Below are 55,996 nucleotides of genomic sequence, written 5' to 3'. Positions count from 1 at the left end.
CGAAAGCTCGCGCGTCAGCTTCTCCAGCCGGCTCGCCACGTTGACGGTATTGCCGATCACCGCGAATTCGAGTCGGTTGGCGCCGATGTCGCCAAGAACCACCGATCCGAAATGCAGCCCGAAGCTGCCCTGGATCTCGGGCTGTCCCAGCCGCCGCCGCTCGGCGTTCCAGGCGGCCAGCGTCGCGCGCATCGACTGGGCACAGCGCAGCGCGTTGATCGCGTCGGTCTCGCCCGGCATCGGGGTGCCGAAGGTCGCCATCAGCCCATCGCCCAGGTACTTGTCCAGCGTCCCCCCGAACCGGAAGACCTCGGCCTCCATCCGCGCGTGGAAGCCGCGCAAGACCTCGATCACATCCTCCGGCGCCCGGTTGGCGGAAAACCGGGTAAAACCGACGATATCGACGAACAGCACGGCAACGTCATGGGTTCGGGTCTGTTTCAGCGGTTCGTCATTGTGCGACAGCTCCGCCACCACGTTAGGCGAGAAGTAGCGCGACAGGTTCTCGCGCTCCCGCTCCAGTTCGGCGTTGCCGATCAGCAGCCGGTTGAACCTGCGGACCGTCATCGCGAGCGTCAGCGAGACCAGAACGAAAACCACGAGCTCCTGCACCCGGATGTCGAACATCACCGAATTGGGGTCGAGCAGTTTGAGCAGCTGCGGGTCGCTGCCGAAAGCGGTCTGCGCGGCCTCGCCCAGCGCCGGGTCACGATAGCCGAAGTACCACACCGCCACGGCGCCCAGCAGCCAAATGGTCGCCACCCAGTGACCCATCGCCATGATGGTCCGCCACGAGTAGGTCAGCGTACCGGCTGCAAGCACCACGTAGAAATAGGTGAAGGTCCCGAACCGGTAGTTCACCGCGGTCGGCCATTGCTCGGACGCGAAGGGGTTGGGCACGATCAGGATGAAGGCCATCAGCAGGAGATCGAGCGCCATCACGAAGAATTCGAGCTGCGAGCGCCCGACAACCCCGACCCGCCGCTGCAGCCAACCAACGAAGCCCAGCGCCACGAGGAGGACCTCGTAGTAGAGCATTTCGATCTGCGGATTGAGGAACGGCAGCATCACCCCGACAACCGCCAGGGCGACCCACCGCGCCTTGACCGCCATGTCCATGCCTTCGCGCTTGTGCCGTTCCAGCGCCGCCTCGGTGTGCCGGTTGGCCTCGGTGGCGGCCTGCACCTCGGCGTCGCTGAACCGCGGCTTCGGAGCATTCAACGCGGTCGTGGCATCTGTCATGGCTCGCCTCCTCTGTGCCGCCGGTTCCAAGATAGGAAGGCTTGGCCCGGTTTACACAAAAAAAAGCCCCGCCAGACGGCGGGGCAAGGTGTAGTGCCATGTGTCTCAGGCCACAGGCACCGGCGGTAACTTTGAAAATCGTTTGAAATCAGTTCTGCATCTCTGCGCGGATCTGCTGGCGCAGCACGTCGATCGGCACCGTCTTGCCGTCGCGCTTGAAGCACCAGTAGGTCCAGCCGTTGCAGCTTGGCGCGCCTTCCATGTGCGCCCCGACCTGGTGGATCGAGCCCTTGACGTCATCGCCGACCAGCGTGCCGTCGGCCCGTACCTTTGCCATCTTGCCGCGCGGCGAGTAGAGCGCCTCGCCCGGACGCAGCATGCCGCGCTCGACCAGCTGGCCGAAGGGCACGCGCGGCTCGGCGCGCTTGGAGGCGGTGACCATCAGCGCTTCGCGGTCGAACTTGCGCACCCGCGAGATCCGCTCGGACGCGACCTTGCGATAGGCTTCCTCGCGCTCGATGCCGATGAACTCGCGGCCCAGCATCTTGGCGACCGCGCCAGTGGTGCCGGTGCCGAAGAAGGGGTCGAGGATCACGTCACCCGGGTTGGTCGAGCCGACCAGCACGCGGTGCAGCAGCGCCTCGGGTTTCTGGGTCGGGTGGGCCTTGTCGCCGTTCTCGTCCTTGAGGCGCTCGTGACCGGTGCAGATCGGGATGACCCAGTCGGACCGCATCTGGACGCCTTCGTTCAGCGATTTCAGCGCCTCGTAGTTGAAGGTGTACTTGGCACCCTCTTCCTTGGACGCCCAGATCATCGTCTCGTGCGCATTGGTGAACCGCTTGCCACGGAAGTTCGGCATCGGGTTCGACTTGCGCCAGACCACGTCGTTCAGCAGCCAGTAGCCGTTGTTCTGCAGGGCCGCGCCGACGCGGAAGATGTTGTGGTAGGAGCCGATGACCCAGATCGCACCGTTCGGCTTGAGCAGGCGGCGGGCCGCCTTCAGCCAGTCGTTGGTGAACTTGTCATAGGCGGCAAAGCTGTCGAACTGGTCCCAATGGTCATCGACCGCGTCCACGTGGGAGTTGTCGGGACGGTGCAGGTCGCCCTTGAGCTGAAGATTATACGGGGGATCCGCGAAAATCAGGTCGATCGAGGCCTCGGGGAGACTGTTCATCACCTCGATGCAATCGCCGTCCAAAATCGTATTGAGCGGGAGCGCCGCAGCACCCCGTGTCTTGGTTTTCGTCATCTTCTGCCTCTGTCCGGGGCGCTTATTGCGCTCTCATGGTTGTGGACAAAGATGAGTCAAAGGCGAATCGCCGTCAATTTCTTTTTTGAATCAAGTACTTGGCAATTTGTCTTGATACAAGATATTGTGGACAGGTTTGAACGAACGCCTATGGTGTGGGGTCACACCGAGATTTCGGAGCGCCAACCTGTGGCTTTTTGACGGGTAGCCGGCGTTGGTTTCCCAGCCGTAGCCGGGGTGCTGTTGCGCCAAATCCACCATGATCCGATCGCGGCATTGTTTCGCGACGATGGACGCCGCCGCGATCGATAGCGAGCGCCCGTCGCCCTTGACCACGGCCTCGGCGGGGAGGGTCAGGCCACGGGGAATCAGGTTGCCGTCGATCAGCAGGAAATCCGGGGCGGGGTTGAGCGCGGCGACCGCCCGCTCCATCGCGAGATGGCTGGCGCGCAAGATGTTGAGCTCGTCAATTTCGGCGACGCTGGCATGGGCGATGGAGACCTGGGCCCGGGCGAGGATCTCGGCCTCGAGACGATCCCGGGCTTTCGCCGTGAGCTTCTTGGAGTCGTTCAGCCCCACCGGCGGGAGCGTGAGGTCCAGCACGACCGCCGCCGCAGTCACCGGGCCGGCCAGCGGGCCCCGGCCCACCTCGTCCACACCCGCGATACGCAAAAAGCCGCGCGACAGCGCGGCCTTCTCAAAGGAATCATCTGGTCCTGTCATGCCCCCTTGATGCCCGCCCGGCGCGGGCGGGGGCAAGGGTGATCAGACCAGCCTGTCGACCTGGCCTGCCGTTTCCAGCAGCATCAGGGCGGTTTCCTCCTCGCTCCCGGTTCCCGTGCCGACAAGGTCGGTCACGATGGTACCGGCAGTGGGGTCATCGGACTCTTCGGTGGCCTCCCCGGCCAGCGCGCCGGCCTCGTAGCCTTCGGTGGCCTCTTCCACACTAGTTTCGACCGGTTCGACGAGTTCCGCGATCTGCGCGGCAAAGACGCTTTCCCAATCGGCGCCCTTGGCGATCTGCGATGCGGCGAGGCCCTGCGCATTGCGGGGGAGGTCCACCCCGGCTTCCCTGGCCTGCGTAACCGCATCCTTGGCCATGTGCCCGACGGACTCGGCGCTTTTGCCCCGAATGGTGGTGATGTCGGACAGGCCGACCGAGGATATCGGATTCATCGTCTTCTCCATTGTCCTGCGGCAGCCCTGATAGAGTAATTCGATTAACCCAAGGTAAGCAGCAAAAACGGACCGGTCAGGCGACAATGAAAGCTGGCCGAGTCTTTTCGGCAACGCAGGGGCCAAAAGAAAAGGGAGGCCCCGAAGGACCTCCCGAAGGTGGCGGTGCCCGTCCGGGCGCCGCAGTCGCCGTCAGCGGGCGGCGACCCTGTAACCGCGCTGCCTCAGGCATTGCGGCTCGTACCCGGTGTGTCTGCCGTCACGATTAGAAAAGCTGAACTCGCAAGCTTTCGGCAGAGACCCCGAGTAACGGTAGTTGTTCCTCAGGCAAGGCGCGCCCAGCAGGCGGACGGTCTTGCGGTTGACCTCGAAGCTGCGCAGGCACTGCGCGGGAAGGTCCATGCGCGACACCTGCGGCGGCAGCGGCCGGGGCTGGGTCGGCCAGGGCCGGGCCGGATAGGGCTGCGGCTTGTAGGTCGGATACTGCGGGACGTGGTAGTAGGGATAGCCGCCATTCTGGTTCCAGTAGGGCGGCGGGTTGTGGGTCACCTTGTCGTTGTCGTCGCGGCTGTCGTGGATCGCCTTGCCGATGATCGCCAGCGCCGCGATCCCCGCGAGCGCCTTGGCAAGGTCGTCGCCGTCGGCCCGGGCGGGCGCCCCGACCGCGGTCACGGCCAGCGCCGCCGAGAGGATCAGGGTAATGAAGTTCCGGTGCGAGATACGGGGCATCGTGATGTTCCTTTCACAGGTCTTGGTCAACTGCACCGATCCGCATGACCGGGCGATGAGACCAACCTGTGCCCTGCCCCCGAAGACAGGCAATAACGCCCCCTTGCTATCGGATAACAACGCGCCAAAACCCCGTGGTTATTGAATATCTGCGATTTCCGGCGCAGGGTGCGGGCATGAGACACCTCCTGTTCATGCTGGCCATCGCCACCCTCGCGGCTACCGCCCAACCGGCCTCTGCCGCGCAATGCTTTGCCGATTACAAGGCCAAGCAGGACAACCCCTTGCGCTTGCACTATGGGGTCATGCAATTGCAGGGGCCCTGCAAGGCGGGCCCGGCCAAATCCGAGGTGTCCGCGCGCCTTCAGGCCAATGGCTGGAAACTGCTGAACGTCCTTTCGGTGTTCGGCCCCGAGGGTCTGGAAGGGAGAAAGGCCAATGCAGGAAACTTCTTTCTCCGTTTCTGACTCGCGACGCTCGGCCAACCGGATCGTCGCCTTCGGTCTCGCCGCCATCGTGGTGATCCTGGCCACCGCCGGCGGGTTCCTGTTGCTGACCCTTCCCGATGCGAACGCGTTCAACCTGCGGGTCGAACGGCTGTTCATCGAGAACAACGACCTGACCACCCAGGCCGAGATCAAGCTGCTCGAGATCCTGGCGCAGTCGGGCACGGCCTTTTCCGACACGCTGTCCAGCTACCGGATGGTGATTTTCGTGCTGATGATCTTTGCCACCGCCCTGCTGGTTGCGGCGCTGGTCTTCCTCGTGATGCTGGTGGCCCTCAACCGCCGAATGGGAGAGATCGAGCGCACCGGCATTCAGGTGAACTCGCTGCTGATCAGCCGCGAAGAGAACACGGTCTATCTCAACAACCTCGATTTCAAGCTGACCGCTGCGGCGATGGAAACGCTGTCAGTGCTGGCCGAGGCGCGGCTGGACGACGAGGTGCTGTCGGGTGCCGAGATCGAGGCCATGATCTCGGGTCGCGACGCCGCCGACTGTGACGAGAGCGCGGGCGCCACGCGGATCAAGCGGCTGCGCGACACGCTCGGCAACCAGATGGTCAGTGAGTTGTTGGTGAAGAACATCGCCCGGCGCGGCTACATGCTCGCCATCGAAAAGGACGTGATCCGCATGGTCTGACGGCCAGCGGAGTCAGTTGTCGCCGATTACCACCTTGTTCTGCTCGTGGTCGGCAATGCGATAGCTCACCGACTCGCCGGAGACCGGCTGCCCGGTCGCGTCGAATTCGCGCTTTTCCCCGCCCTCGTCACGGGTCCAACCGGTCAGCTGGCCCTCGCTGTCATAGTGGAACCTGTCGACCCACGGGGCCGACCAGAAGAGGATCGGGTCGTAGGGCGCGCCCCGGCTCTCCGCGTCGTAGTCGAGCGAGATAAGCCGCATGGCGCCGTCCTCGTCCGCCTCGTAGGTGCGCTGCTGCTGGGTCGGGAAGACAACGGAGATGAAGGCGGGGGCGCTGATGTTGACGCCATTGTCGGCGAAGACCGCGATATCGACGCGTGAGGTCAGACGTGACGAGGTGGCGCCGGGCCTCTGCCCCGGCACGAGAAAGTCGTCATGCCACGCGATCCGGATGCGGGCCCTCCTGCCCTCCTCGTCCTCGGGTTCGATGATCACCTTACCCGGCTCTCCGCGCACGACTCGCCAGTGGAACTGCAGCGGTCGCCCGTTCGGATCCTTGGTCTGGCCGGCGTCTACGACCATCTCACGCTCCCACGCGAAATCCCGCCAGATGCGCGCGATGGCGGACGGCGTTGTGAACAACTGCTCGCCACGGCCCAGCAGACCGGCGGACGACGCGAAATCCTCCTTCTCGACCCAGAGCCGCACCATCGGGGGAATGTCGCCCGGCTGCATATCCGCGGCCTGTGCGATCATCCGCTCCGGGCGGATGTCGTTGCCGTCGAACACCGTGGGATGCGCCCGCGCGGTCAGGTAATCGGCGTCGCGGTTCACGTCTTCGAGGTTGCGCCGCAGGATCATCTGGAGCGTCGGCGCGATCAGCCCCTCCTCTTCCAGCCGCGCCCGTGTCTCGGTCGAGAAGGCCGCCAGCGTCATCAACAGGGCATCCATGAAGGGCTTGTCCGAAGACGACGAACCCTGGCTGATCACGCAGTAGGGCCAGTTGGCCGGGAACAGGTCGCGGTCATCGTGGTCCCGGTGCTCGGGATAGACGTAGAGACTGTTCGACTTGTACTGGAAGTAGGCCACCTCGGGTCCGGGCTCGATCGTCATGGCATAGCGCGGCTGGCTGCGTGGCGTCATCCCTCCGGTCAGCGCGGTGGAGGAGTTGCCGATCAGCGGCAAGCCAATCGCGACCCGTCCGGCAAGGCCGTAGTCCCAGTCGCCCTTCTTCAGTTCGGGCGCGTAGGTCAGGAAGGTGAGGCCCGGGAACCGTTCGCGGGGCAGCGTGGAGTGATCACGGTCGCGGTTCTCGTAGAGCAGACCGGCGAAACCGGCGGATCTCCCCTGCGCCACGTAGGAGTTCAGCAGCGAGGCGCCGAGCGGCTGGGTGCTGGCGGCCTCCGGCATTTCTCCCTCCGGCAGTTCGAGGTTCGGCGCGATCAGCAGGCCCGGTACCGGCGAGGGCGCGAGGTCGGACATGCGCAACTCGAGCGTCTGGGCCGCTCCCTGTCCCGCGCCCAGCACAACGGTTGCAGCAACAAGATAACCCCAGGCCCACCGTGCCATCTCGCTCCTCTCGACTACGCCCTGTCACGTTCTCATACTGCCGCCCCTCGGGGCAATCGTCCAATCGGGTCCGAGGGGACCAAACCGGTTTCGGGACTGCGAAAACCCGGCCCGCTGCCGCTGGCGCATGCATAGGTTCTTGTTCTTTTACCAAAAACCAGCCATCGCTTGGACATGGCAACGCACGAACACGAAACCGGATCGGGCCCGCGCTGGTGGTTGCCAGTTCCGCTGCTCTTGCTGTTTCTCGTCCTGCCGACCCTCATCGAACTGCTGCTGATCGCCTCGGATCAGGGCTGGGGCGTTCCCCCGCGCCTGCGCCCGCTCGCCTACCAGTACGGCGCCTTCTGGTCCGGCCTGCTGGACAACTGGCGGCCGAACTACACGGCGCAGCCCTGGCTGATGTTCCTGACCTATTCGTTCCTGCACTCCGGCTGGTGGCACCTGGCCGGGAACATGGTGGCGCTGGTCTACCTGATGCAGCTGAACGAGACATGGCTGCGCGGCTGGTGGTTCCTTGCGCTCTACCTGCTGTCCGCCATCGGCGGTGGCATCGGCTTTGCCCTGCTTGGCGATGCGCTGAACCCTATGGTCGGGGCCTCGGGCGCCCTGTTCGGGCTGGCGGGCGCCTGGCGGTTCCAGGAATGGCGGGCGGTTGCGCCGGGGCGCGTCCGCTGGCTGATGATCCTGCGCGACGTCGCCTTTCTCTCGGCGATGAACCTGATCATGTGGGTGCTGGAAAACGGCGCGCTGGCCTGGGAATCCCATGCTGGAGGTTTTGCCGCGGGTGTGGCCGTGATGGCGGTGATCGTCCGCATCCGGCGGCTGCCACCCCCGGACGCGGAACCGCTCTCCTAGCCTTCGCTCCAGCAGGGCAGCAGGTCGCCGGGTGCCGGGCGCGCGAGGTAGACCGCCCGTGCGATGGCACGGCTCAGGCAGAGCGCCGCCGCGTGGCCGATGAGCCCCAGCTCCATGTGCGGATCGGCCAGTTGCTTTGCCCCGGTGCTGGCCGCGAAGACAAGGTCGCCGTCGCCGGGCAGGTGCGCGGGGACGATGGCCCGGCCGATGCCGTCATGCGCGGCCACCGCCATGCGCTGGCACTGCGCCTTGGTCAGCGCCGCGTCGGTTGCCACGATCGCGATGGTCGTGTTCGCCCGCTCGCGTGCGGCCTGCGCCTTGCGACTGTCGAGACGGCGCCCCAGACCGGCGGCGCCATCGGTGCCAAGCCCGCCGAACTCGCCGTCGATCTCAAAGGGCGCGGCCCAGAAATGGCGTTCGCCCGGAGTGGTGGCGCTGCCAACTGGGTTGGCGGCGACCAGCGCCCCGACCGTGACACCGTTCTCCAGCACGAAGGAGGCAGAGCCCAGACCGCCCTTGAGCATGGCGGTGAGCGCTCCGGTGCCCGCACCCGCGGTGCCGAGCTCGAACTCGGGCGCGGCAGCCTCGTAGGCGGCACGACCGAGGGCACGATAGGGGTTCTCGTCCCAGTCCTTCTCGCCACCGTTCAGCAGGTCGAACAGGATCGCCCCCGGCACCAGCGGAATCAGCGCCGGCCCGATGCGGAAGCCCTGTCCGGCGGCGCGCAGGCCGTCGACCACGCCCGAGCAGGCGTCGAGCCCGTAGGAGGAGCCACCCGAGAGCACCAGAGCAGAGACCTCGGCCACCGACTTGTCGGGCGCCAGCAGGTCCGTCTCGCGCGTGCCGGGCGCCCCGCCCATCACATGCACCGAGGCAGCGAAGGGCTGGTCGGCGGTCAGGACCGTCGTCCCGGTCTTGATCGCGTCATTCCGGGCATTGCCGACGCGCAGGCCGGGGACATCGGTAATCAGGTTGCGCGGGCCGGGAATCATGGGAGAGCTCCTGTGGTCTTGTCTGGCCGGAAAGCCGGGGGCTCTGCCCCCGGACCCCCGGAGTATTTTCAAAAGGAAGATGCAGGGCGCACCGCGTCTTCGCGCGGACCCTAGAGGCGGTGCGGGGTAGAGAAAAGCGCCATTCGGCGCGCGCGGGTCATTCAGCCTGCGAACCGGGCTTGACCGTACCGCGCAGGGACTTCACCTCGCCCCGGCGGGTCTTGGCATCGAGCCGGCGGCGCACCGAGCCCTTGGTCGGTTTGGTCGCGATGCGGTGCTTGGGTTTTTCCAGCGCCTTGCGGATCAGTTCGGCCAGTCGGTCGCGTGCAATCTCGCGGTTGCGGGCCTGGCTGCGGGTTTCGTCGCACTGGATCACCAGCGCACCGGTCTGGGTCCAGCGCCGCCCCGCGAGACGCTTGAGGCGGGTCTTGACCGGGCCCGGCAGACTGGGCGAGCGCTCGGCCTCGAACCGCAGCTCCACGGCCGTCGACACCTTGTTGACGTTCTGGCCACCGGGGCCGGAGGACCGGACGAACTGCTCGGTCAGTTCCCAGTCCTGAATCGCGATGGTGTCGGTAATGCGCAGCATGTCGGGGTGTTATCAGAGGCGGAAGACATCAAAAAGGGCCGCCCGTGAGGGACGGCCCTGATCGAAAGTAGCCTGGAGGCGGGTCGGTTAGACCTAGTCCAGTCAAGTCCAGGAGGCTTCCCCGGTAAGGGTTGCCCTAGCAGATCGCCCCCCAACTTGTCCCGACACCTTTCTCCAATACCTTTCTAGACACTGGATCACCTCCTTTCGCTGGGTTGCTGTTAGGCTCAGCATGCCACAGAAGGCGACTCGCGCAAAATGAAAATATCCACACCACCCCTAGCATTTGAGGCGGCGTGGCAAGGATGCACAATTTATTGGCAGCAGGCGCCTGAACGACGCCTGCCCCGGATGGTGCCGGACGTCAGGCTGTCGCGGGCTGCAGGCGGCGCACGATGACCCGGAACGGCGCCAGCGCGATGAGGGCCAGGGACATCTTCACCAGCCAGTCAGCGCAGCCGAGCGAGACCCAGAGCGGCACCATCGGACCGACCCCGAGAAGCGGCAGCGCCTCGTTCGCCCAGGACACATCGTTGCCCGGTTCGATCCAGGTGAAGGCGGCGGCGAAGGCAAGCGAGAAGAAGATCGCGGTATCGAGGGCGGAACCGACGACGGTGGAGACCAGCGGCGCCCGCCACCATGCCCCACCCCGCAGCGCGGAGAAGATGCCGATGTCGGTCATCTGCGCCAGCAGGAAGGCGAGGCCGGAGGCGATGGCGACGCGGAAGGTCACCAGCGGGCCGAATTCGCCGACGATCTGGCTGCCGATCAGCGAGCAGACGATGCCGACGAGGAAGCCGACAAGGACCACGCGGCGCGCGGGACCGGCGCCGTAGACCCGGTTCATCACGTCGGTGACGAGAAAGGCGAAGGGATAGGTGAAGGCGCCCCAGGTCAGCCATTGGCCAAAGAGGAACTGGACGAGGATATTGGAGGCCACCACGATGATGGCCATGGCAAGAATGCCGGGAAGATGGGTGCGATTCATGTCTGTATGCCCGTTTTGACAAGGTAGCGGCGACTTGGCCCGCGCCGGTGTGGCGGAGCAGAGGGGCGTCTAGACGGAATCGGTCCTTGCTGTCAATCGCGCCGTCAGTTGGAGTTGAGCACCCCGACGCATTGCTTGGGCAGGTCGGCCAGCACGTATTCGCGGCGCGGCTGCGGCTTGGGCGCATTCGGATCGCGCGGCTGGGGCGGCGGTGGGTTCAGGATGTTGTTGACCCAGGTCTGGGCCTCGTCGCAGCCATCGCCGGGGGGAGGCGTGTCCTGATCCTCGCAGGCGCGCATCCCCTTGGGGCAGGCGAGGCGGACGTGGAAATGGTAGTTGTGCTTCCACCAGGGCCGGATTTTGCGCAGCCAGGCGCGGTTGCCCTTCTCGTCCTTGCACATCTGCAACTTGACCCCCGCCGAGACGAAGATGCGTGCGACGCGCGGGTCGCTGGCCGCGGCCTTGAGGATCTGGTGGTGCTGGCGGCTCCAGTTGTCGTTGGTAAAGGCTTCCCGGTTGCGGGTCACGTCGATGGAGGAGAGCTTTTCGCGCTCGTCGCGCGTGAGGTTGATGCGCGAGGCGGGCAGCATCCAGATGTCGGCGTCGAGGCCCAGCTGGTGGCTGCGGTGGCCCGAGATCATCGGACCGCCGCGCGGCTGGCTGATGTCGCCGATGTAGAGTCCCTGCCAGCCGGGCTGCTTTGCCGCGAAGGCGCTGAGATCGCGGATGAAGTCGATCATCTGCGGCTGACCCCAGTTGCGATTGCGGCTGAGGCGCATCGCCTGCCACGTAGGGCCCGTTTCGGGGAGCATGATCGCCCCGGCCATGCAGCCCTTGGAATAGCCGCCATATGCGGCAGGGGTCTGGAGCGAAGGCAGCGGCTTGGCTCCGAAGAGCTGCTTGGCCAGCGGTTCCGCCTGTGCGGGCGCCAGCATGGTCAGGATTGCCAGGCTGGCGGCGATCAGGCGTGGCAGTCTCATCCGGTGCGGTCTCCTTCTGCTTTCACCCAGACTAGCAGAACGAGACCGACTGCGAAGAGGGCAATCACCGGCGCGACGCCGATACGCGCACTCCCGCTTGCCGCCGTGACCAGCCCGATGAGGGAGGGCGCGATGAAGGCGGTGGCGCGACCGGAAAGTCCGTAGAGCCCGAAATTCTCGGTCGGCGCTTCTGGGTCGGTGTGGCGCACCATCATCGAACGGCTGGCCGATTGCAGCACCCCGCCCAGCCCGCCGATCAGGACGCCGCAGCCGAAGAAGATGGCGTCGGGCAGCGTCGACCCCTCTGCCAGCGGCATGCCGAACAGCTGTTCGCGCGACATGCCGACGATGACGATGCAGACCAGCATGAGCACGATGATGGAGCCGACGATCACGGGCTTGGGGCCCAGACGCTTGTCGAGTTTGCCGCCGATCCACGAGAACAGCGCGGAGGAAATCAGCGCCACGATCCCGAAGATGCCGATCGCTGTTAGTTCCCAATTGAGCACCAGCCGCGCATAGACGCCGCCAAAGCCGTAGAGACCGTTCAGCGCGTCGCGGTACAGCATCGAGGAGCCGAGATAGGTTGCGAGGCTGACCCGGTTCTTGAGCCGGGCGATGGAGGCGAGCACCAGCCGCACCGCGCCGGTAAAGCTGGCCCTGATGCCAGTGGGCGGACGGTCGCGGAACCACAGGAAGTAGGGTACCATGAACAAGGCGAACCAGATGGCAGTAAAGGGACCGACCGCGCGGGTGCCTTCCATCTGCGCCGGATCGAGGCCGAAGACCGGGGCAAGGCCCGCAAGAGTCTTGCCGTTGCCCTGCTCCACCAGCAGCGCGAGGACAAGCGCCAGCGAGACCAGTCCGCCGAGATAGCCGAAGGCAAAGCCCGAGCCCGAGATCTCGCCCACCTCTTCCTCGCTACCGAGATCCGGGAGCTGAGCATTGATGAAGATCAGCGCGAATTCAGCACCGATGAAGCCGACCCCGAAGGCGACGAGGCTCCACCACATGTTGGCCGCGTCGGGGGTCGCCCACCAGAGGGCGTAGGACCCGACGACGTACATGAGGCAGAAGGCGACGATCCAGCGCATCCGTCGGCCCGAGATATCGGCGAGCGCGCCGATCAGGGGGGCGCCGAGCCCGATGATCAGGCCCGTGACGGCAAGGCAGAGCGACCAGGTGCTCTGGGCCTTGGCGTCCGCCGCCGCCTCTGCAAGGCCGGTCGCGACGAAATGATCGGCTGCGACCCCTGCGAAATAGGGTCCGAAGACGAAGGTCACCAGAAGGGTGTGGTAGGGTTGGCTGGCCCAGTCGAAGAACCACCAGCCCCAGATGCGTTTGCGCCGAGAGATCTCTGCCATGTCTGCCCCGCTTCGTTTTGAGGCGATATGACAGCGGAACCCTTGACCGATCAAGCAATTCCGGGCCGCGAAACCCTTGCCCTTTTCGCCTGTGGCGCTTAGGTCATTTGACGTTTGCAAAGGGAAACCGCCGATGACGTCTCTGTTCCAGATCCTGATGATGGTCCTCAACATCGTGTGGTTCATCATCATTGCCCATGTGATCATGAGCTGGTTGATTAATTTCCAGATCCTGAACCTGCATCAGGATTTCGTGCGCCAGGTCTGGTACGGTCTGAACCGCATCCTGGAACCGATCTATGGTCCGGTCCGGCGCATCCTGCCGCCGATGGGTGGGCTCGACCTCGCGCCGCTGGTGGTGCTGATCGCGGTCGCCGCCATCAGGATCATCCTCATCAACAACGCCTACGTGTTCTACTGAGGGCGCGCCCTCTGCGCGACCTCCCGCCGGACGCGAGAAAATCCCATATCCTGTGGCTCGGGACTCTTGTTCACGGATTCTTAGTGTGTGAGACTGACTGCTAACGAGCAGACAAGAACACAAACCAAGGCCCAGCCCCCATGTCAGACGCGAAGGCGCTGTTGCGCGATGTCTTCGGATTCGATGCGTTCCGCCCCGGACAGGGCGAAATCGTCGAAGCGGTGACCGCGGGGCGCAACGTGCTGGCCATCATGCCCACGGGCGGGGGCAAGTCGCTCTGCTACCAGCTGCCCGCACTGCTGCGCGGCGGCGTGACGCTGGTGATCTCGCCGCTGATCGCACTGATGCGCGACCAGGTCCGCGCCCTGCAGGAGGCCGGTGTCAGCGCCGGTGCGCTCACCTCGGGCAACACGCCGGAAGAGAACGACGCCGTCTGGGCCGCGCTCGAGTCGGGCGATCTGAAGCTGCTCTACCTCGCGCCCGAGCGGCTTGCCTCCGGCGCCACGATGACCATGCTGCGGCGGATCGGTGTCAGCCTCGTCGCGGTGGACGAGGCCCATTGCGTCAGCCAGTGGGGCCATGACTTCCGCCCCGACTACCTGCGCATCGGGGAACTGCGGCAGGCGTTGCGCGTGCCAGTCGCGGCCTTTACCGCGACGGCGGACGCGGAAACCCAGGCTGAGATCGTCGAGAAGCTGTTCGATGGCGAACAGCCCCACACCTTTCTGCGCGGCTTTGACCGCCCGAACATCCATCTTGCCTTTGGCGCCAAGACCAGCCCGCGCCAGCAGATCCTGAGCTTTGCCGCCGCCCGCAAGGGGCAGTCCGGCATCGTCTACTGCGGGACCCGTGCCAAGACCGAAGCTCTGTCGGAGGCGCTGGCCAAGGAAGGTCACAACGCCTGCCACTATCACGGCGGGATGGAGGCCGAGGACAGGCGCATCGTCGAGACGCGGTTTGCCCGCGAGGACGGGCTGATCGTGGTGGCCACGGTCGCCTTCGGCATGGGCGTGGACAAGCCCGACATTCGCTGGGTCGCCCACGCGGACCTGCCCAAGAGCATCGAGGCCTATTACCAGGAGATCGGCCGCGCCGGGCGCGATGGCGGACCTGCAGAAACGCTGACGCTTTATGGCCCGGATGACATCCGCCTGCGCCGCGCGCAGATTGACGAAGGGCTCGCCCCACCGGAACGCCGTGCCGCCGACCATGCCCGGCTGAACGCCCTTCTGGGCCTTGCCGAGGCACTGGATTGCCGCCGCAAGAAGCTGCTTGGCTATTTCGGCGAGACTGCCGAGGCCTGTGGTCACTGCGACCTCTGCGAAACACCGCCCGAGGTCTTCGATGCCACGACAGCCGTCCGCAAGGCGCTCTCGGCGATCCTGCGCACCGAGGAATGGTTCGGATCGGGTCACCTGATCGACATCCTGACCGGGACCGAGACCGACAAGATCCGCGCCCGCCGCCACGATGAACTGCCGACCTACGGCGTCGGGACGGAATACGACCGCCGCCAGTGGCAGGCCGTGTTCCGGCAGATGATGGGTCACGACCTCGTGCGACCCGATCCCGAGCGGCACGGCGCCCTGCGCATGACCGAGGCCGCGCGTCCGATCCTGCGAGGCGAGGCCGAGATCCTGCTGCGCAAGGACTCGCTGTCCAAGGCGGCGACGCGCCGCCCCGCCGCGAAGGAACTGGTGTCGGAGGAAGACGCGCCGTTGCTCTCGGCGCTGAAAGCCAAACGTCGCGCGCTGGCCGAGGAAGCCCGCGTGCCCGCCTATGTCATCTTCAACGACCGCACCCTCGTCGAAATGGCCGAGAAACGCCCCGCGACTCTGGACGAGATGGCCCGGATCGGCGGCGTCGGCTCGAAGAAGCTGGAGCGCTACGGCGACATGTTCCTCGAAGTGATCACCGGGGCCCAGACCGGCGAGGTCCACCCGATGCGCCGCAAGCTCGCCGGGCGGGCGGCGGGCACGGTCTATGACCAGCTGCTGGAGGTGCAGGCGGAACTGTCGCGCGGGTCCGGCGGAACCGACAAGCCGCTCAGCTGTTCTGCCTCGCAGCTCGCCAAGGTCGCCCAGTTGCGCGACAGCGACGAGCAGGCGTTGGAACGGCTGCTGGGCGAGCGCCGTGCCGAGCGTTTCGGCGCCGCCTTTCTGGATGTCTTGCGCGCGGCCAGCTAATCCCCCGCGTCACGGCATTTTGGACACAAGAACTGTTGATCCCCGTCCCGCGCACCGCTACATCTGGCGCGGAACAAACCGGGGGTAAAACATGCTGGTGGTGATCTCTCCGGCCAAGCGGCTGGACTGGGCGGAACGTGACGTGGCGGCGACCGAGCCTGCCTTTCAGGACGATGCCATCCGCCTTGCCAAAACCGCACGCAACCTGACGCTGGGCGATCTTCAGAAGCTGATGGACATCAGCCCCGACCTTGCCCGTCTGAACAGGGACCGGTTCCGTGCCTTCCAGGATGCTCCCGAAGCCGAAGTGACGCGCCCTGCCGCGCTCGCCTTTGCGGGCGACACCTACCTCGGGCTCGAAGCTGCCTCGCTCGACGCCGACGAGATGGCCTGGGCCCAGGACCGGCTGCGCATTCTCTCCGGTCTGTACGGACTGCTGCGGCCGCTGGACGCGATCCAGCCCTACCGGCTGGAAATGGGCAGCCGGCTTAAGACCCGGCGAGGGGCATCGCTCTACGACTACTGGCGTGATGTGCCGGCCAAGGCGCTGAACGCGCAGGCCGAGGCGACCGGGTCCGATGTGCTGGTGAACTGCGCCAGCCAAGAGTACTTCGGCGCGGTCGATCTCAAGGCACTGAAACCGCGGGTGATCACGCCGCAGTTCATGGAAGACAAGAACGGCACGCCCAAGATCGTCAGCTTCTTCGCCAAGCGGGCGCGCGGCGCGATGGCGCGATTCATCGTGCAGAACCGGCTGACCGATCCCACGGCGATTACCGAGTTCGACAGCGGCGGTTACGTCTATCGCCCCGACCTTTCCGCCACCGACAAACCGGTCTTTGTCCGCCCCTACGACTCAGCTTCCTGAACCGGTTCGAGCGGGCAGGTCCCGACCGGGCGGAATTCCTCGATCCGGTCGCGGATCAGGGCCTTGCGCAACGGCTTGGTCATGAACCGGTCGAGCCCGGCCGAGAGGATATCCTCGGCCTCGCCCTCCATCGCATGGGCGGTCAGGGCAATGATGGGCACTTGGGTTCCCAGCCGCTTCTCGAGCCGGCGTATCTCGCGGGTTGCCTCCCTTCCATCCATCCCCGGCATCGAGATATCCATGAAGATCAGATCGGGCTGGAAGGCGCCGTAGAGGTCCACCGCCTCGATCCCGTTGCTGGCAAAGGCCAGTTCGATGGCGAGGTCCTTGGTCATCTTGCGGAAAACGAGCTGATTGGTGAGATTGTCCTCGGCGGCGAGGACGCGCATCGGGCGTTGGTCGTGCGGGGCTCTGCCCCCCCTCGGCACCAGATCAACCGCCCCTGACGTGGTCGCCCCGATAGCGGCGGCGGGCAACTCTCCGGTCACAGGATCGCGCGCGTCGAGCAGCGCCGCGATGGCCGCCAGCCGCCCGAACAGGTCGCTGCGCGGATAGGGTTCCTGCAACAATCCCTGCACGTGGCGATAGGCAGGATCGCTCTGGGCAAAGGTGGGGTTGCCACTGAGCAGGAGGAACGGCACCTGCGGCACGTTCCGTAGTCGCAGTGCCTCGGCAAGTTCGAGGCCGTCCATATCGGGCATGTTGTGGGCGCTGACGACCAGCCCAGTCTGGACATCCACCTTCTCCAGCGCCTCTGCGCCGGAGTCGCACAGGGTGACCTCTGCCCCGAGCTGACCCAGCTGCTTGGCGAGGATCTGGCGATGAACCTGCCGCTCGTCCACCACCAGCACCCGCCGCAGGGCAGGGTGCAGGACCGGCGGCGCGGGCTGTTCGCCCTCGTCCATCGGCAGCACGAGGCGGAAGCCGAAACACGATCCCTCGCCCTCGGTGCTTTCGACCCAGACCGAGCCCTCCATCATCTCGATCAGGCGCCGGGTGATGGCAAGGCCCAGTCCTGTCCCCTCGAACTCGCGGCTGCTCTCGCCGTTCACCTGATTGAACTCGCCAAACACGTAGTCGACCTTGTCCTCGGCAATGCCGATGCCGGTATCCTCGATCACCACGTGAACCGCGCAGCCCGGTTGCCCGGTTTCGCTGACGCCGGTCACACGGATCAGCACGTGCCCTTCGGTAGTGAACTTGACCGCGTTGCCGACGAGGTTGGTCAGGATCTGGCGGATGCGCCCGGGATCGCCGATGAACAGCGTCGGCAGGAACAGGTCGTAATCGACCAGCAGCGCCAGCCCCTTGTCGCGGGCCGTGGGCTGCAACAGCATCACGACCTCGTGGATGCAGCGTTCGAGGTCGAAGGACTCGGGGTGCAGTTGCAGCTTTTCCGCCTCGATCTTTGAATAGTCGAGCACGTCATTGATGATGACCAGCAAGGCCTCGGCCGAGCTCTTGATCGTTTTGGCATAGAGGCGCTGTTCCTCGTTCATGTCGGTGTCGAACAGCAGTTCCGCCATGCCGACCACGCCATTCATCGGCGTGCGTATCTCGTGGCTCATGTTGGCGAGAAAGGTCGACTTTGCGCGATTGGCCATCTCCGCCTTCTCGCGGGCGCCCTCCAGTTCGGCCTCGTGGCGCACCGAATCCGTGATGTTCAGGGCAAGGCTGACCATATCGCCGTCATGCCCGCGCTGGTCGATCAGCCGGATGAATTCGCCGTTCCACCAGCGCACCACCACCGGTTCGGGGCTGGCGAGTTGCCAGCGTTCGCTCATCATCGTGCGCCAGCCCGCCGGGCTGAGCTCGCCGGTGTCGACCAGCCCCTCGTCCGTCAGCAGTTGCAGGATGCGGGCGTAGGACACTCCCGGTGCCACTTCCTCCAGCCCGTCGAAAGCGCTGATGTAGGCGGCGTTGGCCGCGATCATCAGACCGTCGGCATCGAAGAAGGCAAAACCGTCCTCGATCGCCTGGATCGACAGCCAGAGCCGCCGTTCGGCGATCTGGATCTTTTCGTGGGCCACGGTGAGGTCGGACTTTACCCGCGCATTCTCGTCCCGGACGGTGGCGACCTCGGCGCGGGTCTCGCCGATCTGCCGCGTGAGGGCCAGTGCGTGCCGCCCGAGCTTGCGATTGGCGGCCGAGAGTTCGGCCTGCTTGAGTTCCAGGAGCCGTTCTGCCGCGAGACGGGCGCGCCGCTCCTCGGCAAGTTTGTTCGCAAGGCTCATTGCCCCAGAATCTCCGACGGTTCAGAACGGCCAATCTCCCCCCGCGCTTATCCCGCGACTCGGTGAACATGAGCTTAAGCCTCGCGGGCTGCGGGGAATCCTTGCCAACCCAGAGGGCGCGTGCGACCCTGTTGGACATTGCAGGAGGATCCCATGAAGCGCTTTGTTTTGGCAGCACTTTTCACTCTGGTTTGTGGGCTTTTCCCCGCGATGTCGACCCGTGCACAGGACGCCGTTCCCGAGTTTCGCTACGTGGTCACCCGGAACATGGATTTCTACGGCGCGGACCTCGACGCGCTCTTCGATACCGACCTGCAAAGCTGCATACGGGCCTGTAGCGCAACCAGCCAGTGCAGCGCCTTCACCTACAACTCAAGGTCGCGCGCCTGCTTTCCAAAACGCGCAGTAAGCGAACGCAAGCCCTACGAGGGGGCCATCTCGGCCCTGCGTGTCGCCACCGATCCCACCACCCGCGACGCGGCACGGTCGCGGTCTGCCGCGCTCGGGTTTCTGGGCGAGTCCGATCTTTCTGAGGCGGCCCGGCTGGGGCGTGAACTGGGCCTGCTGCACTCGGCCGGTGACAACGACCTTGCCACCCTTCTTGACGCTGCTCGTGCCCGCAGCGCCGAGAACAAGCCGGTGGCCGCGATGGCGTGGACCGGCGCGGCGGTTTCGCTGAGCGATCGGGCCGACCTTTGGGTGGACTATGCACATCGTCTGTTGACGCTGAAGGGCGACCAGACCCATTCCGAGCGCGATTACCGTCAGCGGGCGCTGACCGCCGCGATCAACGGATACCTGCGCGGCGATACCCCCGGCATTCGCGCCTCGGCTCTCTTCGAAATGGCGCAGGCGCTCGAGGCGCTTGGCCGGGGGCGCGCGATGATCCCCGCGCTGCGGCTGGCGCTGGACGAGCAGCCCCGCGACGATTTCGAACGGATGCTGGAGGAGGCCATCGGCAAGTACGGCTTCCGCATCACCGACACGCGGGTGGACCAGGACAGCGCCACACCGCGCATCTGCGCCGAATTCAGCGAGCCACTGGCCAAGACCGGAGTCGACTACGAACCCTATGTCCAGATGCCGCAGTCGGGTCTGGTCGTGGTGGCCGAGGGCAAGGACCTCTGCATCGACGGCGTGGAACATGGCCAGCGCTACCGGGTGACCTTCCGCAAGGGGCTGCCCGCCGCCAGCGGCGAGACGACGTGGAAGGACGTCGAGGTGACGCAATACGTTCGCGACCGCTCGCCCTCGGTCAGCTTTCCGGGCCGCGCTTATGTCCTGCCCAAGGCGGCGGACGTGGCCCTGCCGGTCGATACGGTCAACACCGCGACGCTCGACCTTGCCCTGCGCAAGGTCAGCGACCGCAACCTGCTGCGCGCCGTGCAGGACAACTACTTTGGCCGCCCGCTGAGCCAGTGGGAGCTGGAAACATTCTCGACCGAGATCGCCGAGGAAATCTGGACCGGCAGCGCCGATGTCGGCAACGAGCTGAACCGCGACATGACCACCCGCCTGCCGATGGGCGAGGCGATTGCCGGTCAGGCGCCCGGCATCTATGCGCTGACCGCCAGCATTCCCGGCGCCGACCCCTACGAGGATGCCGGGGCGACGCAGTGGTTCGTCCTGACCGACCTCGGGATTTCGACCGTTTCGGGTACTGACGGACTTGATGTCATGGTGCGCGGGCTGTCGGACGCCAAGGCGCGGAACGGTGTCGAGGTGCGGCTGGTGTCGCGTGCCAATGCCGTCCTCGCCACCGCCACGACAGATGCCGAGGGGATCGCCCGTTTCGCCGCAGGTCTGACCCGCGGCACCGGCGGGGCCGCGCCCGCCATGGTACTCGCCAACGCGGGCGACGATGACTTTGCCTTTCTCAGCCTGACCGACCCTGCCTTCGACCTCTCCGATCGCGGCGTCGAAGGCCGCGCGCCCGCCGGGCCGGTCGATGTCTTCCTGACCACCGACCGTGGCGCCTACCGTGCAGGCGAAACGATCCACGCCACCGCCCTGTCCCGCGATGCCGGGATCAAGGCCATCGAGGGCCTGCCCCTGATCGCGATCCTGACCCGGCCCGACGGGGTCGAATACCGCCGCGTCGTCTCGGATGGCGGCAATGCCGGGGGGCATGTCTTTGATTTCGCCACCGGCCCCACGGTGCCACGCGGCACTTGGCGGCTCGACATCAAGACCGATCCGAAGGCGGACGCCGTTGCGACGCAGACCCTGCTGGTCGAGGATTTCCTGCCCGAGCGCATCGACTACGACCTCGCCCTGCCCGCCGGGCCGATCCGCCCGGGCGATACCCCGCCGCTGACCGTCGAGGCGCGCTACCTGTTCGGAGCCCCCGGCGCGGACCTGAGCGTCGAAGGGCAGGTGGTTCTGCGCCCGACGCGGACGCTTGCGGCCTGGCCCGGATATGTCTTTGGCCGACATGACAGCGAAAGCACCCCGCGCAGCGGCTACTTCGGCGGCGCGCGCACGGATGCGGCTGGCCTGGCCACCGTGGCGCTCGATCTGCCGCAGTACGACAGCGAAGGGCGGCCGCTGGAGCTGACGGTGATCGCACGCGTGGCAGACGGCGGCGCCCGCCCGGTCGAGCGGCGCCTGACCGCGCCGCTCCTGCCCGACAGCGCGGTGATCGGGATCAAGCCGATGTTCGACGACGTGGTGGCCGAGGGGACCGAGGCCGCGTTCGAGGTGATCTCCCTCGCGCCGGACATGACCCCCGCCCCGATGCGGGTGAAGTGGACGCTGAACCGGGTCGAGACGCGCTATCAATGGTACCAGCTTTACGGCGACTGGAACTGGGAGCCGGTGACGCGCCGCAGCCGGATCGCAACCGGCGAGGCGGATCTCGCGGGCGCGCCGCTGAGCCTGTCCGAAAAGGTCGACTGGGGCCAATACGAGCTGGTGGTCGAGTCGGTCGGCGGCGACTACACCTCGGCCTCGACGACCTTCTACGCGGGCTGGTACGCACCCGCCGATTCCACCGCGACTCCGGACCGGCTGGAGCTGTCGCTCGACCGGCCGGACTACACGGTCGGCGATACCGCGACGCTGCGCATCGTCCCGCGCGCGGCTGGTACGGCGCTGATCTCGGTGCTGTCCAATCACGTGATCCACCGCGAGGCGGTCGAGGTGCCCGCGGGCGAGAGCCGCATTCCCCTGTCCGTGACCGCTGACTGGGGAACCGGCGCCTATGTAACCGCAACGCTGATCCGGCCGATGGACGTGGCCGCTGGCCAGAACCCGGCCCGGAGCATGGGTGTGGCCCATGCCGCGATTGCCCCAGGTGACAAGGCACTGACCGTCAGCATCGACGCTCCGGAGGTTGCGGAGCCGCGCCAGACGCAAGAGATCTCGGTCTCTGTCGCAGGCGCGACCGAGGGCGACGCTGTCTATCTCACCCTCGCCGCGGTGGATGTCGGTATCCTCAACCTCTCCGGGTTCAAGAGCCCCGACCCGCAGGGCTATTACTTCGGCCAGCGGCGGCTGGGTGCTGAACTGCGCGATGTCTATGGCCGGTTGATCGACGGCATGAACGGAGCAATGGGCACCGTGCGGTCGGGTGGCGATGCCGACCAGGGCGCGCGGCTGCAATCGCCCCCGCCGACGCAGGATCTCGTCGCCTCGTTCTCGGGGCTGGTCCGGGTCGGCGCCGATGGTACCGCCAAGGTCGCCATCCCCCTGCCCGCCTTCAACGGCACCGTGCGGCTGATGGCCGTGGCCTGGTCGCCCCGCGCCGTCGGACAGGCGGAACGGGACATGATCGTGCGCGACCCGGTGGTGGTGACCGCCTCGGTTCCGCGCTTCCTCGCCCCCGGTGACCAGAGCCGCATCCTGCTGGAGGTCGTCCATGCCGATGGACCTTCGGGCGAGATGTCGCTGTCGCTCGCGAACGTGGGCAAGGAGTTGACCATCGCGCAGGGGCCGGGAACCTTCACGCTCGGCGACAAGGCCAAGGCACGGTTTCAGATTCCGGTCTCGGCCAGCGCCGTGGGCGATCCGAGTTTCGACGTGGTTCTGACGACCCCGGGCGGCGAAGTTCTGACGCAGACGCTGCGCCTGCCGGTGCGCGCGAACGATCCGGTGGTGTCGCAGACCCGCCGATTTGCCCTCGCCGCCGGAGATACCTTTGCCTTTACCGATGACGTCTTTGCCGGACTGCGCACCGGCACCGGACGCGCGATCCTCTCGGCCGGGCCGCTGGCGCGGTTCGACGCGCCAGGGCTGCTGAACGCGCTCGACAGCTACCCCTATGGCTGCACCGAGCAGGTGACCTCCAAGGCGCTGCCGCTGCTCTACCTGTCCTCGGTCGCGCAGGCGTCCGGACTTGGCGCAGGGCCCGACGTGCAGGAGCGGGTGGACGCCGCCATCGCGCGGGTGTTGACCCGGCAGGCACCGAACGGGGCCTTTGGCCTGTGGCAGCCGGAATCCGGCGACTTCTGGCTCGATGCCTACGTCAGCGACTTCCTGACCCGGGCGCGGGCCGAAGGCTATCGCGTTCCGGACCTGCCGATGCGCATGGCGCTCGACAACCTGCGCAACCGGGTGAACTACGCACCCGACTTCGACCGGGGCGGCGAGGACGTCGCCTATGCGCTTCTCGTTCTCGCACGCGAAGGTGCGGCAGCCATCGCCGACCTGCGCTACTACGCGGACGTGAAGGGCAACAGCTTTGCGACCCCGCTTGCCGCCGCGCAGATCGGGGCGGCGCTCGCTGCCTATGGCGATCAGGGGAGGGCCGACATGATGTTCGCCCGCGCCGGGCAGATGCTCTCGCAGCGGCAGGCCGAGGCGCCACTCTGGCGCGCGGACTACGGCACCGACCTGCGCGACTCGGCGGCGGTGCTGGCGCTGGCGACCGAGGCTGGCAGCACCGCGCTGCCGACCGAGTCCCTTGTCCAGCGGGTCACCGGAACCGACCAGCGGCTGTCGACGCAGGAGGCGAGCTGGACCCTGATTGCGGCGCAGGCCCTGATCAAGCGGCCCGAGGAGTCGGGTCTGCGGGTCAACGGTGCGGCGGTGACCGGTCCCTTTGTGCAGGTGCTGGAAGATGACGGGAGCCAGCGCGCGCTCGCCATTTCCTCCGCCGACGGCAAGGCGACCGACATCACCCTGACCACGATGGGCATACCCGAGGTCGCGCCCGAGGCGGGGGGCACCGGATATGCCATCGAACGGCGCTACTACGATATGGACGGGAACGCGATCAGCGGCTCCGAGTTCGCGGTCGGGGACAGGTTCGTCGCTGTTCTCACGGTCAAGCCTTTCGAAAACAGCGAGGCGCGCCTGATGATCGACGATCCGCTGCCCGCCGGGGTCGAGATCGACAACCCGAACCTCCTGCGTTCGGGCGAGGTGGGCGCGCTTGGCTGGCTGCAACCGACGGACGCGCGCCATGCCGAATTCCGTTCGGACCGGTTCATTGCGGCGGTGGATCACTACGGCACCGGCACGGTCACGCTGGCCTACATCGCCCGCGCCGTCACGCCCGGCCGGTTCTATCATCCCGCGGCCTCGGTCGAGGACATGTACCGCCCCCGTTACCGCGCGCGGACCGGGGCGGGCCAGCTGACGGTCACGGAATGAGCGAGGAGCATGGCATACTGGCGATGGCCCACTGGCGGCGGCTCGACTGCGAAGGTACCGACCGCTGTTCGCTGGCCCATGCCGACAATGGCTGGCTGCTGACCGGGCAGGCACGCTGGGGCGGAGCGCATCCGGGGGAGATGAGTTATGCCGTGCGCTGCGACGAAAACTGGCTGACCCTCTCCGCCGATATCTCGGGGCGGGTGGAGGGCGAGAAGATCGCTCTGCGGATCGCGCGCGAGCAGCACGCGTGGCGGGTGAACGACGCCGAGCAGCCCCAGCTTGACGGCTGCACCGACATCGACCTCAGCTTTACCCCGGCAACGAACCTGATGCCGGTGCGGCGCCTTGCGGGCAACGGACCTGCCGCGCTGCCGGCCCGCGCCGCCTGGCTGGTGCCGGACCTGAGCGGGCTCGCCGTGCTGGAGCAGACCTACACCCTGCAGGACGATGGCCGGGTCGAATACGTCTCGCCGAACTTTCGAGCCCCGCTCGAGGTTCACGACTGCGGTTTCGTGACCCGCTATCCCGGCCTCTGGGAAGGCTGGGTCGATGCCTAGACCGGCGCCCGTCCTCGCCGGACTGGTGCTTGCGCTGGGATTGGGCGCGGCGGTGCGGGACGGTATGGATCGCTGGATCGACCGGACGGACCTGCCCCTGACCCTCGCCGAGACCTCGCAGGAAATGCGCGGCCGCGACGGAGACCTGCTGCGCGCCTATCAGGTTGGCGACGGTATCTGGCGGCTCGACGTGCAGCCGGGCGAGGTGGATCCGACCTATGTCGCCATGCTGATCCGCTACGAGGACAAGCGTTTCCTGACCCATCACGGCGTCGACCCGTTGGCGATGCTGCGAGCGGCAGGGCAGGCCATCGGGAACGGCGGAGTGATCTCGGGGGGCTCCACCCTCACCATGCAGGTCGCCCGGTTGCTGGAGGACGGCCCGACCGGACGCTGGAACGGCAAGCTGCGGCAGATGCGTGTGGCGATGGCGCTCGAACGGCGGTTGAGCAAGGAAGAGATCCTGCGGCTCTACCTGATCCACGCACCCTATGGCGGCAACATCGAAGGGGTACGTGCAGCGAGCCTCGCGTGGTTCGGAAAGGAACCACGGCGCCTCACCCCGTCCGAAGCGGCCCTGCTGATCGCTCTGCCCCAGTCGCCCGAAACGCGCCGACCCGACCGGTTCCCGGAGCGGGCGCTCGACGCCCGTAACCGGGTGCTGGACCGGCTGTTTTCGCAGGGCGCGTTGACCACGGAATCCCTGAATGCCGCAACGCAGCAAAAGATCCCGGAAGCGCAGCATGACTTCCCCCGTCTCGCCGCACACCTCGGGGATTCGCTGCGCAGCGAAGACCCTGTCGGACACCGCCACGACATGACCATTGACGCTGCGCTGCAGCGTTCCCTCGAGCGCCTTACGGCCGATGCCGCCCGACGCGCGGGACCGAACCTGTCCATCGCGCTGATCGCCGCCGACTACACCACCGGCGAGATCCTCGCCTCGGTCGGATCGCCCGATTACAGCAACGCGGGAGGGCGCGAGGGGTATGTCGACATGACCCGCGCGATCCGCTCGCCCGGGTCGCTGCTCAAGCCGCTGATCTACGGGCTTGCCTTCGATCAGGGCCTCGTTCACCCGGAAACATTGATAAATGACGGGCCCGTCGCCTTTGGCCAATACGCGCCACAGAACTTCGACGGGACGTTCCGCGGCGACATCCGGGTCCGCGAGGCGCTGCAGCAATCGCTGAACATCCCGGTGGTCAAGCTCACCGATGCGCTAGGCCCCGCCCGCCTCGTCTCGGCGCTGGAGCGGTCGGGCGCCGAACTGCACATCCCCGGTGGCAGGCCCGGACTCGCGGTTTCGCTGGGCGGCCTCGGGGTCAGCCTGCACGATCTGGTCCAGCTTTATGCTGCGCTTGCGAACGGCGGCGCGGGATTTTCGCTGCGCAGCGAAATTTCGCAACCGCGCAGCGAAATGCCACGCCTGATCTCGGCCGAGGCGGCGTGGCAGGTGGGCAATATCCTCGCCGGTCTGACCCCGCCACCGGGTGCGCCCTCGGGCGTTCTGGCCTACAAGACCGGCACCTCTTACGGGCACCGCGACGCATGGGCGATCGGCTATGACGGGCGCCACGTGGTCGGCGTCTGGATGGGACGGCCCGACGGGACGCCGGTGCCCGGCGCATTTGGCGGCGACCTTGCGGCACCCGTCCTGTTCGAAGCTTTCGGCCGGCTCAAGCCCGGCTTCGACCGGCTGCCGCCGCCTCCGCCCGCCACCCTGATCGTCGGCTCGGCCGAACTGCCCCGCCCCCTGCAACGGTTTCGCCCGCGCGATGCCGCCTTCGCCGAACCGGCAGACGCGCTGCGGCTGACCTTTCCACCGGATGGCGCGCGGCTTGCCCTCGCGGGCGCACCCGTCACGCTCAAGCTGCGCGGCGGCGCGGCGCCCTTCACCGTGCTGGCGAACGGACGGCCCGTGGCAACAGGCCGACATGATCGAGAGATCGCCCTGCCCGACCTCGATCCCGGCTTCTCCACCATCGTCGTGCTGGACGGTGTCGGAGGCTCTGCCCGGGTCTCCCTCAGGCTGGATCAATAGACCTGCGAAACCTGACGAGGGCTTGATCTATCGGGCCGCTTCGCACAGGGTCCGCGCAACCGAAAACAAGGAGACTGCATGATGCGTACCCGTGCTGCCGTGGCCCTCGAGGCCGGTAAACCGCTCGAAATCATGGAAGTGAATCTCGATGGTCCGAAGGCTGGCGAAGTGCTGGTCGAGATCAAGGCGACCGGCATCTGCCACACCGACGAGTTCACCCGTTCGGGCGCTGACCCGGAGGGGCTGTTCCCCTGCATCCTCGGCCACGAGGGCGCGGGCGTCGTCGTCGAGGTGGGTGAAGGCGTCACCACGCTGAAGCCGGGCGATCACGTGATCCCGCTCTACACCCCGGAATGCCGCGAGTGCCCGTCGTGCCTGTCGGGCAAGACCAACCTTTGCACCGCGATCCGCAACACGCAGGGCCAGGGCCTGATGCCGGATGGCACCACGCGCTTCTCGATGCTGGATGGCACCCCGATCTATCACTACATGGGCTGCTCGACCTTCGCCAACCACACCGTGATGCCCGAGATCGCGCTGGCCAAGGTGCGGGAAGACGCGCCTTTCGACAAGATCTGCTACATCGGCTGCGGCGTTACCACCGGCATCGGCGCCGTGATCAACACCGCGGGCGTCGAGATCGGCTCGACCGCGGCGGTCTTCGGCCTCGGCGGCATCGGCCTGAACGTAATCCAGGGCCTGCGTATGGCGGGTGCGGACATGATCATCGGCGTCGATCTGAACGACGACAAGGCCGAGATGGCCAAGAAGTTCGGCATGACCCACTTCGTGAACCCCTCGAAGGTCGAGAACACGGTGCAGGAGATCGTGAACCTGACCAAGCGCGGCGCGGACCAGATCGGCGGCGTGGACTATTCCTTCGACGCCACCGGCAACGTGAAGGTGATGCGCGACGCGCTCGAATGCTCGCACCGCGGCTGGGGCGTGTCGGTGATCATCGGCGTGGCCCCGGCAGGCGCCGAGATTTCGACCCGTCCGTTCCAGCTGGTTACCGGCCGGGTCTGGAAGGGCACGGCATTCGGCGGCGCCAAGGGCCGGACCGACGTGCCGAAGTTCGTCGACTGGTACATGGACGGCAAGATCGAGATCGACCCGATGATCACGCACACGCTTAGCCTCGACGACATCAACGAGGGCTTCGACCTGATGCACGAGGGCAAGTCGATCCGCGCGGTCGTCGAATACTGATCCACCAGCAACGGGACAGAGAGGCACCGGCCAGCCAGGCCGGTGCCTTTTTCGTTGCCGTGTCCGTCAAAAGGGGCGTGGGCGGGGAGTTCGGGAGTGAGGGGCGCTGCCCCTCACGCTCCCCGGGATACTTGAAACCCAAAGAAGCGGGGAGGCGGGACGGGTTCTGGCCGGGGCACGCGGATGAGGAGACTCCCTGCTATCGGCTTGCAGCCGCCGGAGAGGTGATTAACTTCGACAGCGGGGCGGCGCTATCCCGTGGTCGCCTGCAAGCCCGATGGGAGAGACCGATGTACACGAAGTTCGACGGCGACGACGAGGATACCCCGAAGAAGGACGACGAGGCGCAGGCCTCGGGACGGGTGGACAACCTGTTCTTCAAATCGCGCAACGTGATCATCGCGGGCGAGATCAACGACAAGCTGGCGCAGCGCGCGGTCACGCATCTCTTTGCGCTGGCCGAGGAAAGCGACGACCCGATCAACGTGTTCATCTCCTCGCCCGGCGGTCATGTGGAATCCGGCGACATGGTGCATGACGTGATCAAGTTCATCCGCCCCACGGTGCGTACCATCGGTTCTGGCTGGGTGGCGAGCGCCGGCGCGCTGATCTTCGTCGGGGCGCAGAAGGAGAACCGGTACTGCCTGCCCAACACCCGCTTCCTGCTGCACCAGCCCTCGGGCGGGATTCGCGGGCAGGTCAGCGACCTGATGATCCAGGCCGAACAGATCCGCATCATGTCGGAGCGGTTCCACAAGCTGTTCGCCGAGGCCACCGGCCAGACGCAGGAGCGCATCGCCGAGGACACGCAGCGTGACTTCTGGCTGAAGGCGCACGAGGCCAAGGATTACGGGCTGGTCGGCAAGATCATCTCGACCGTGGACGAACTGGGCTGAGCTGACATGACCCTGACGATCCGGCAGGCCGCCGCAGCGGACGATGACGCCATCTGGGCAATCCTGAAACCGGCCATCGAGTCCGGCGAGTTCTTTACCGCCGATCCGGCGGGCGGACGCGCGGGCGGGTTCGACTACTGGCGGGGCCCGGGTGCGGTGAACTTCGTCGCGGAACTGGAGGGCCGGATCGTCGGGACCTATTACGTCAAGCCGAACCAGAACGCGAAGGGCAATGCCGGGCACGTGTGCAACGCCGGTTATTGCACCTCGCCCGAGGCGCGGGGGCATGGTGTGGCGCAGGCCATGCTGTCGCATTCGCTGGAGGAGGCGAAGCGACGCGGGTTCCGGGCGATGCAGTACAATTTCGTCGTCTCCACCAATACGCGCGCCATCGACACCTGGACGCGGGCGGGCTTCGAGACGGTGGGCCGCCTGCCGCTGGCCTTTCACCACCCGCGCGAGGGCTACGTCGATGCGCTGGTGATGTTCCGCCCCCTCTGAGCGGTTGCACCTCCTCCCGGTATCGTAGAGGGTGACCGCGAAACCGGGAGATCATCATCATGGCCCAGAACCAGGATGTACCGCTGCTCGCGGTGCTCATCGACGCCGACAATATCTCGGCAAAGTACGCCGAGGCGATGTTCGAGGAAATCGCCTCGTTCGGCGAGGCCAGCATCCGCCGCATCTACGGCGATTTCTCCGGCGGCGGACCGCAGGGCTGGACCAAGGACAAGCTGGCGGCGCTCGCCATAGTCCCGCACCAGCAGTTCGCCAATACCACCGGCAAGAACGCCAGCGACATCGGGCTGGTGATCGATGCGATGGACATCCTGCACTCGGGGCGGTTCGACGGCTTCGTGCTGATCTCCTCCGACAGCGATTTCACCCGGCTCGCCAGCCGCATCCGGGAACAGGGGCTGGACGTCTACGGCATGGGGATGCGCAAGACGCCGGCGGCCTTCGTGAAGGCCTGCAAACGGTTCATCTACGTCGAGAACCTGATGAACGACCCGGTCAAGACCAAGCCGCGGCAGGACAAGGTTGCGGAGGACGGCGAGGCGCCCGCCGAGATGGAGGACCCCACCAAGCTGGTGATCCGCGCAATGGATGCCATCGGGCAGGAGGACGAGTGGTTCTCGCTGGGTCAGGTCGGCCAGTATATCACCGCCTCGAACCCGGATTTCGATACCCGCAGCTATGGCAAGAAGAAGCTGAGCGACCTGATCCGCGAGCTGAAGCGGTTCGAGACCAAGCGGGGCGACGGCAACCAGCTGCTGGTGCGCCGGGTCGACTAGAGCCTGCTCTTGTCGGTGCCGTAGCGCGCGAGGAACGTCTTTACCGCGTTCTCGACCACGGCCTCGATCTCTTCGTCGGTGAAGGTTTTCTGCACGCCGAAGACGAGGCGGGTCCAGAGCCGGACCTTGCAGAGTTCCCCGAACTGTTCGGCCGCAATATCGACGTCGTCGATGTCGAGGAAACCCTTCTCGATCCCGCGTTGCAGGAATTCGCAGATGCGCCGTTTTCCCTCGGCCGGACCGTGGTGATAGAAGGTCTGCCCGAGTTCGGGAAAGCGCTCGCTCTCGGCCACGCAGATGCGGAAGCACTGCTGGGTGAAGTCCGAGAGCAGGAAACGCACAATGTGATGGGCCGCGACCCGCAGGTTCTGTCCCGGGGGCGCCTCCTCGTCGATCAGGCTGACGGTGTTCTCGGCCATGCGCTCGCACTCCAGCCGGGCGACCTCGAGGAAGAGCAGGCGCTTGTCGGGGAAGTAGCTGTAGAGCGTCGCCTTGGAGACCCCGGCGGCCCTGGCGATGTCATCCACGCTGGCCCCTTCGAAGCCGTCGCTGAGGAAGACCTGCCGCGCACCGGCAATGACCTGATCGAATTTGCGTCCGGTGCGCAGGATCGCCGATGCATCGTTCATTGCTGTCTCGCTCTGCTGGATGGTCCAGTGTAAACCGAACTGTTCACTTTCAACAACTCCCGGGAGACATGGTTGCCACTCCGGATGAATAGGTTATATTTAGAATAATTCTAATACTGGACAGCAAATGAACTTCCTGACATCGAGAAAGCGTTTCTCCGACCTGACCGAGCGCGAGATCATCGCGCTGGCCGTCTCGTCGGAAGAGGACGATGCCCGCATCTACCGCGGCTATGCCGAGACCCTGCGCGCGGATTACCCGGCGACCGCCCGCATGTTCGAGGGTATGGCCGCCGAGGAGGACCAGCATCGGGCCCGGCTGATCGCCCTGCACGAACAGCGATTCGGGCCGACCATCCCGCTGATCCGCCGTGAGCACGTGGCTGGCTACTACAACCGGCGGCCGATCTGGTTGGTCGAGAACCTCGGGATCGACCGGATCCGCGAGGAAGCGGAGATGATGGAGCGCGATGCCGAACGCTTCTACATCGAGGCGGCCAAGCGCACGAGCGATGCGACCACGCGCAAGCTGCTGGGCGATCTCGCGGCGGCCGAGGCCAGCCACGAGCGCACAGCCGCGCACCTGATGGAAGAACACGTCGGGCCCGAGGCGCGGGATGCCGAGGCGGCAACCTCGCACCGGCAGTTCGTGTTGACCTGGGTCCAGCCGGGGCTGGCGGGGCTGATGGACGGCTCGGTCTCGACGCTGGCGCCGATCTTTGCCACCGCCTTTGCCACGCAGGACCCGTGGACCACCTTCCTCGTCGGTCTTGCCGCCTCGGTCGGGGCGGGGATCTCGATGGGCTTTACCGAGGCCGCGTCCGACGATGGCGAACTGTCCGGGCGCGGCTCTCCGGTCAAGCGCGGGCTGGCCTCGGGGGTGATGACCGCCGTTGGCGGGCTGGGCCACGCCCTGCCCTATCTCATCCCGCATTTCTGGACCGCCACCGCAATCGCCTTTGTCGTCGTTTTCTGCGAGCTCTGGGCCATCGCATGGATCCAGAACCGCTACATGGAGACGCCCTTCTTTCGTGCCGCGTTTCAGGTGGTTCTGGGCGGCGCGCTGGTGCTGGCGGCGGGCATCCTGATCGGCAGTGGCTGAAATCTGGCAGAAACGAAAACGCCCGGCCAATCGGCCGGGCGCTGCGTGTCAGTGTCTAGGGTGGCGAGAGGTCAGTTCACCAGACCGGCGTGACGCATTGCGGCGTCGATCGCGGCCTTGGTGCTGTCCTCCAGCCCGGTGAGGGGCGAACGCACCTCTTCCGTGCACATGCCCAGCTTAGACAGGCCGTACTTGGCCCCCACGAGACCGGGTTCGATGAAGATCGCCTCGTGCAGCGGCATCAGCCGGTCCTGGTAGTCGAGCGCGGTCTTGTAATCGCCTGCAAGCGTCGCGGCCTGGAACTCGGCGCAGAGACGCGGCGCCACGTTGGCCGTGACCGAGATGCAGCCGACACCACCGTGGGCGTTGAAGCCCAGCGCGGTTGCGTCCTCGCCCGAGAGCTGGATGAAATCCTTGCCGCAGGCGGCGCGCTGCTGGCTGACCCGCTCGAGCCGTCCGGTCGCATCCTTGACCCCGGCAATGCGCGGCAGCTTGGCCAGCTGGCCCATGGTGGCCGGGACCATGTCGATCACCGAGCGCGGCGGGATGTTGTAGATGATGATCGGCAGGTTGCAGGCGTCGTGGACGGCCGTGAAGTGCGCCACCAGCCCGCGCTGCGTCGGTTTGTTGTAATAGGGCGTGACCACGAGGATCGCATCGGCGCCGACCTTCTCGGCAAACTGCGCGAAATGGATGGCCTCGGTCGTGTTGTTCGAACCCGCGCCGGCGATGACCGGGATGCGGCCCTTGGCGGCCTTCACGACCTCTTCCACGACGGTCTCGTGTTCGGCATGGCTCAGGGTCGGGCTCTCGCCGGTGGTGCCCACGGGAACCAGCGCCGACGACCCCTCTTCTATGTGCCACTCCACAAGGCGTTTGAGCGCATCCAGGTCCAACGCGCCGTTACGGAACGGAGTGACGAGGGCTGGCATGGAGCCTGTGAACATGGGGGCGCTCCCTTTTGTTTCATTGGTCTGGCGGGTCGGAACCCGCTATGAAGATGCCTGTGGCACGGTTGGGTGTCACACCCGCTATGACGGGATGCAACGACTAGAGGCTCTATCCTTGGTTACTCGCCAAATGCAAGTGATGACACGCGTTCTGACCCTGTTGTTCCTGCTGTTTTCGGCGCTTTCCGGCGCGGCAGCGGCCGAATCCGGGGCCGCCCTGAAGAAAGCGATGAAGGAAATGCGCGGGGGCGACTGGGACGCGGCCCTCGCCGCTGCCGGGCCAAGGGGCTCGGTCGGGCGCGACATCATAGAATGGCACCGCCTCCGGTCGGGCGCGGGCACCGCTGCCGAGGTCGAGGCCTTTCTCGGGCGCAACCCCGACTGGCCCGGTCTGGACTGGCTGCGGCGCAAGAGCGAGCCGGCGATCATCGCGGCGGGCAAGCCGCATATCCTCGCCTTCTTTGCCGACGAGCCGCCGCAGACGCCGGAGGGCGTGCTGGCCTATGCCGGGGCGCAGATCGCCGCCGGGCAGCAGGGCGATGGCGAGGCCTCGCTGGTGATGGCATGGCGCACCATGCCGATGCGCGAGGCGACGCAGGCGGCCTATCTTTCGGCCTACAGGCGGTTGCTGGCGCCGCATCACGAAGCGCGGCTAGACAAGATGCTGTGGGACAACCACGTCGAGAGCGCGCGGCGGATGCTGCCCCTCGTCGATGACGGCCACCGCAAGCTGGCAGAGGCGCGCATCGCCCTGCACGAACAGTCCCCAGGCGTCGACGTCCGGATCGAAGCGGTCCCGCCCGCGCTGACCGGGTCTGCGGGCCTGGCCCACGACCGCTTTGTCTGGCGCGACCGCAAGGGCCGTGACGACAGCGCGATCGAGTTGCTGCTGGAACGCAGCACAAGCGCCAAGGCACTGGGAGAACCTGCCGCCTGGGCAGGCCGGCGGCTGGACCTCGCGCGGATGCTGATGGGCAACGAATCCTACAAGAAGGCCTATCGCGTCGCCTCCTCTCATTTCACCACGCCGGAAGCGGGCTATGTCCATGCCGACCTCGAATGGCTCTCGGGATTCCTCGCCCTGCGCAAGCTGAACGATCCCAAGACCGCTCTGACCCACTTCAAGAACTTCGACGCCGCCATCGCCTCGCCGATCTCAAAGGGCCGCGCGGGGTATTGGCTGGGCCGCACATACGAGGCGCTGGGGCAGAAGGAAGAGGCGCGCAAGGCCTACGCGATGGGCGCCCGGTATCAGACGTCGTTCTACGGCCTGCTGGCGGCGGAGCGGGGCGGCGTTCCCTTCGACCCGCTGCTGCGCAAGCCGCCTGAGTTGCCGTCGTGGAAGTCTGCTGCCTTCCGGGAGTCGACCGTGCTGCAGGCCGGCCTGTTGCTGCTGACCGCTGACGAGACGGACCTTGGCGAGCGGTTCCTCACCCACCTGGTCGAGAGCCAGGACGATACCGCCGCCGCACAACTGGGCCAGATGGCACTGGACATCGACCGCCCCCACCTCGCCGTGATGATCGCCAAGCGGGCGGCGCAGCGGGCACAGATCCTCTATGGCGCCTATTACCCGATGCATCCGGTCGGCAAGCTCAAGCTGCCCATGGCGCCCGAGATGGTGCTGGCCATCGCCCGCCGCGAAAGCGAGTTCGACCCAGCGGTGATCAGCGGCGCAGGCGCGCGCGGGCTGATGCAGGTGATGCCCGCGACCGCGCGGCTGGTTGCCGACACGCTCGGGATTCTCGGCGCGCACGATACCGACAGGCTGACGCGGGAGTGGGACTACAACGCCAAGCTCGGCGCCAACTACCTGGCCAAGCTGGCGGGCGACCTTGGCGGCAACGTGGTGATGATGTCGGCGGGCTACAACGCCGGGCCGGGTCGCCCGATCCGCTGGATGCAGCGCTATGGCGATCCGCGGCGCAAGGATGCCAAGGACGAGACCGAGGTCGTCGACTGGATCGAGACGATCCCCTTCGACGAAACCCGGAACTACGTCATGCGGGTGACCGAGAGCCTGCCGGTCTACCGCGCCCGGCTGGGAGAGGAACCGCTGCCGGTGCCCTTCTCCGCGGAACTCACCGGCTCAACGCTTCTGACGTTCGCGCCATAGGGTGAACAGACCCGCGCAGACGATGATGGCTGCGCCCACGGCAACGTTCGGGCGCAGCACTTCGCCGAAGATCGCCATGCCCAGCGCCGAGGCAAAGACCAGCTGGAAGTAGGCAAAGGGTTGGACCGCGCTGGCCTCGGCCACCTCATAGCAGCGGATCAGCAGCCAATGCCCGCTGGCGCCGGTCAGGCAGAGCGTGCCCATCCATAGCCAGTCGCCCGCGCTCATCGGTTCCCAGAACCAGACGCCGACGCAGGTCATGAAGATCGAGCCGACGACGCCGGTCCAGAAGAACGAGGTCGCGGTGCGGTCCTTGCGCCCGGCATAGCGGGTGACGAGGCCGTAGACTGCGAACATCACCGCCGAGATCAGCGGCACGATGGCCAAGGGATTGAACACGCCAAACCCCGGTTCGAGGATCACCAGCACCCCGACGAAACCGATGCCGATGGCGGTCCAGCGCCGCCAACCGACCTTTTCACCAAGGATCGGGCCTGAGAGGGCCGCTACCAGCAGCGGGTAGCTGGCAAAGACCGCGTGGCTTTCGACAAGACCCAGCAGCGTGAAGCCGTAGATCGCGACGCAGATTTCCGCGGCCAGCAACAGTGCCCGGAAGATCTGCACACCCGGTTGCGCGGTCTTGGCAGCCGCGCGAAGCCCCCCGGCCCTGCGCGCAGCCAGCACCATGACAAAAGCGGCGAAAAACCAGTAGCGGATCATCACCACCATCCAGGTGTTATAGGTCCCCGCCAGGTGCCGCGAAATCGCGTCCTGTAGCGAAAACACCACCGTGGTGGCGATCATCAGCGCGATCCCGAGAGGGATGTTGTTGCTTTGCTGGGTCGGAGCTGCCGCTGCGGCACCGGTGGGCTGGCCGGTATGAGTCATCTGAGTCGCGCCTTTGTCATGTGACGTTTGCGCCCATATCCGGGCACCCGTTCAACGTCAAACCCCGCCGCATCCAGACCACGGCGGACGAAGCCCGCCGCCGTGTAGGTCGCAGCCGTTCCGCCGGGAGTGGTATGAGCCGCGACGTCCCCCATCAGCTCGGGTTGCCAGAGTTCGGGGTTCTTCGCCGGGGAAAAGCCGTCGAGGTACCAGGCATCCGCCGCGCCCTGCCAGCCGGGCAGGGTCTCGCGCGCGTCGCCCACCACCACCTCCAGCCGCGCGGGTCCGACCTGCATCTCGCCCCCGTCCGCGCGCCATGCCGCCAGCAGGAGGTCGGCAAATGGTCTGATCCCGGCAAAGGCCGAAAGGGCGCGCGCCATGTCGTTCCGCCCCATCGGGTAGGCCTCGAAACTGGTGTAGCGGAATGCGCCGGGCCGTTCGCCCCAGGCCTCGAGCGTGGCCAGCAGGTTCAGGCCTGTGCCAAACCCCAGTTCAGCGATGTGGAACCCGTCGCGCAAACGCTCCGGCAGGTCGTTGCCGCCGAGAAAGACATGACGCGTTTCGTCGAGCCCGTTCTCGAGGCTGAAATAGGGGTCGTCGAACCGGGTCGAGACCGGCACGCCGCCATCCCGCCATTGCAGTTGCGCCTGTTGAGCCATGTGCAATCTCCCGGTGCCGCCGCCCGCGCCGCATTGTTGCGCGGATCGCGATGCTCTATCACCGCCGTAACCGGCGCGACACTGGCGAAAGGCACCTTCCTTGGCAATGGCCGACATCACCATACGCGGGGCCGGTATATTCGGCCTGTCCATCGCCTGGACCTGCGTCCGGCGCGGGGCGCGTGTGCGCGTGGTCGATCCGCATGGGGCCGGCGCCGGTGCCAGCGGCGGGCTGGTCGGCGCGCTGGCCCCCCATGTGCCAGAGAACTGGAACGCCAAGAAGGCGTTTCAGCTCGACAGCCTGCTTTCTGCCGAAGGGTTCTGGGCCTCCGTCGAAGAGGCGGGCGGAGTCTCTTCCGGCTATGGGCGCACCGGGCGGCTGCAACCGATCGCGGACGCGCGGGCGCTGGACCTCGCTCATGCGCGCGAGCGCACGGCGAAAGAGCTCTGGCAGGATCGGGCCACGTGGCGCGTCCTGCCCGCAGGCGAGGCCGGACCGTGGTGCCCGCCCTCGCCTACCGGGTTCGTCATCCACGACACGCTGACCGCCCGCCTGCACCCCCGCCGCGCCACCGAGGCGCTGGTCGCGGCCCTTGCCGTGCGCGGTGTCGAGGTCGAGGCGGTTGGCGAGGACCGTGGTCAGGTGCTCCACGCCACCGGGGCGGCCGGGCTGATCGAGCTTTCGCAGACGATGGGGAAAAACGTCGGCGGTGGCATAAAGGGGCAGGCGGCTTTGCTGCGCCATGACGCCGGGCCCGGCGCGCCCCAGCTCTTTGCCGAGGCGATCCACATCATCCCGCATGCGGACGGGACGACCGCCATCGGGTCCACCAGCGAACGCGACTACGACTCCCCCACCGGGACCGACGCCCAGCTTGACGACCTGATCGCGCGGGCGGTCAACGCCATGCCTCTGTTGCACGGCGCCGAGGTGATCTCCCGTTGGGCGGGTCTGCGCCCCCGCGCCAGAAGCCGAGCGCCGATGCTTGGCGTGCACCCGCTGCACCCGGGTCAGTTCATTGCCAACGGCGGGTTCAAGATCGGCTTCGGCATGGCCCCGAAGGTTGCCGAGATCATGGCCGACCTCATTCTGGAAGGGCGCGACGCGATTCCCGACGACTTCCGCCCGGAGGCCTCACTCTGAGGCGGTGGCCTCGGCCGTCATGCACTGCCGCCCGTCCGGGCCGCGCACCCAGAGCGCGCCATCCTTATGGCACAGCTCTGCCGTTTCGAAGTGCATCAGAGGCGAGTAGGCGCGAAAGCTGAAAGTCGCGAGCGGCCCGAGGATATCGGTCGCCATCAGCATCAGCAGTTGCGCCAGCAGCGGACCGTGAACCACGAGCCCGCGATAGCCTTCGACATCGCGGGCATAGTCGAGATCATAGTGGATGCGGTGGCCATTGAAGGTCAGCGCCGAGTAGCGGAACAGCAGGGTGCTGTCGAAAGACACCTCGCGGGCCTCGCTCTCATCCGTGCGGGCGCGGGGTGGCACCGGCGCAGGCGCGGCGGGATCGGGATCCTCTCGATAGACGAGGTCCTGCCACTCCTCGACGGTGACGGCGCCCTCTTGCATCACCCGGTGCGCCAGGGTCACGAAGGCCAGCGGCCCGCTGCGACCTTCCTTGCGTTCGACGGATTCGACCCGGCTTTCCTTCTCGGCCGGAACATCCGCCAGCAGGGGGCGGTGAAAGCGCAGCCGTCCGCCCGCCCACATGCGCCGGGGCAGGCCCATGTCGGGGATCAGGCCCTGCCCCACGCGAGGATGCCCGTCGCGGCCAAGCCGGTCTGGCGGCTGCGGCGTCCAGAAGTAGAGTTGGTGAAAGAAGGGCGGGAGGGACGATCCGGTGGTGATATCGGGCGACTGGCCCAGAGCGACCTGAAGTGCCGCCGCATGGCCCGGGTCCATCCCGTCAGCGGTCTTCTCCACCGTGTCCAAATCTGCTTTCATCGCCCGATCTCCTGCCCGAATTCCGAGGACACAATGCCCGAGATCACCGCCCTGGACCACCTGGTGCTGACCGTTTCCGACATGGAGGCAAGCATTGCCTTCTACACCGGGGTCCTTGGCATGGCGCACGAGGTGTTCCATCCGGCCGATGGCAGCACCCGCAACGCGCTGGGGTTCGGTCGTCAGAAGATCAACCTGCACCTAGCCGGGAAAGAGTATGAGCCAAAGGCCGCGCGCCCCGGTCCCGGAACCGCCGACCTCTGCTTCCTGTCGGCCACACCGCTGCCCGACTGGCAGGCTCACTTCGCCGGGCATGGTATCGCAGTCGAGGAAGGCCCGGTGCGCCGGACCGGCGCCACCGGGCCGATCCTGTCGCTCTACCTGCGCGATCCCGATGGTAATCTCATCGAGATCTCGAACCTCATCTGAAACCTGCGACGATGGCTCAAGATTTCGCTTTCATTTATTAGACGGACCTGTCTAATAATTCTCCATGAGCTCGCAACCCACCCCGGATTCCCGCCCGAGAGGCCGCCCGCGCAAGGCACCTGCCGAGGCAGAAGCGCGCCGCAGGCTGATCCGGACCGGGCTGATTCACTTGACGGAAAAGGGCTACTCGGCTGTCGGCATCGACCAGGTGTTGCGGGATGCCGATGTGCCCAAGGGCGGTTTCTATCACTACTTCCGCTCCAAAGAGGACTTCGGCCTGCAACTGGTCGATGCCTACCACGACTATTTTTCCGCCAAGCTTGACCACTGGTTCCTGAACGAGACGCTTGCCCCGGTGATGCGGCTCAAGGAATTCATGCGCGATGCCGAAGCCGGCATGGCGCGACACCAATTCGCGCGCGGCTGCCTTGTCGGTAACCTTGGGCAGGAAATGGGCGCGCTGCCCGAACCGTTCCGCGCCCGGCTGTCGGGTGTGCTCGAAGACTGGCAGAGGCGCACCGCCACCTGCCTCGGGCAGGCGCGCGAGACGGGCGAGATCGCCCCGCACCACGACCCCGCCGCGCTGGCCGCGTTCTTCTGGATCGGATGGGAGGGGGCGGTTCTGCGGGCCAAGCTCGACCGTTCGCCCGAGGCGCTGCGCCGGTTCGCGGACGGTTTCATTACACTGATCGAAGGATAGGAGGAGGTTCCATGTTCGACGCAATCCAGATCGACAAGTCCGAAGAAGGGCAGTCCGTCACACTCACCCAGGTTTCGCCCGATGCACTGCCCGAAGGCGATGTGCTGGTCGATGTCGCCTACTCGACCCTGAACTACAAGGATGCGCTGGCGATCACCGGGGCCTCGCCCGTGGTGCGCAGCTTTCCGATGGTTCCGGGCATCGACTTTTCCGGGATCGTCGCCGAGAGCGCGCATCCCGACTTCAAGGCCGGTGACCGGGTCGTCCTGAACGGCTGGGGCGTTGGCGAGAAGCACTGGGGCGGCCTCGCAGGTCAGGCCCGCGTCAAGGGCGACTGGCTCGTCCCCCTGCCCGATGGCATCTCGCTCAAGCAGGCGATGGCGATCGGTACGGCGGGCTATACCGCGATGCTCTGCGTGATGGCGCTGGACCGTCAGGGCGTCACCCCCGAGAAGGGCGAGATCGTGGTCACCGGTGCGGCTGGTGGCGTCGGCAGTGTCGCGGTCGCCCTCCTCGCCAAGCGGGGCTACCAGGTGGCGGCCGTCACCGGGCGCACCAGCGAAACCGATTACCTGACCGGGCTGGGCGCCTCGTCCATCGTCGACCGAGCGGAACTCTCGGCACCGGGCCGGCCGCTGGGCAAGGAACGCTGGGCCGGGGCGGTTGACGTGGCAGGCAGCACGGTGCTGGCCAACGTGCTTGCCGCGATCAAATACCGGGGCGCGGTCGCGGCCTGTGGCCTGGCCGCCGGCATGGACCTGCCCGCCAGCGTGGCCCCTTTCATCCTGCGCGGTGTCACCCTTGTTGGCGTCGACAGCGTGATGTGCCCGAGGGAGGAGCGCATGGAGGCGTGGCGGCTGCTGGCCGAGGAACTCGACCTCGACAAGCTCGACAGCATGATCACCGAGGTGCCCATGGACAAGGTGATCGAAACCGCGCCCCTCTTCCTCGAAGGCAAGATTCGTGGGCGTATCGTCGTCCCGGTCGCGCCGGACCTCGCCTGATCTGACAAAGGACCCCCGCGATGAGCGAACCCTACAGCCTCGGCGCAGCCGTCGACCTCGTTCCCGAACCGGAGCGCCTGTTCGACAGTCCCAACTGGGTCTACCTGCTGCGCGAGTTCGAGACGCTGTACCGGTATGGCTCGGCCGGGGGCAGCAAGGCGATCCGAGCCCATCGCAAACGGGTGCGCGACGCGCTCGCGCTGGTGGTCGCGTCCAACCCCGAGATCGTGCTGCGGGAGCCGGAGATCAAACCGGTGACCGCACACCTTCCGCGCGCCTTCGACCTTGGCGCGCGGACGACAATGGAGGGGCTCAGCCGGGCGCTGGAGCGGGTGTCTGACCGGCTGACTTGGGAGTATGGCTATCAGAAGGTGCCCAAGTCCCTGGCCAAGAAGTACGCCTATTGCGAGGTCATGGGACCGCAGGGACCGGTGCGATCCGACAAGCTGATCCTTGGCTTCGTCCTCTTCGCGCCGAACACTACCTACCCGCAACACAGCCATCAGGACATCGAGGAGAGCTACATCTCGGTGTCGGGCGCCTGGTCCGAGAATGACGGGGCCGTCTATGCCCCCGGCTCGCTGATCCTGAACAGCCCCGGCGACGAACACAGGATCACCACGGGCGAATGGGACCCATGCCTGCTTGCCTATGCCTGGATCGGCCCGGGCGAAAAGCTGGCCGCGCCCGGAATGAAGTTCTCGAGTACCCGCAAGGCGCGCGTCCAGCAGGGTATCTGACCGCTCAGGCGGCTTTTGCCAGCAGGTCGGTTACGGTGGCCCGCAGGCGCCTGACGCCCTCGGCCAAGCGCTCGGGCGGGTTCAGGGTAAAGTTGATCCGGATCGCGCCATGATCCTGTCCCAGCGGGTCGAAGACGCTGCTGGGAGACACGCAGACCCCGCGTTCGATCCCGGCCTGCAACAGGTCGTCGGTGTCGATGCGGGGATCGCGCGCACGGGCCCAGACGAACATGCCCCCGGCGGGAACCTCCCATGTGAACAGGTCCGACAGCTCTGCCGTCATCGCGGCACAAAGCGCATCGCGGCGGGCGCGGTACGTCGCAAGGATGTTGGGCAGGATGCGGTCGGCGAGGCCCGAATGAAAGGTCTCGTAGGCAATCCGCTGGGACAGGCCACTGGTGCACATGTCCGTCCCCTGTTTGGCCACGGTCAGCGCGTCGATCATCTCGGGGGCGGCAATGGCCCAGCCGATGCGCAGCCCCGGCACCACCTCCTTGGACAGCGACCCGAGGTAGATCACCGGCCCGTCATAGGCGTTGCCGCTCCCCGCCATCGACATCATGCTCGGCAGCGGATCGCAGTCATAATAGAGCGCGCCGTAGGGATCGTCTTCCACCAGCCAGGTCCCGGTCTGTTCGGCGGCCTCCACCAGCCTGCGCCGCATCGCGGTGTCCACGATGTGCCCGGTTGGGTTAGAGAAATTCGGAACGGTATAGGCGAACTGTGCCCCGGAGATCGCGGGCAGCGGATCGAAATCGCCGCCCTCCAGATCCATCGGGAGATAGGTCGGCAGGCTAGGCCGCCACGCATCGAGCGCGCCAAGATAGGCCGGGCTCTGCGCCGCGACGGGGCTCCCTTGCTCCAGCAGCACGCGGCCGATCAGGTCCAGCGCCTGCATGCCACCGGAGGTGATCAGGACGTTGTCGCGGGTGAGCGGCAGGGCGTCCGAGGAATACTTGCGGGCGATGAGGCTCCGCAGCGCGGGAAGACCTCCGATCGGGGGATAGGCCAGCGACTGCCCCGGATGGTCGCGCACCGCCGAGGCCGCGATCTCGGCCAGTTCGTCCACCGGCCAGACCGAGGGTTCGGGCAACCCGCCCGCCAAGTTGATCAGGTCCGGGACCTGACCGGCAGCGAGAAATGTCTTGGTTACCTCGTTGGTCTGCGAAAGCCAGCGGGCAAAGGCGGGTCGCGTCATCGGTACCTCCGGCAAGCAGTGTCGCTCGTCTCGTTGTTATGAGGTCATGATAACGCAGAATGCGCGGCGAAAGACTGCATTTTGCGTTGCGGTTTTAGCAGGTGGCGCGAATTATCTCTACCATTGGCGGAAATCGTGGTGAATCATGGCAGCCCTTGACGAGATCGACCGGCACATCCTGCGCGAACTCCGCCGCAATGGGCGGATATCAATCCTCGACCTCGCGGACCGGGTCGGCCTCTCGCCGACCCCCTGCGGGCGCAGGGTGAAACGCCTCGAGGACGACGGCGTGATCAGGGGCTATGCCGCAACGCTCGACAATGCGCGGCTCGGGCTCAATATCAGCGTCTTCATCATGGTGCGGCTGTCGGGGCACGGACCCGAGGGCACGCGCGATTTCCTTTCGGCAGTCGCGGCGCGGCCCGAGATCACCGAGTGTTTCCTCGTGGCCGGCAACGTCGACTACATGCTGCGGGTCTGGGTCGGCGACCTCGAGGAACTGGGCGATTTCGTGCGGGATGTGCTGCAGTCGATCCCTGCGGTCACCGAGACTTCGACCATGGTGGTCCTGAAGGAAGAACCGCAGCCTGAGGTTCTGCCATTCTGACGCGGTTTACCGGTCCGGCAGTTCGTGGAAGGCGCGGCGGAAATAGGCCAGCGCATCGGTGCCGGGCGTGCGGGTCACCTGCCGCACCTCGCAGAACAGCACCGCGTGGGTGCCGATGATCTGGCTCTGGCTGATCCGGCAGTGGAAGGTCGCCGCCGCGTCGGGCAGGTAGGGCACATTGTCGGCGGAGAGTTCCCACCGGGCCTGAGCGAACCTTTCGGCCATCGGCGTGCCACCCCCGAACAGCAGGGCAAGATCGCGGTGCTGCGCACCGAGCGTGTTCACGCAGAGGTGGCCGTTGTCGAGAAACGCCTGCGCCAGGGACCGCTCGCGGTTGGCGCAGACCAGCAGGGTCGGCGGCGCGTCGGAGACCGAGCAGACGGAGGTCGCGGTGAACCCCACCGGATCGTCCAGCGTGCCGGTCGTCACGATGTTCACGGCCGCTGCAAGATGCGCCATGCCATCGCGGAACTCGGTCGCCGAAACGAGGTCGTGGCGCGGGTGGCCGGTGCCCTCGGGCGTGCTGGGTTGTCTGCTGTCGGACATGCGCGGTTCCTTGTCGTCGCCGCGACAGGCCGGCAAGGGCGCCGCGACACGTCAGGCGTAGACCACAGATCGCCGGGCAAAGGCAACGATGGCGCGGAAAATGACGCCGCGAAATTCGCCCCGCGTGACGCGGGGCGAAGGGATCAGGCTTTGCGCTGGTCCGCCGGGAACTCGATGTTGATCTCCAGGCTCGAGAGGCCCTCGCCGCGCTCCATCTTGATGTCGATGGCGTCGCGGTCGATCTTCATGTGCTTGCGGATCGCTTCGAGAATGTCGCGCTGCAGCTCTGGCAGGCAGTCGGGGCTCGCCCCGCTGCGCTCGTGGGCCAGCAGGATCTGCAGGCGGTCCTTGGCCGTCTGCGCCGCGTTCGGCTTGCGGGGCTTGAGGGAGAAACCAAACATTTTCAAGCCGTCCGACCGAAGAGGCGCGAGATCAGGCCGGGACGACGTTCGCCGCCGATCTTCATTTCGACCTGTTCGCCGACCAGCCGCGCCACCGCGTCTTCATAGGCGGAGGCCGCCGCCGACGGATCGTCGAGCACGACCGGAACGCCCATGTTCGACGCACGCAGGACAGCCGGGCTCTCGGGGATGATGCCGAGCAGCGGAACGGCGAGAATTTCCAGCACGTCCTCGACGGTCATCATCTCGCCCTTGTCGATGCGAGCCTGGTCGTGGCGGGTGATCAGCACCTGCGCCTTGATCGGCTCGGCACCTTCTTCTTCGGCGCGATGGGTCTTGGACTGCAGCAGGCCGAGCACGCGGTCGCTGTCACGCACCGAGGAGACCTCGGGGTTGGTGACCACGATGGCCTCGTCCGCGTAGTACATCGCCATCAGCGCGCCGCGTTCGATGCCGGCGGGGCTGTCGCAGATGATGTAGTCGAACTCTTCCTTGAGCTCGTTCAGGACGGCCTCGACGCCTTCCTGGGTCAGCGCGTCCTTGTCGCGGGTTTGCGAGGTCGGCAGCACGGCAAGGTTGTCGAGCCGCTTGTCGCGGATCAGCGCCTGCTTGAGCTTGGCATCGCCCTGGATCACGTTGATGAAGTCGAACACGACGCGGCGCTCGCAGCCCATGATCATGTCGAGGTTGCGCAGGCCCACGTCAAAGTCGATGACAACGGTCTTGTGACCACGCTTGGCCAGACCGGCACTGATGGCGGCCGAGGTGGTGGTCTTGCCCACACCGCCCTTGCCGGATGTTACGACGATGATCTTGCTCACGGATCGCTCCTGTTTCGATTGCGGTGTTATCCGAGCGTCTCGACGCAGAGCCGCTCGTTCTTGAGGAAGGCCTGCACGTTCTGCAGACCGTATTCGGGGGCCAGAGACTCGCTGGTGCGGTAGAGACCTGCGATGGCCAGCAGCTCGGCTTCGAGCCGCGTGCAGAAGACCCGGGCGGTCTCGTCGCCGTGTGCCCCTGCCATCGCCCGGCCGCGGAGAGGGCCGTAGACGTGGATGTTGCCCGCCGCGATCAGCTCGGCGCCGGAGCTGACCGGACCTATGACGATAAGGTCGCCCTCGTCCGCGATCACGGTTTGGCCCGAGCGGACCGGAAGCGTGATCGTCTTGGTCTTGGCCGGGGTCTGGCGAACGGCCTTGATCGCCTTCTGGCGACGCTCGGCCTTCAGCGGCGCATCCTGCCCGGTGGTGATGTTGATCAGCCCGAGGTCACTGGCCGCGCGCACCTGTTCGCCGCTGGCGTTCTGGACGCCGAAGGGTGCGAGGTTGCGCTGTTTCAGCGTCTCGACCATGCGCCGCAGAACCTCGGTGCCGTTCAGGCCCGGAACCTGCTCCAGATCGAGGATCAGCGGGGCGTTGGCGAAGAATTGCGGGGTCTGGCGAAGCTGGTCATCGAGTGCTTCGAAGAAGGACTCGTCCTGCTGTTCGCTCTCCGGCCGCAAAGAAACAGCCGTGAAGAAGCGGCCCCTGATCTGAAAGGGCCGGATATCCGCGGCGGCTCTGGCGCCACGGTCTTTCGTGTCGTTCGAAGGCACGCTCGACTGCCTCTCCTGCTCTCGATGCCGGGCACGGATTCTACGTCCGCACCATCTGCTCTTGACTAGTATTTCGCTGCGGCCCGGTCCAGTTCGCCCGGTCAGGCACAGCCCGTTCGGCGGAGTCGCGCCCAACGGCCCCGCGCTTTCGGGGCCCGATGACGTGCCCCGGCGGGCGCGCTTGTGGGTCAGATACGGGGCGCATGCAAGCCCCAATCGCGCGGCCCGGCGGCGCGGCGCGCGTGGTGGACCAGCAGGGTGGGTTTTGGGCCCACCCCCGTCCGATTAACGATGCAGGAAAGAAGAGTTTTCCTGCCCTGGTTAGGGCCTCCCGTGGGAGTGCCCTGATCGGTCTTTCAGGAAATTACCGTCCTGACGATCGGGTTCTTTTTGCGATCAACCACGCAGCAGCGCGTGGCAGGTCACGAGAACGCAGATCGAAAAGGCGGCGAGGACAAACAAGTCAGACATGGCTAAGGGTTCCAATTTGGCGCGGGCAGCGCGCGACGCACACGACATGCTCCCAATCCCGGAGCAACACAATGGGCGTGTTCGTTGGGCAACGTTAGTGTGGCGGCTCTGCAACCAAAACTAACCCAAAGTAAGCAGGGAATCGCCGGGTAGCGGCGGACCCGCGCTCATTGGGCTGGGTAGGCGGTCCGAAGCCCTCTCGCGGCCACTGGGGGTCAGCGCTAGCGGCGTCTCTGGAACAGAATCATTACCAAAGCAAGCAAGCTCGACCCCAGCATCAGCAGCAGCGAAACCGCGTTCAGAAGCGGTGTCGACCCCTCCTTGAGCCGGTCGAACATGGCGATGGTCAGCGGCGCGTCGGACCCGACCAGCATGAGCGTGGTATTGAAGTTCTCGAAGCTCATCAGGAAGGCGACCACCATCGCCCCGATCAGCGCCGGGGCGAGGAAGGGAATGGTGATGGTGCGGACCGCGGTGAGCTTGCCCGCTCCGAGATTCAGGGCGGCTTCCTCCAGCGAGCGGTCGAACTTCTGCAGGCGCGCCGAGATGACCAACGTCGCGATGGTGGCGATAAAGGAGAACTGACCGAGGATCACCAGCGGCAGACCGGGGCGCAGAGCCTGAATGTCGACCTTGGCCGCATCCCAGGCCGCGTTCGCCACCGTGGAGGAGAAGACGAGGATGGAGATGCCAAGGACGATCCCCGGGATCACGAGGGGCAGCAGCATGACCACGTAGAGCAGGCTCTTGCCGCGGAACTGGTAGCGGTTGAACAGGAAGGCGTTGGAGAGCCCCACCGCAACCGAGAGCAGCGCGACGCAGAAGGCCACGAAGACCGAGGTTCCCATCGCGCGCAGGATCGAGCGTTCGTGGAACACCCCGATCATCGGGCGCTCGTCACCGAAGAACCAGTTCCAGGTGAATCCCTCCCACGGCAGAGAGGGAAACTGGCCGTTGTTGAAGGCGAAGACACCGACCACCGTCAGCGGCAGCGCAAGATAGACGAAGAACAACGCGACGTAGGCGCCATAGGCGATGCGGGCGGCACGGGGCTGGGGGATGGTCGGGATCATCGGCCTACCCCATCGTCTTTTCGAGGGTCTGGCCGGTCAGGCGCAACATGCCCCAGACGATGACCGACGACAGGAACAGCAGCATGAACCCGAAGGCGGCGCCAAGCTCCCAATTGAAGCGCACGATGAACTGCGAATAGATCAGCTGGGTGAACCAGAGGCTGTCCTTGCCGCCGAGCATGGTAGGGGTGAGGTAATTGCCCAGGCTGAGCATGAAGACCACGATGCAGCCCGAGACGATGCCGGGCGCGGCGTGCGGAATGACGATCTCGCGCATCACGCTGAAGGCGTTGCCGCCAAGGTCGTAACCTGCCTCGATCACGCTGTCGTCGAGGCTTTCCAGCGTCGTGACCAGCGGCACCACCATGAACAGCATCGAGGTATAGACCAGCCCGACCATGATGGCCGCGTCGTTGTAGAGCATCTCTACCGGCTGATCCACGAGGCCGCTCCATTGCAGCAGGTTCGAGACCAGCCCGGTTTCACGCAGCAGGATCATCCAGCCGAAGGTGCGCACAAGTTCGGAGACGTAGAAAGGGATCAGGCACAGCAGGAACAGGGCCGACTGCATACGGCCCTTGGCGATCTTGGCGATGTAGTAGGAGACCGGGAAGGCGATCAGTAGCGTGATCGCGGTGGCCACGGTCGACATCACTGCCGTCCGCAGAAAGGTCCAGAGATAGAGCGGCTCGCGGAAGAAGGTCAGGTAGTTTGCGAGGCTGGTCTCGTACTTGCCCACGCCCACGCGCTCGCGCAGCGACACCAGGAACATGTCGATGTGCGGAATGAAGATCAGCAGCACCAGCCACAGCAGCAGCGGGGTCAGCAGCAGGACGAACCCGAGTTTCGCCTCGGCCTTCATCAGGCGGCCCCGGCCGGAAAGCAGTTGCCCTGTTCACCCGACCAGCCGATGTGGACGGGATCGCCCTTGGACAGCGTCGCGTATTCGCCGGACTGCGGCAGCGTCACCTCGATCTGCTCGCCGCCATCACCGCCCTGCACGAGGACGCGGCTGGCCGCGCCGTTGAACAGCAGGCTGGAGACCGTGCCGGAAATGCGGTTGTCGAAACTCGCCAGTTCCGTCTCTGACCGCGCGACCCGGATCGCCTCGGGTCGGACGAAGATATCGGCGGTATCACCCGCGCTCAGCTGCCGCCCATGCAGGGCGCCGCGCATGGAGAGGCCACTCTCGGTGCGCATCTCCATCTCGCCGCCCTCGATCCGCTCGATACGGCCCCGCCAGCGGTTGGAATCGCCGACAAAGCCAGCGACGAAGGCGCTCTCGGGGCGGTAGTAGAGTTCGCGGGCAGTGCCGACCTGTTCGAAAACGCCCTTGTTCATGACGGCGATCTGGTCGGACATCACCAGCGCCTCGGACTGGTCGTGGGTGATATAGACGAAGGTGGTGTCGAACGCGGCCTGCAGCGCCTTGAGCTCGATCTTCATATGCTCGCGCAGCTTGAGGTCAAGCGCGCCGAGCGGTTCGTCGAGCAGCAGAACGTCGGGCTCCATCACCATGCAGCGGGCGATCGCGACACGCTGCTTCTGGCCACCGGAGAGTTCGTCGACCTTGCGCTTGCCGATACCCGGCAGACCGATGCGCTCCAGCGCCTCGTCGACCTTGCGGGCAATCTCGGCCCGGGCCATGCCCTTGCGGCGCAGGCCGTAGCCGATGTTGTCGGCGATGTTCATCATCGGGAACAGCGCGAGGTGCTGGAACACCATGTTCACCGGGCGCTTGTTGGGCGCGACGCCAGCCATCGACTTGCCCTTGATGCGGATGTCTCCGCTCGTCGGGTCAAGGAAACCGGCGATCATGCGCATGATCGTCGTCTTGCCACAGCCCGATGGGCCGAGAATGGAAAAGAAGGAACCGGCCGGCACCTCGAACGAGACATTATCGACGGCGGTTGTTTCGCCAAAGCGCCGGATCAGGTCGACGCATTCGAGATCGGGGGTCATGGTCCGCTCCGGCAGGGTCTTGGCGGCGACCCCCGCGTATCGCAGGGGCCGCCCGGTCAGATCAGGAGGTTACTGGGCCGCTTGCACGCGATCCAGCACACCGCCTTCGATGGCTTCCAGCCCGGCCGGAACCGGCGGATACCACTTGATGTTGTCCACGGCTTCCGGCGGGAAGGAGGCTTGGTACTGGGCCTTCAGCTCGGCCGAGGCGAACTCGTCGGCGCCCTTGGAAGCGGTGAAGTTCCCGGCAGCCTCGGTGATCAGCGCGGCGACCTCGGGCTTCATCACGAAGTTGATCCAGGCATAGGCGGCATCGTCGGCCTGACCCTTGGCGGGCAGAGCGAAGGTGTCGATCCAGCCCAGTGCGCCGGAGGCCGGTGCCACGAAGGTGATGTCCGGGTTGTCGGCGTTCAGCTTCCAGCCGCCGGTGTCCCATGCCATCGAGGCAACCACTTCGCCCGAGCGCAGCAGGCCCATCAGCTCGTCACCGCCGCCCCAGTAGGTTTTGACGTTCGGCTTGCACTCGATCAGCTTGGCTTCGACCTTGTTCATGATCTCGGTATAGGCCGCCTCGTCGCCGTAGGCCGCGAAAGGGTCGAGGCCCATCGCATAGGCAAAGCCGATCAGCGTCGGGCGCTTCAGGCGGTACGAGACCTTGCCCGCCACGTCGGCATTGCAGAGGTCGGTGTAGTCCTTGACGTCGGCGGCCTTCTTGGTGTCGACCACGAGGCCCGAGGTCCCCCAGACGTGCGGCACGCCGTAGACCTCGCCGTCAACGGTGGTGTTCGCCATCGTGGCGTCCAGCATCGACGGGATGAACAGCGACTTGTCGATCTTGGAGATGTCGATCGGCTTGTAGATACCGAACTCCAGCTGCGGACCCGCGATGCGGTCCTGGCTGGGCTGGATCAGGTCGAAGCCGCCGCCGCCGGTGGCGCGCAACTTGGCGATCATTTCCTCGTTGTTCGACTTGGTCACCTCGACCGTGTGGCCGGTTTCCTTCTCGAACATCTCGACGACGTTCTCGGGCGCGTAGCCGCCCCAGGTCAGCAGGCGCAGAGTATCGGCGCCAGCCTGTTGCGCGAATCCGATCAGCGCGACACTCAGCGCCGTGATCGAAACCTTGATGGTTCTCGGTGTCATGATCTCACTCCGTTTCATGGGTGCACCCCGTGCCGCCTTGTCGCCGGTCTGATCCCCCACCAAGGCCGCTGCGAAAGTGTTAGTACACAAATTTCTTTCGGTCTATCGGCACATCCGCCAAAAACGAAAAAAAGCGAACAGGCGGGCCCGCAATCATGCAAGGCCACGCGCGGCGGTCAGTACTGCTGCTCAGAGGGCGTGTGCCGCGAGGAAGCGCCGGATCTCGGTTTCGGTCGGAATCGCGTCGGTCGCACCCGGGCGACCCACCTGCAGGGCAGCGGCGGCATTGGCGAAATCCATCGCGATGCGCGGCGGCTCGCCCCGGTCGATCCCGGCAAGGAAGGCGCCGAGAAACACGTCGCCCGCGCCGGTGGTGTCCACGACCGGCACCCGGTGGGCCCCGACCGCGACGGTTTCGCCACCCGCGATGTATTCCGCTCCTTCGCTCCCCCGGGTCACCAGCAGAGCCAGTTCGGGCGGGAGCGTGGTTCCGCCCAGCGCGGCGCGCAATTGTTCCAGCTCCACCGCGTTGACCGACAACAGGTCCACATCGCCCAGCAGGGGCACCACGGTCCCGGCCACGAAGGGCGCGGCGGAATAGGCGACCTTCATGCCCCGGTTTCGGGCAAGGCGCGCACAGGTTGCCGACTGGTTGGTCTCGTTTTGGAACAGCAGCCAGTCGCCGGGAAGGGCGGCCGCCACTGCGGCCGCGACCGCCTCATCCGGAACACAGGCATTGGCGCCGGGATCGATCACGATCAGGTTCTCGCCGCTCTGGTCCACGAAGATCGTCGCGCTGCCGGTTTCGACGTTCTCCACCGCGACCACCGAGGTATCGTCGATGGCAAGCGCCGCCAGCGCCGGCCCGATGGCATGGTCACCCGCGCCGATCGCACCGACCTGCCGCACCGCGCCCCCGGCGCGATGGATCGCGACGGTCTGGTTCAACCCCTTGCCACCCAGCCCGACAGTGACCGACAGGGCCTGCATCGTCTCGCCCGGTTCGGGGAAGCGAGGCACGCGCAGAACACGGTCCCAGTTGATCGACCCGACGTTCAGTATGGTCATGTGCCTGAGCCTCCCGGAATTACGTCCGCCTCAGGGCTACCCGAGGCGACGCCGTCGGTGCAAGCGATCCGTCACGCCCGCAGTCAGCGCCCCACCGCATAGGCCTGCATCAGGCGTGGCGTGGCTGCGGCTCGTAAGAGGCCATCCGCATCGCGCGCCGCGGCAGTCAGACGTCCGACGGACCAGGGCGCGGCAACCTCGACCTCGTGCCCGCGGCGGCGCAACTCGGCAATCACCCCCTCGCCCGCGGCGGGTTCGATCATCATGCGCCCCGGCATCGCGCGACGGGGGTAGAAGGAGCCGGTGAAATGCATCGAGTGGAACAGGGGGCCGTCAATGACCTCCTGCATGTTGCCGCCACCATGCACCAGCCGCAGGAAGAAGATGAGCTGCCACTGGTCCTGCTGGTCGCCCCCCGGAGTGCCGAAGACGAGGTTCGGGCGACCTTCGTGCAGCGCCAGCGAAGGTGTCAGGGTGGTACGCGGGCGGCGTCCCGGGCCGAGGCTGGTTGGCAGCCCTTCGTCCAGCCAGAACATCTGCGCGCGCGAGTTCAGAGCGAACCCAAGGCCGGGAATGATCGGGGAGGACTGCAGCCAGCCACCCGATGGCGTCGCCGAGACCATGTTGCCCCAGCGGTCGATCACGTCGAGGTGCACGGTATCGCCCTTGCGGTTGGCAAGGTGCGCCATGGTCGGCTCCCCCGCATCCGCCCCGACCAGCACGGCGGTCTCTGCCCCCGCCTGCGCCACGGCAGCTTCGGCAAGGTGTTGCAACCCGGCGATCCGGCCTGGACGCTGGTCGAGCGAGGCGTTTTCACCGATAAGGCCCGCGCGCGCTCTGGCATAGTCCTCGGACAGCAACTGCTGCATCGGAACATCGAAGAAATCGGGATCGCCGTAATAGGCGTCGCGGTCGGCATAGGCCAGCTTCATCGCCTCGACCGTGGTGTGGACAAAGTCGGCACCCAGCGGCGGCATGTCGGAAATACCGCTGTGTTCCAGTATCTTGAGCGATTGGAGTAGGACCGGGCCCTGCCCCCACGGCCCGGTCTTGCAGACCGTCCAGTCGCCGTAGTCGCCGCGCAGTGGTGCTTCCCAATTGGCCTGCCAGCCCGCCATGTCGTCGGCGCTCAACACACCCTTGCGCCGCTCTCCGGTGCCGTCCATGACGCAGGCGCTTTCAAGGTAGGCGCCGATACGTTCGGCCACGAACCCCCGGTAGAAGGTCTCGCGCGCCTTCTCCACCTGCGCCTCGCGCCCACTGACAGTCTCGGCCTCGGTCAGCACCTTGTCCCAGGTATCGGCAAGGACAGGATTGCGAAACAGGGCGCCGGCGACCGGGACATTGCCGCCCGGCATCCATGTCTCGGCGGAGCTGGTCCACTCGGTACGGAACAGATCCGCCAGCCCCTCGATCGCCTGCGAAACACGCTCCAGCACCGGATGACCGTGCCGCGCGTAGTAGATCGCCGGCTCCAGCACCTCGCGCAGCGACATCGTGCCGTGATCGCGCAGCATCAGCATCCACGCATCGAAGGCCCCCGGGATGACCGTGGCCAGCAGCCCCGAGCCGGGGATCAGGTCCAGCCCTTCGTTGCGGTAGTGCGCGATGGTCGCGCCCTGCGGGGCGGCGCCCTGACCGCAGAGCACGCTGACCGCATCCTCCCGCGCCGAGTAGATCAGCGCGGGCACCTCGCCCCCGGGCCCGTTCAGGTGAGGCTCGACCACCTGCAACACAAGCCCCATCGCCACCGCCGCATCAAAGGCGTTGCCGCCCTTTTCCAGCAGGCCGAAGCCCACGGCCGAGGCCAGCCAATGCGTCGAGGTCACGACCCCAAAGGTGCCCGTGATCTCGGGACGTGTAGTGAAAGCGGCCATGGGGTCTCCAGGTGGGAATCAGAAGTCCAGATGCTCCACGTTCAGGGCGTTCTGCTGGATGAACTCGCGGCGGGGTTCCACCACGTCACCCATTAGCTTGGTGAAGATGTCGTCGGCCTCGGACATGTCGTCGATCTTGACCTGCAGCAGGGTGCGGGCGTCCGGGTCCAGCGTGGTTTCCCAGAGCTGGTCGGGGTTCATCTCGCCCAGACCCTTGTAGCGCTGGAGCGACAGACCCTTGACCCCCTCGTCGAGGATCGACTGCAACAGGGTCAGCGGGCCGTGGATCATCTGGTTGCGGTCCTTGCGCTCCAGACGGGCCGCGACGCCATAGACCTCCTGCAGGCTCTTGGTGAAGTTGCCGGTGCGGCGCGCTTCGCCCGAGCGGAGCAGCGGACCGTCGAGGGTGCGGACCTCTTCGACGCCGCGCAGGATGCGGGCCAGACGGATGCCGTGGTCCTGCGTGATCCGGCCCTGCCAGCCCCGCTCGTACTCCAGTGCGATCAGGTCCAGACGCTCGGCGACCTTGTCGGCCACGCCCTGCAGGTCGGCATCGACGGCACCGGGTACGAAGGCCCCGGCGATGGCTGCCTGTTCGAGGATGTGGCGCGGATAGTGCGTCGGGAAGGCATCCAGCACGCGCTTCAACTGGCGCGCCTCATCGACTACGCGGGCGAGGTCCTGACCGACGATTTCCTCGCCGGAGCCCAGCCGCAGCACGGTGCCCTCGACGCCCTGCTGGATCAGGTAGTCGTCCAGCGCCGCCTGGTCCTTGAGATAGACCTCGGACTTGCCGCGCGTCACCTTGTAGAGCGGTGGCTGCGCGATGTAGAGGAAGCCGCCTTCGATCAGCTCGGGCATCTGCCGGTAGAAGAAGGTCAGCAGCAGGGTCCGGATGTGCGCGCCGTCCACGTCGGCGTCGGTCATGATGACGATCTTGTGGTAGCGCAGCTTGGAGATGTTGAACTCGTCGCGGCCGATACCGGTGCCGAGCGCCATCACGAGGTTGCCGATCTCCTGGCTCGACAACATCCGGTCAAAGCGCGCACGCTCCACGTTCAGGATCTTGCCGCGCAAGGGAAGGACAGCCTGGGTACGCCGATCGCGGCCGGTCTGGGCCGAGCCACCGGCGGAGTCACCCTCGACGAGGAAGACTTCGGTCTTCGACGGATCCTTCTCGGAGCAATCCTTGAGCTTGCCTGCGAGGAAGTTCACGTCCATCGCCGTCTTGCGCCGGGTCAGTTCGCGCGCCTTGCGGGCAGCTTCCCGCGCCAGCGCGGCCTCGATGATCTTGCCGACGATGATCTTGGCCTCGTTCGGGTGTTCCTCGAACCATTCCGCCAGCTTCTCGTTCACCAGCCCTTCGACTGCCGGGCGCACCTCGGACGACACCAGCTTGTCCTTGGTCTGGGACGAGAACTTGGGATCGGGCACCTTGACCGAGAGCACGCAAGTCAGCCCCTCGCGGGCGTCGTCGCCGGTGAAGTTGACCTTCTCCTTCTTGGCGATGCCGCTGGTCTGCGCGTAGTTGTTGATGGTCCGCGTCAGCGCGCCCCGGAACCCTGCGAGGTGGGTCCCGCCATCACGCTGGGGGATGTTGTTGGTGAAGGGCAGCACCGTCTCGTGGTAGCTGTCGTTCCACCACATCGCGACCTCGACCCCGATCCCGTCCTTCTCGCCGGACATGAAGATCGGATCTGTCATCATCGACGACTTGGACCGGTCGAGATACTTCACGAACTCGCGGACCCCGCCCTCGTAGTAGAGCTCGGACCGCAGCGGCTCCACCGGGCGCTCGTCCTCGAGGATGATGCGGACACCGGAGTTCAGGAAGGCCAGCTCGCGCAGGCGGCGCTCCAGCGTCTCGAAGGAATACTCGAGGTTCGAGAAGGTATCGGTCGAAGCGAGGAACCGCACCTCGGTCCCCTTCTCGCCGTTGGAGTCTCCGACCACCTCGAGATGCTTGACCGTGTCGCCGCGTTCGAACCGGGCGATATGCTCCTTGCCATCGCGCCAGATGCGCAGTTCCAGCCAGTCCGACAGAGCGTTCACCACCGAGACGCCCACGCCGTGCAGACCGCCCGAGACCTTGTAGGAGTTCTGGTCGAACTTACCGCCCGCGTGCAGCTGGGTCATGATGACCTCGGCCGCCGAGACGCCCTCTTCCTCGTGGATACCGACAGGAATGCCGCGGCCGTTGTCGCGCACCGATACGCTGGAATCCGCGTGGATCTTGACGGTCACCGCATCCGCGTGACCGGCCAGCGCCTCGTCGATTCCATTGTCGACGACCTCGTAGACCATGTGGTGCAGGCCCGACCCGTCATCGGTATCGCCGATGTACATGCCAGGGCGCTTGCGGACGGCCTCCAAACCCTTGAGAACCTTGATGGAATCGGCACCGTATTCTTCAGGCGCCTGTGCATTCTCGGACATCCGAAAATCCTTTTATCTTTTTGTGATTTTATACTGGCCGTAGGGGGGAATGTCACGCGAATCCCCCAGATTTTGTGTCAGGTGAAGGGGATCACCAGACCGACCAGCATCAGCAGCGCCCCGGCCCCGCGATTGAGCCTGCGGATCGCCGCCGGAGAGCTGACGAAACTCCTGACACGGCCGATGAAGGCCGCGAAACCGAGGTTGCCGACCAGCGGGATCGCGAAGGACAACGTGCAGATGGCGACGATGTCGGGCGCCCCGACCG

Annotated in this window: 51 protein-coding genes (2 of these 51 only partly in view); 21 read left to right on the top strand and 30 right to left on the bottom strand. The window is 66.1% G+C overall.

Annotation, left to right across the window (positions count from 1 at the left end; genetic code table 11):
• The 5 genes from DDT93_RS10430 to DDT93_RS10410 form a co-directional block, all read right to left on the bottom strand.
• On the bottom strand, positions 1–1,242 hold the 5' portion of the coding sequence (locus DDT93_RS10430) for an adenylate/guanylate cyclase domain-containing protein (protein WP_109465723.1). The gene continues 156 nt to the left of window position 1, outside the view; 1,242 of the gene's 1,398 nt are visible here — the first part of the coding sequence; its start codon is at positions 1,240–1,242; its stop codon lies off the left edge, out of view.
• A 148-nt stretch (positions 1,243–1,390) separates the two neighbouring features.
• Positions 1,391–2,491 (bottom strand): site-specific DNA-methyltransferase, encoded by a 1,101-nt coding sequence (locus DDT93_RS10425; protein ID WP_109465722.1) that lies wholly within the window; start codon positions 2,489–2,491, stop codon positions 1,391–1,393.
• 90 nt (positions 2,492–2,581) lie between these two features.
• The gene (locus tag DDT93_RS10420; protein WP_109465721.1) at positions 2,582–3,214 is read right to left on the bottom strand and encodes a ribonuclease HII; all 633 of its coding nucleotides are present in this window, start codon (positions 3,212–3,214) and stop codon (positions 2,582–2,584) included.
• 42 nt (positions 3,215–3,256) lie between these two features.
• Complete coding sequence (locus tag DDT93_RS10415) at positions 3,257–3,667, bottom strand: hypothetical protein (RefSeq protein WP_157960136.1); 411 nt, start codon at positions 3,665–3,667, stop codon at positions 3,257–3,259.
• Between the two features lie 192 nt (positions 3,668–3,859).
• The gene (locus tag DDT93_RS10410) at positions 3,860–4,396 is read right to left on the bottom strand and encodes a hypothetical protein (protein WP_109465719.1); all 537 of its coding nucleotides are present in this window, start codon (positions 4,394–4,396) and stop codon (positions 3,860–3,862) included.
• A 176-nt stretch (positions 4,397–4,572) separates the two neighbouring features.
• Here DDT93_RS10410 and DDT93_RS10405 point away from each other — a divergent pair, with 176 nt between their 5' ends.
• Together DDT93_RS10405 and DDT93_RS10400 are read left to right on the top strand one after the other, a co-directional pair.
• A complete protein-coding gene (locus DDT93_RS10405) occupies positions 4,573–4,863 on the top strand; it encodes a hypothetical protein (RefSeq protein ID WP_109465718.1) in 291 nt (96 codons plus the stop codon).
• Positions 4,835–5,539: a winged helix-turn-helix domain-containing protein gene (locus DDT93_RS10400; protein ID WP_109465717.1), complete on the top strand. Its 705-nt coding sequence runs from the start codon at positions 4,835–4,837 to the stop codon at positions 5,537–5,539. The genes DDT93_RS10405 and DDT93_RS10400 overlap by 29 nt, the downstream gene beginning before the upstream one ends.
• 12 nt (positions 5,540–5,551) lie before the next feature.
• Here DDT93_RS10400 and DDT93_RS10395 read toward each other — a convergent pair whose 3' ends face one another.
• On the bottom strand, positions 5,552–7,108 hold the full coding sequence (locus DDT93_RS10395) for a hypothetical protein (RefSeq protein ID WP_109465716.1): 1,557 nt from the start codon (positions 7,106–7,108) through the stop codon (positions 5,552–5,554).
• 174 nt (positions 7,109–7,282) lie between these two features.
• On the opposite strand from DDT93_RS10395, the gene DDT93_RS10390 reads away from it, so the two are divergent.
• Positions 7,283–7,966 (top strand): rhomboid family intramembrane serine protease, encoded by a 684-nt coding sequence (locus DDT93_RS10390; protein ID WP_109465715.1) that lies wholly within the window; start codon positions 7,283–7,285, stop codon positions 7,964–7,966.
• Here DDT93_RS10390 and DDT93_RS10385 read toward each other — a convergent pair.
• The 5 genes from DDT93_RS10385 to DDT93_RS10365 all read right to left on the bottom strand — a co-directional run bounded on the left by DDT93_RS10385 (position 7,963) and on the right by DDT93_RS10365 (position 12,879).
• On the bottom strand, positions 7,963–8,958 hold the full coding sequence (locus DDT93_RS10385) for a P1 family peptidase (RefSeq protein ID WP_109465714.1): 996 nt from the start codon (positions 8,956–8,958) through the stop codon (positions 7,963–7,965). The genes DDT93_RS10390 and DDT93_RS10385 overlap by 4 nt on opposite strands.
• Positions 8,959–9,115: 157 nt before the next feature.
• Positions 9,116–9,547 carry an alternative ribosome rescue aminoacyl-tRNA hydrolase ArfB gene (gene arfB, locus DDT93_RS10380; protein ID WP_109465713.1) on the bottom strand — a complete coding sequence of 144 codons (432 nt, stop codon included), beginning with the start codon at positions 9,545–9,547 and terminating at the stop codon, positions 9,116–9,118.
• Positions 9,548–9,911: 364 nt separating this feature from the next.
• The gene (locus tag DDT93_RS10375) at positions 9,912–10,535 is read right to left on the bottom strand and encodes a queuosine precursor transporter (protein ID WP_109465712.1); all 624 of its coding nucleotides are present in this window, start codon (positions 10,533–10,535) and stop codon (positions 9,912–9,914) included.
• Between the two features lie 104 nt (positions 10,536–10,639).
• On the bottom strand, positions 10,640–11,515 hold the full coding sequence (gene mepA, locus DDT93_RS10370) for a penicillin-insensitive murein endopeptidase (RefSeq protein WP_109465711.1): 876 nt from the start codon (positions 11,513–11,515) through the stop codon (positions 10,640–10,642).
• On the bottom strand, positions 11,512–12,879 hold the full coding sequence (locus DDT93_RS10365; RefSeq protein WP_109465710.1) for an MFS transporter: 1,368 nt from the start codon (positions 12,877–12,879) through the stop codon (positions 11,512–11,514). The genes mepA and DDT93_RS10365 overlap by 4 nt, the downstream gene beginning before the upstream one ends.
• Positions 12,880–13,012: 133 nt before the next feature.
• Here DDT93_RS10365 and DDT93_RS10360 point away from each other — a divergent pair, with 133 nt between their 5' ends.
• From DDT93_RS10360 to yaaA, 3 genes are all read left to right on the top strand, one after another.
• Entirely contained in the window at positions 13,013–13,300 is a 288-nt protein-coding gene (locus DDT93_RS10360) for a YggT family protein (protein WP_109465709.1), read from the top strand.
• Between the two features lie 140 nt (positions 13,301–13,440).
• A complete protein-coding gene (recQ, locus tag DDT93_RS10355; RefSeq protein WP_109465708.1) occupies positions 13,441–15,486 on the top strand; it encodes a DNA helicase RecQ in 2,046 nt (681 codons plus the stop codon).
• A 91-nt stretch (positions 15,487–15,577) separates the two neighbouring features.
• Positions 15,578–16,354, top strand: coding sequence for a peroxide stress protein YaaA (yaaA, locus tag DDT93_RS10350; protein ID WP_109465707.1), 777 nt, complete (start codon positions 15,578–15,580; stop codon positions 16,352–16,354).
• On the opposite strand, the gene DDT93_RS10345 is transcribed toward yaaA, so the two are convergent.
• Positions 16,336–18,588 carry a response regulator gene (locus tag DDT93_RS10345; protein ID WP_109465706.1) on the bottom strand — a complete coding sequence of 751 codons (2,253 nt, stop codon included), beginning with the start codon at positions 18,586–18,588 and terminating at the stop codon, positions 16,336–16,338. The genes yaaA and DDT93_RS10345 overlap by 19 nt on opposite strands.
• Positions 18,589–18,741: 153 nt before the next feature.
• Here DDT93_RS10345 and DDT93_RS10340 point away from each other — a divergent pair, with 153 nt between their 5' ends.
• From DDT93_RS10340 to DDT93_RS10310, 7 genes are all read left to right on the top strand, one after another.
• On the top strand, positions 18,742–24,183 hold the full coding sequence (locus tag DDT93_RS10340; RefSeq protein ID WP_109465705.1) for an alpha-2-macroglobulin family protein: 5,442 nt from the start codon (positions 18,742–18,744) through the stop codon (positions 24,181–24,183).
• Positions 24,180–24,743 carry a putative glycolipid-binding domain-containing protein gene (locus tag DDT93_RS10335; protein WP_109465704.1) on the top strand — a complete coding sequence of 188 codons (564 nt, stop codon included), beginning with the start codon at positions 24,180–24,182 and terminating at the stop codon, positions 24,741–24,743. The genes DDT93_RS10340 and DDT93_RS10335 overlap by 4 nt, the downstream gene beginning before the upstream one ends.
• Positions 24,736–26,787 (top strand): penicillin-binding protein 1C, encoded by a 2,052-nt coding sequence (pbpC, locus tag DDT93_RS10330; RefSeq protein ID WP_198654815.1) that lies wholly within the window; start codon positions 24,736–24,738, stop codon positions 26,785–26,787. Before DDT93_RS10335 ends, pbpC begins: the two co-directional genes overlap by 8 nt.
• Before the next feature lie 81 nt (positions 26,788–26,868).
• Entirely contained in the window at positions 26,869–27,996 is a 1,128-nt protein-coding gene (locus DDT93_RS10325; RefSeq protein ID WP_109465820.1) for an S-(hydroxymethyl)glutathione dehydrogenase/class III alcohol dehydrogenase, read from the top strand.
• A gap of 290 nt (positions 27,997–28,286) precedes the next feature.
• Positions 28,287–28,892, top strand: coding sequence for an ATP-dependent Clp protease proteolytic subunit (locus DDT93_RS10320; RefSeq protein ID WP_109465702.1), 606 nt, complete (start codon positions 28,287–28,289; stop codon positions 28,890–28,892).
• 6 nt (positions 28,893–28,898) lie between these two features.
• Entirely contained in the window at positions 28,899–29,393 is a 495-nt protein-coding gene (locus DDT93_RS10315) for a GNAT family N-acetyltransferase (RefSeq protein WP_198654814.1), read from the top strand.
• A gap of 59 nt (positions 29,394–29,452) precedes the next feature.
• Complete coding sequence (locus DDT93_RS10310; RefSeq protein ID WP_109465701.1) at positions 29,453–30,187, top strand: NYN domain-containing protein; 735 nt, start codon at positions 29,453–29,455, stop codon at positions 30,185–30,187.
• Here DDT93_RS10310 and DDT93_RS10305 read toward each other — a convergent pair.
• The gene (locus DDT93_RS10305; RefSeq protein ID WP_109465700.1) at positions 30,184–30,816 is read right to left on the bottom strand and encodes a TetR/AcrR family transcriptional regulator; all 633 of its coding nucleotides are present in this window, start codon (positions 30,814–30,816) and stop codon (positions 30,184–30,186) included. The genes DDT93_RS10310 and DDT93_RS10305 overlap by 4 nt on opposite strands.
• A gap of 127 nt (positions 30,817–30,943) precedes the next feature.
• Here DDT93_RS10305 and mbfA point away from each other — a divergent pair, with 127 nt between their 5' ends.
• A complete protein-coding gene (gene mbfA, locus DDT93_RS10300) occupies positions 30,944–31,918 on the top strand; it encodes an iron exporter MbfA (RefSeq protein ID WP_109465699.1) in 975 nt (324 codons plus the stop codon).
• A gap of 71 nt (positions 31,919–31,989) precedes the next feature.
• Here mbfA and dapA read toward each other — a convergent pair whose 3' ends face one another.
• A complete protein-coding gene (dapA, locus tag DDT93_RS10295) occupies positions 31,990–32,865 on the bottom strand; it encodes a 4-hydroxy-tetrahydrodipicolinate synthase (RefSeq protein WP_109465698.1) in 876 nt (291 codons plus the stop codon).
• A 142-nt stretch (positions 32,866–33,007) separates the two neighbouring features.
• On the opposite strand from dapA, the gene DDT93_RS10290 reads away from it, so the two are divergent.
• On the top strand, positions 33,008–34,984 hold the full coding sequence (locus tag DDT93_RS10290) for a lytic transglycosylase domain-containing protein (protein WP_109465818.1): 1,977 nt from the start codon (positions 33,008–33,010) through the stop codon (positions 34,982–34,984).
• Here the strand turns inward: DDT93_RS10290 and DDT93_RS10285 are convergent.
• Both DDT93_RS10285 and mnmD read right to left on the bottom strand, forming a co-directional pair.
• Positions 34,958–35,872, bottom strand: coding sequence for a DMT family transporter (locus tag DDT93_RS10285; RefSeq protein ID WP_109465697.1), 915 nt, complete (start codon positions 35,870–35,872; stop codon positions 34,958–34,960). The genes DDT93_RS10290 and DDT93_RS10285 overlap by 27 nt on opposite strands.
• The gene (gene mnmD / locus DDT93_RS10280) at positions 35,869–36,531 is read right to left on the bottom strand and encodes a tRNA (5-methylaminomethyl-2-thiouridine)(34)-methyltransferase MnmD (RefSeq protein ID WP_109465696.1); all 663 of its coding nucleotides are present in this window, start codon (positions 36,529–36,531) and stop codon (positions 35,869–35,871) included. The genes DDT93_RS10285 and mnmD overlap by 4 nt, the downstream gene beginning before the upstream one ends.
• Positions 36,532–36,637: 106 nt before the next feature.
• On the opposite strand from mnmD, the gene DDT93_RS10275 reads away from it, so the two are divergent.
• Entirely contained in the window at positions 36,638–37,675 is a 1,038-nt protein-coding gene (locus tag DDT93_RS10275) for an NAD(P)/FAD-dependent oxidoreductase (protein WP_109465695.1), read from the top strand.
• Here DDT93_RS10275 and DDT93_RS10270 read toward each other — a convergent pair.
• The gene (locus DDT93_RS10270) at positions 37,667–38,479 is read right to left on the bottom strand and encodes an FAS1-like dehydratase domain-containing protein (RefSeq protein WP_109465694.1); all 813 of its coding nucleotides are present in this window, start codon (positions 38,477–38,479) and stop codon (positions 37,667–37,669) included. The genes DDT93_RS10275 and DDT93_RS10270 overlap by 9 nt on opposite strands.
• 33 nt (positions 38,480–38,512) lie before the next feature.
• Here DDT93_RS10270 and DDT93_RS10265 point away from each other — a divergent pair, with 33 nt between their 5' ends.
• From DDT93_RS10265 to DDT93_RS10250, 4 genes are all read left to right on the top strand, one after another.
• Positions 38,513–38,908 carry a VOC family protein gene (locus DDT93_RS10265; protein WP_109465693.1) on the top strand — a complete coding sequence of 132 codons (396 nt, stop codon included), beginning with the start codon at positions 38,513–38,515 and terminating at the stop codon, positions 38,906–38,908.
• 64 nt (positions 38,909–38,972) lie between these two features.
• Positions 38,973–39,608, top strand: coding sequence for an acrylate utilization transcriptional regulator AcuR (acuR, locus tag DDT93_RS10260; RefSeq protein ID WP_109465692.1), 636 nt, complete (start codon positions 38,973–38,975; stop codon positions 39,606–39,608).
• Positions 39,609–39,619: 11 nt separating this feature from the next.
• Positions 39,620–40,612 (top strand): acrylyl-CoA reductase (NADPH), encoded by a 993-nt coding sequence (gene acuI, locus DDT93_RS10255; RefSeq protein ID WP_109465691.1) that lies wholly within the window; start codon positions 39,620–39,622, stop codon positions 40,610–40,612.
• Between the two features lie 20 nt (positions 40,613–40,632).
• Entirely contained in the window at positions 40,633–41,352 is a 720-nt protein-coding gene (locus DDT93_RS10250) for a dimethylsulfonioproprionate lyase family protein (protein ID WP_109465690.1), read from the top strand.
• Positions 41,353–41,356: 4 nt separating this feature from the next.
• Here DDT93_RS10250 and DDT93_RS10245 read toward each other — a convergent pair whose 3' ends face one another.
• Positions 41,357–42,550: an aminotransferase-like domain-containing protein gene (locus DDT93_RS10245; RefSeq protein WP_109465689.1), complete on the bottom strand. Its 1,194-nt coding sequence runs from the start codon at positions 42,548–42,550 to the stop codon at positions 41,357–41,359.
• Positions 42,551–42,695: 145 nt separating this feature from the next.
• Between DDT93_RS10245 and DDT93_RS10240 the strand changes: the two genes are divergently transcribed.
• Positions 42,696–43,157, top strand: coding sequence for an Lrp/AsnC family transcriptional regulator (locus DDT93_RS10240; RefSeq protein WP_109465688.1), 462 nt, complete (start codon positions 42,696–42,698; stop codon positions 43,155–43,157).
• Between the two features lie 6 nt (positions 43,158–43,163).
• On the opposite strand, the gene DDT93_RS10235 is transcribed toward DDT93_RS10240, so the two are convergent.
• The 12 genes from DDT93_RS10235 to DDT93_RS10180 form a co-directional block, all read right to left on the bottom strand.
• Positions 43,164–43,703 carry a flavin reductase gene (locus tag DDT93_RS10235; RefSeq protein WP_109465687.1) on the bottom strand — a complete coding sequence of 180 codons (540 nt, stop codon included), beginning with the start codon at positions 43,701–43,703 and terminating at the stop codon, positions 43,164–43,166.
• Positions 43,704–43,846: 143 nt separating this feature from the next.
• Positions 43,847–44,104 (bottom strand): cell division topological specificity factor MinE, encoded by a 258-nt coding sequence (minE, locus tag DDT93_RS10230; RefSeq protein WP_109465686.1) that lies wholly within the window; start codon positions 44,102–44,104, stop codon positions 43,847–43,849.
• Positions 44,105–44,106: 2 nt separating this feature from the next.
• A complete protein-coding gene (gene minD, locus DDT93_RS10225) occupies positions 44,107–44,925 on the bottom strand; it encodes a septum site-determining protein MinD (protein ID WP_198654813.1) in 819 nt (272 codons plus the stop codon).
• Between the two features lie 26 nt (positions 44,926–44,951).
• On the bottom strand, positions 44,952–45,698 hold the full coding sequence (gene minC, locus DDT93_RS10220; RefSeq protein WP_109465684.1) for a septum site-determining protein MinC: 747 nt from the start codon (positions 45,696–45,698) through the stop codon (positions 44,952–44,954).
• A gap of 692 nt (positions 45,699–46,390) precedes the next feature.
• Positions 46,391–47,242, bottom strand: coding sequence for an ABC transporter permease (locus tag DDT93_RS10215; protein WP_109465683.1), 852 nt, complete (start codon positions 47,240–47,242; stop codon positions 46,391–46,393).
• A gap of 4 nt (positions 47,243–47,246) precedes the next feature.
• Positions 47,247–48,104: an ABC transporter permease gene (locus DDT93_RS10210; protein WP_109465682.1), complete on the bottom strand. Its 858-nt coding sequence runs from the start codon at positions 48,102–48,104 to the stop codon at positions 47,247–47,249.
• On the bottom strand, positions 48,104–49,204 hold the full coding sequence (locus tag DDT93_RS10205; protein ID WP_109465681.1) for an ABC transporter ATP-binding protein: 1,101 nt from the start codon (positions 49,202–49,204) through the stop codon (positions 48,104–48,106). The genes DDT93_RS10210 and DDT93_RS10205 overlap by 1 nt, the downstream gene beginning before the upstream one ends.
• A gap of 69 nt (positions 49,205–49,273) precedes the next feature.
• Positions 49,274–50,347 carry an extracellular solute-binding protein gene (locus tag DDT93_RS10200; RefSeq protein WP_109465680.1) on the bottom strand — a complete coding sequence of 358 codons (1,074 nt, stop codon included), beginning with the start codon at positions 50,345–50,347 and terminating at the stop codon, positions 49,274–49,276.
• A 189-nt stretch (positions 50,348–50,536) separates the two neighbouring features.
• Positions 50,537–51,415, bottom strand: coding sequence for a ribokinase (locus DDT93_RS10195; protein WP_109465679.1), 879 nt, complete (start codon positions 51,413–51,415; stop codon positions 50,537–50,539).
• An 83-nt stretch (positions 51,416–51,498) separates the two neighbouring features.
• Entirely contained in the window at positions 51,499–53,292 is a 1,794-nt protein-coding gene (locus DDT93_RS10190) for a gamma-glutamyltransferase family protein (RefSeq protein WP_109465678.1), read from the bottom strand.
• Positions 53,293–53,310: 18 nt separating this feature from the next.
• Positions 53,311–55,728 (bottom strand): DNA topoisomerase (ATP-hydrolyzing) subunit B, encoded by a 2,418-nt coding sequence (gene gyrB / locus DDT93_RS10185; protein WP_109465677.1) that lies wholly within the window; start codon positions 55,726–55,728, stop codon positions 53,311–53,313.
• Positions 55,729–55,805: 77 nt separating this feature from the next.
• A protein-coding gene (locus DDT93_RS10180) for a LysE family translocator (RefSeq protein ID WP_109465676.1) crosses the window boundary here: on the bottom strand, positions 55,806–55,996 show its end. 427 nt of this gene lie beyond the right edge of the window; 191 of the gene's 618 nt are visible here — the last part of the coding sequence; its start codon lies off the right edge, out of view; its stop codon occupies positions 55,806–55,808.

The sequence above is a fragment of the Albibacillus kandeliae genome (genome assembly GCF_003116585.1).
Lineage (GTDB): Bacteria > Pseudomonadota > Alphaproteobacteria > Rhodobacterales > Rhodobacteraceae > Albibacillus > Albibacillus kandeliae.
This window is presented reverse-complemented; position numbering and strand designations above follow the sequence as displayed.

Excerpts from the sequence above, each read along its gene's own strand:
- DDT93_RS10200 (WP_109465680.1), bottom strand. The coding sequence starts at position 50,347 with ATGACACCGAGAACCATCAAGGTTTCGATCACGGCGCTGAGTGTCGCG.
- DDT93_RS10395 (WP_109465716.1), bottom strand. The coding sequence starts at position 7,108 with ATGGCACGGTGGGCCTGGGGTTATCTTGTTGCTGCAACCGTTGTGCTG.
- recQ (WP_109465708.1), top strand. The coding sequence starts at position 13,441 with ATGTCAGACGCGAAGGCGCTGTTGCGCGATGTCTTCGGATTCGATGCG.
- DDT93_RS10290 (WP_109465818.1), top strand. The coding sequence starts at position 33,008 with ATGACACGCGTTCTGACCCTGTTGTTCCTGCTGTTTTCGGCGCTTTCC.
- DDT93_RS10365 (WP_109465710.1), bottom strand. The coding sequence starts at position 12,879 with ATGGCAGAGATCTCTCGGCGCAAACGCATCTGGGGCTGGTGGTTCTTC.
- DDT93_RS10335 (WP_109465704.1), top strand. The coding sequence starts at position 24,180 with ATGAGCGAGGAGCATGGCATACTGGCGATGGCCCACTGGCGGCGGCTC.
- DDT93_RS10400 (WP_109465717.1), top strand. The coding sequence starts at position 4,835 with ATGCAGGAAACTTCTTTCTCCGTTTCTGACTCGCGACGCTCGGCCAAC.
- DDT93_RS10415 (WP_157960136.1), bottom strand. The coding sequence starts at position 3,667 with ATGAATCCGATATCCTCGGTCGGCCTGTCCGACATCACCACCATTCGG.
- arfB (WP_109465713.1), bottom strand. The coding sequence starts at position 9,547 with ATGCTGCGCATTACCGACACCATCGCGATTCAGGACTGGGAACTGACC.
- DDT93_RS10385 (WP_109465714.1), bottom strand. The coding sequence starts at position 8,958 with ATGATTCCCGGCCCGCGCAACCTGATTACCGATGTCCCCGGCCTGCGC.
- minE (WP_109465686.1), bottom strand. The coding sequence starts at position 44,104 with ATGTTTGGTTTCTCCCTCAAGCCCCGCAAGCCGAACGCGGCGCAGACG.
- DDT93_RS10315 (WP_198654814.1), top strand. The coding sequence starts at position 28,899 with ATGACCCTGACGATCCGGCAGGCCGCCGCAGCGGACGATGACGCCATC.
- DDT93_RS10195 (WP_109465679.1), bottom strand. The coding sequence starts at position 51,415 with ATGACCATACTGAACGTCGGGTCGATCAACTGGGACCGTGTTCTGCGC.
- mbfA (WP_109465699.1), top strand. The coding sequence starts at position 30,944 with ATGAACTTCCTGACATCGAGAAAGCGTTTCTCCGACCTGACCGAGCGC.
- yaaA (WP_109465707.1), top strand. The coding sequence starts at position 15,578 with ATGCTGGTGGTGATCTCTCCGGCCAAGCGGCTGGACTGGGCGGAACGT.
- DDT93_RS10340 (WP_109465705.1), top strand. The coding sequence starts at position 18,742 with ATGAAGCGCTTTGTTTTGGCAGCACTTTTCACTCTGGTTTGTGGGCTT.
- gyrB (WP_109465677.1), bottom strand. The coding sequence starts at position 55,728 with ATGTCCGAGAATGCACAGGCGCCTGAAGAATACGGTGCCGATTCCATC.
- DDT93_RS10390 (WP_109465715.1), top strand. The coding sequence starts at position 7,283 with ATGGCAACGCACGAACACGAAACCGGATCGGGCCCGCGCTGGTGGTTG.
- mnmD (WP_109465696.1), bottom strand. The coding sequence starts at position 36,531 with ATGGCTCAACAGGCGCAACTGCAATGGCGGGATGGCGGCGTGCCGGTC.
- DDT93_RS10310 (WP_109465701.1), top strand. The coding sequence starts at position 29,453 with ATGGCCCAGAACCAGGATGTACCGCTGCTCGCGGTGCTCATCGACGCC.
- DDT93_RS10275 (WP_109465695.1), top strand. The coding sequence starts at position 36,638 with ATGGCCGACATCACCATACGCGGGGCCGGTATATTCGGCCTGTCCATC.
- DDT93_RS10210 (WP_109465682.1), bottom strand. The coding sequence starts at position 48,104 with ATGAAGGCCGAGGCGAAACTCGGGTTCGTCCTGCTGCTGACCCCGCTG.
- dapA (WP_109465698.1), bottom strand. The coding sequence starts at position 32,865 with ATGTTCACAGGCTCCATGCCAGCCCTCGTCACTCCGTTCCGTAACGGC.
- acuI (WP_109465691.1), top strand. The coding sequence starts at position 39,620 with ATGTTCGACGCAATCCAGATCGACAAGTCCGAAGAAGGGCAGTCCGTC.
- DDT93_RS10425 (WP_109465722.1), bottom strand. The coding sequence starts at position 2,491 with ATGACGAAAACCAAGACACGGGGTGCTGCGGCGCTCCCGCTCAATACG.
- DDT93_RS10305 (WP_109465700.1), bottom strand. The coding sequence starts at position 30,816 with ATGAACGATGCATCGGCGATCCTGCGCACCGGACGCAAATTCGATCAG.
- acuR (WP_109465692.1), top strand. The coding sequence starts at position 38,973 with ATGAGCTCGCAACCCACCCCGGATTCCCGCCCGAGAGGCCGCCCGCGC.
- DDT93_RS10345 (WP_109465706.1), bottom strand. The coding sequence starts at position 18,588 with ATGAGCCTTGCGAACAAACTTGCCGAGGAGCGGCGCGCCCGTCTCGCG.
- DDT93_RS10240 (WP_109465688.1), top strand. The coding sequence starts at position 42,696 with ATGGCAGCCCTTGACGAGATCGACCGGCACATCCTGCGCGAACTCCGC.
- DDT93_RS10360 (WP_109465709.1), top strand. The coding sequence starts at position 13,013 with ATGACGTCTCTGTTCCAGATCCTGATGATGGTCCTCAACATCGTGTGG.
- DDT93_RS10205 (WP_109465681.1), bottom strand. The coding sequence starts at position 49,204 with ATGACCCCCGATCTCGAATGCGTCGACCTGATCCGGCGCTTTGGCGAA.
- DDT93_RS10285 (WP_109465697.1), bottom strand. The coding sequence starts at position 35,872 with ATGACTCATACCGGCCAGCCCACCGGTGCCGCAGCGGCAGCTCCGACC.
- DDT93_RS10215 (WP_109465683.1), bottom strand. The coding sequence starts at position 47,242 with ATGATCCCGACCATCCCCCAGCCCCGTGCCGCCCGCATCGCCTATGGC.
- DDT93_RS10410 (WP_109465719.1), bottom strand. The coding sequence starts at position 4,396 with ATGCCCCGTATCTCGCACCGGAACTTCATTACCCTGATCCTCTCGGCG.
- DDT93_RS10270 (WP_109465694.1), bottom strand. The coding sequence starts at position 38,479 with ATGAAAGCAGATTTGGACACGGTGGAGAAGACCGCTGACGGGATGGAC.
- pbpC (WP_198654815.1), top strand. The coding sequence starts at position 24,736 with ATGCCTAGACCGGCGCCCGTCCTCGCCGGACTGGTGCTTGCGCTGGGA.
- DDT93_RS10325 (WP_109465820.1), top strand. The coding sequence starts at position 26,869 with ATGCGTACCCGTGCTGCCGTGGCCCTCGAGGCCGGTAAACCGCTCGAA.
- mepA (WP_109465711.1), bottom strand. The coding sequence starts at position 11,515 with ATGAGACTGCCACGCCTGATCGCCGCCAGCCTGGCAATCCTGACCATG.
- DDT93_RS10190 (WP_109465678.1), bottom strand. The coding sequence starts at position 53,292 with ATGGCCGCTTTCACTACACGTCCCGAGATCACGGGCACCTTTGGGGTC.
- DDT93_RS10375 (WP_109465712.1), bottom strand. The coding sequence starts at position 10,535 with ATGAATCGCACCCATCTTCCCGGCATTCTTGCCATGGCCATCATCGTG.
- DDT93_RS10245 (WP_109465689.1), bottom strand. The coding sequence starts at position 42,550 with ATGACGCGACCCGCCTTTGCCCGCTGGCTTTCGCAGACCAACGAGGTA.
- DDT93_RS10235 (WP_109465687.1), bottom strand. The coding sequence starts at position 43,703 with ATGTCCGACAGCAGACAACCCAGCACGCCCGAGGGCACCGGCCACCCG.
- DDT93_RS10420 (WP_109465721.1), bottom strand. The coding sequence starts at position 3,214 with ATGACAGGACCAGATGATTCCTTTGAGAAGGCCGCGCTGTCGCGCGGC.
- DDT93_RS10250 (WP_109465690.1), top strand. The coding sequence starts at position 40,633 with ATGAGCGAACCCTACAGCCTCGGCGCAGCCGTCGACCTCGTTCCCGAA.
- DDT93_RS10265 (WP_109465693.1), top strand. The coding sequence starts at position 38,513 with ATGCCCGAGATCACCGCCCTGGACCACCTGGTGCTGACCGTTTCCGAC.
- DDT93_RS10405 (WP_109465718.1), top strand. The coding sequence starts at position 4,573 with ATGAGACACCTCCTGTTCATGCTGGCCATCGCCACCCTCGCGGCTACC.
- DDT93_RS10320 (WP_109465702.1), top strand. The coding sequence starts at position 28,287 with ATGTACACGAAGTTCGACGGCGACGACGAGGATACCCCGAAGAAGGAC.